The organism is Mesorhizobium sp. M1066 (genome assembly GCF_040318635.1).
In the GTDB taxonomy this organism is placed as follows: Bacteria; Pseudomonadota; Alphaproteobacteria; order Rhizobiales; family Rhizobiaceae; genus Mesorhizobium.
Genome location: NZ_JAMYMR010000011.1, coordinates 1 through 55,888, shown reverse-complemented (window position 1 = coordinate 55,888; position 55,888 = coordinate 1). Strand labels below are relative to the sequence as shown.

The following is a 55,888-nucleotide window of genomic DNA, read 5'->3' as shown; positions in this document are numbered from 1 at the left end:
CAGGATCAGCGCCAATATATGGCGACGCATGCGCCCGCTGGTTCTCGTGCGCTCCAGAAGCGCGTCGAAAACCCCCGCTGCATCGGCATAGGATTTTTCCGCTGTCAGCAAGCGGCCCTCGGCAAAGAACTCGAACTCGTTTGCGGTGGTGATGACCGTCGAAGTCTCGGTCTCTTCGCCGCGATGCTCGGCCAGCAGCGCGCGCGCCTCGGCATTGCGGTTCTGGTCGAGCAGCACACGTATGCGGTCATGCATGATCATCGATGCCAGGCGGCGATACACCGTGCCGCGCACGCGTTGATAGACGCGCTCCAGCATGTCCAGTGCGGCTTCGGTGCGACCGGTCAGCTGCAGCACACGGGCATAGGTCGGCACGCTGGCAAGGGGATAGACGATGACCGCCGCGCCCTCGATCTGCGGGCCGAGATTCTCGACCAGGGTCAGCGCTTCGCCCGACGCATTGGTCTCGTAGGCAAGTTCGGCAAGCAGCGTTCCGGCCAAGGCCTCGGCATAGGAGTTTGCACCGATCCGCGCCCTGGCCTCGATGATGGCGTTGCGCAGCAGCCGTTCGGCGGCGGGCAAGCGCCCCGCCGAACGCTCGACAACGGCCATGTAGCAATTGGCGATGGTGACGCCGAGCAGGCTGCCGCTTCGCTCATGCGCCCGCCGCGCCGCATCGATTGCGGCGCGCGCACCTTCGAGGTCGCCCAGCGCATAGAGGTTGTAGCCGATGACGTTGGCGGTAGCGCCCTCCATGAACCAGGCATCGGGCGCGATGACGCGCAGGGCCGCAAGTGCTGTGTCGCGCGCCTGATCGAACTGCTCCAGCGTGCTGTGGACGGCAGCGGCGAGAACCACCAGTTCGGCCTCGATTGTTGTGCCGGTCATCGTGCCTGGGTCACTGCCGTCGGCCGGTCCGGTCTCGACCAGCTTGCGCGCATTGCTCAGCGTCTGCTGGGCGATCTCGGGTTGGCTGCTGTGCACCGCCAGCCACAGCACGACCAGTTGCAGCCGGATGCGCTGGTCGATCAGCTTCCTAGGCAGCAGCGCGAGCAGCTGGCGCACGTAGAGAAGCTGGCACTGGGCGATGAGGTCGAGCGCGTTGTTTTCGACGAATACCGCCGCGCGTGCCTGGTCGCCGGCGGCCAGCGCGTGCCCGATCGCCTCGGTCAGCATCTTGCGTTCGCCGAACCATTCGGCGGCCGCCAGATGCAGCGGCGCGATCATCTCCGGTTCGCGCCGTTCCATTTCGCGGCTGAGGAAATCGCGGAACAGATGATGGTAGCGGAACCAGCGTCGCTCTTCATCGAGCGGCACCAGGAACAGGTTGCGCGTCTCGATCTCGGTAATCGCCGCCTCAGCATCCGCCGCGCGCATCACCGCCCGGCAGGCTTCGGCGCTGAAGCGTTCGAAGATCGAACTGTAGAGCAGGAATTTTGCGATTGCCGGCGGCAGCTCCAGAAACACTTCGCCCATCAGGAAGTCGGCGACGTTGCGGTTGGCGCCGGTAAAATTGCCGATGAGGCTTTCGGGTGCGTGTGCGGCACTCAGCGAGAGCGAGGCGAGCTGCAGGCCGGCGGCCCATCCTTCGGTACGCGAGCACAAGGTCTCCACTGTGCCGCTGCTGACGCTCAGGCCCAGCTTCTCGTTGAAGAAAGCCTCGGCCTCGGACGAGGCGAAACGCAGATCGTCGGGGCCGATTTCGAAGATGTCGCCCAGCACCCTGAGCTTGCCGAGTTGCAGATCGGGCAGGCTGCGCGAGCCGATGACGAAGGCGACGTTTGCCGGCGCCTGCCGGGTCAGGCGCTCCATGAACCGCTTCACCGCCGTCGCCTCGACAGCGTGGTAGTCGTCGAAGAACAGCGTGATGTCAGCTTCGCGCGCTGCAAGGCCCGTGACCAGTGCCGCGAGCATGACATCGAGCTGGGGGATCGGGCTGGACTGGAAGGCGAGGTCGAGTTCCGCTGGGCTCTGGACGAGATGGCGGAGCGCGCCCACCAGATGCGACAGGAAGGCGCCCTCGTCATTGTCGGTTGCCTCGCAGGATAGCCATGCGGTCAGCCGACCGTGGCGCGCGACCTCCGTGGCCCATTGCGCCATCGTCGTCGATTTGCCGAAGCCGGCGGGCGCGGCGAACAGCACGATCCGCGTGTCGATATGGCGCTCCAGCGTCGACAGGATGGTCTCGCGGCGCACCCATCGGCGATGGTGCGGCGACGCTTGGCTGACGGATTGCGGAGCTGTTCTCATCTAGGTCCGTGCAACCTGCCGGTTCAGCGGGGAGGGCAAGACTCCCTCGCCATTGCTCCACTCCGTTTCGATCAGCGGAATCTGCGGTGCGGCATCGCGCGGCAAGGTTCCCTTGATCCGGGGATCGTCGATGATCTCAAATCCGGTCGCGAAGGGGACGAACCCGCAGGCACTGTAGAACCCGATGACACTGTGATGATCGAAGCTGCTTGTATGCAGCCAGATGCGGCTCGGGTTGAGACGCCATGCGAGGTCCAGTGCCCCGGCCATCAGCCGCTTGCCGAAACCCTTGCCGGTCAGGGACGGGAACAGGCCAAAATAGGTGATCTCGATCTCGCTGCTGTCGGCGACGAAGAATTCGACCATACCGAGATGCGCGCCGGTCTCGTCATGGCCGTAGTAGAGATGCTGGCGCGGGTCGGCGAAATGCTCGGTGATTTCGGCATCGGACATTTCGGAAACACGGTCCCAAAGCCAGGGCGCGCCGATCTCTAGGAAGATCGCTCGGTAGGAAGCGCAGTCGGGCGTCGTGATCCGTGTCATGGCCAAGGGGCGCGCGAGACCGGGCTGTGGCGCGCGCGCTTCCATCCACGTCACCGCATTGGCAAGCTTGCCCGCCGGCAGGCGATGGTAGCCAATGGCGAGATCGGTGATTTCGGCGGGCATCGTGTCTTCGGTGATCAACGCATTCCTCGTCATGTCTTCCAGAGATAGCAGTATCGGCTTGCTGCATCCGATGCCAACTCCCCAAGACCATGGCAGCATCGAACGGCAAGCTCTGGACTGAAAGTTTGGCGCGCGTATGCCTCTTGCATTTCACAGGAATGGCATATGAGATATGATACACTATCCAGAAGAAAGTGAAATATGATGCCTGAGCGGATTGCGGATGAGGCCATTCTGAGCGCAGTCGATGACGGCTTCGTGCGGCAGGTTGCGTTCCTGCAAGACCTCGTGCGGTTTCCCTCCCAACGTGGCGAGGAACACGCCGCGCAGTCGTTCATGGCGGCTGCCTTTGAGGCTGACGGCTATGCCGTCGACATGTGGCGCGTCGATGTCGATGCGATTCGCGACCTGCCGGGTTTTTCACCCGTGGCAGTTTCTTATGACGACGCCTTCAATGTCGTTGCCACGCATACGCCGCGAAACGCCACCGGCCGCTCGCTGATCCTCAACGGCCATATCGATGTCGTTCCGACCGGACCGCTCGACCGCTGGGTGCGCGATCCCTACGATCCGGTGGTCCAGGACGGCTGGATGCATGGCCGCGGCGCCGGCGACATGAAGGCCGGCCTGTCCGCCTGCCTCTATGCGCTGGCCGCATTGCGCAACCTTGGCTATCAGCCTGCCGCGAACGTGTATCTCCAGTCGGTGGTCGAGGAAGAATGCACCGGCAATGGCGCGCTCGCCTGCCTGCAGCGTGGCTACCGCGCCGACGCCGCTTTCATTCCCGAACCGCTGGAGCCGAGACTGATGCGGGCGCAGGTCGGGCCGATCTGGTTCCGGGTCGAGGTCGACGGCGATCCGCAGCATGCGTCGGGTGCATTTTCGGCCGGGGCCAATGCCATCGAAAAGGCATTTGTCATCATCCAGGCGCTGAAGCAGCTCGAAATCGTCTGGAACGCGCGCAAGGTCGACGACAGGCATTTTCACGATCACCCGCACCCGATCCGCTTCAATCTCGGCAAGATCGAAGGCGGCGAATGGACATCGAGCGTTCCGGCGCGATGTGTCTTCGAGATGCGGGTCGCTACCTATCCCGGCCAGAAGCTCGAGGACGCCAGGGCCGAGCTTGAGGTCTGCATCGCCGATGCGGCGCGCGCCGACCCGTTCCTGGCCAATCGCCCACCGAACCTCACCTACAATGGCTTCATGGCCGAGGGCTATGTGCTGGAGGGCGCCGACGAGATGGAAGCCGTGCTGCGCCGCAGCCACACCGCGGTCTGGGGCGAGCCGCTGACGGAACATGTCACCTCGGCGACGACGGATGCACGCTTCTTCGGCCTCTATGCCGACACGCCGGCGATCGTCTATGGCCCGATCTGCCGCATGCCGCATGGCTATGACGAGGCCGTCGATCTCGACTCGGTGCGCAAGGTCACCCAGACGATCGCGCTGTTCATCGCCGACTGGTGCGGCCTCGAACCTATCGAGGCCAAGCCATGAATGCAGCCGTCCCCGATGCTTTCGGCGAAACGCTCGCCGAGGACGCGCCCCATGTCTCGACGACCGACGCGCTTGCCATCCTGCGCCGGCACTACGGGCTGACCGGCACCGCGCGTCCGCTGCCTGGCGAACGCGACCACAATTTCCACATCCAGGCCGACGGCGAGCGTGAGTTCGTTCTAAAGATCTCCCATCCGGCGGAAGAGGCCGGCTTCACCGATTTCCAGAACAAGGCGCTCGACCACATCGTTGCGGTCGACCCCACCTTGCCGGTTCCTTTAGTGCGCAAAAGCCTTGAAGGCGAAGCGCAGTTCGCGGTCAGCGTCGCTGGCTCGGCGCCACGCATCATCCGGCTGATGACCTATCTGCCTGGCCAGCTGCTGTCGCGCTCGCCGACTTCCGAGGCGCAGGATCGCAATCTCGGCATCTTCCTCGCCCGCCTTGGCCGGGGGTTGCGCGGCTTCTTCCATCCGGCCGCCGGCAGTGACCTGCTTTGGGATATCCGCAAGGTGGCCGAGACGCGGCCGATGATGACGCATATCACCGATCCCGGCCGGCGGGCGATGGTCGAGCGTGCGATCGACTCCTTCGAGCAGCACGCGGCGCCGGTCATCCCGAAACTGCGCGCCCAGATCGTCCACAACGACATGAACTCCTACAATGTGGTGATGGACGCCTCGCGGCCGGAGATCGTCAGCGGCATCCTCGATTTCGGCGACATGATCCATTCGCCGCTGATCTGCGACCTCGCCATCGGCGCCGTCTATCGCTGGCCGGCGGAAGGCCATCCGCTGGCGCCGGCCGCGCGCTTTGTCGCCGGCTATCAGTCCGTGCAGCCGCTCGAGGAGGAAGAGATCAGCATTCTCTTCAATCTGATCCGTGCCCGCCTTGCGCTCATCGTCAACATCGCCAGTTGGCAGGCCGAGCGATTCCCGGCCAAACGCGACTACGTGCTGCGCCTCGCCACCGAGGTCTGGGCTTCGCTTGAAAAGCTTGATGGTCTGTCGTCCACAGATGCCCGCCGCTATTTTCTCGACCATTCCAATCCGGAGTAGATGCTCGTGTCCCAGTCCTCGCCATATCCTTCAAATGCCGACGCGGCTGCATCGGAGCGCGCGCTGCTTGAACGCCGCGCCAGGCTGCTTGGGCCGACCTACCGCGCCTTCTACCGCAACCCCATCCATCTTGTGCGCGGCAGCGGTGTGTGGCTCTACGATGCCCAGGGCCGCAAGTTCCTCGACGCCTACAACAACGTCGCCTCGGTCGGACACTGCCATCCGCGTGTCGTCGAGGCGCTGTCAGCGCAGGCCGCCACGCTCAACACCCACACACGCTATCTCAGCGAGGTCATCCTTGACTACGCGGAGAAACTTCTCGGCACCGTTCCGGCCCATCTCGGCCATGCCATGTTCACCTGCACCGGCAGCGAGGCCAACGACCTCGCCATCCGCATCGCCCTGCATTCCAGCGGCGGCACCGGGGTGATCATCACCGACTTCGCCTATCACGGCGCCACCATCGCGACGGCGCAGCTGTCGCCGGCGGCGGTCGGGGCAAAGGGCGTGCCCGCGCAGCACCGCACCGTGACAGCGCCGGACACGTTCCGCGACCATGGCCGGGCCGCGAATGATTTTGCGAAAAATGTCGCCGCAGCCATTGAGGACATGCGCGCAAGAAATGTCCGGCCGGCGGCACTCCTTCTCGACTCGGCCTTTTCCAGCGACGGCATCTTCTTTCCGGATGCGAGGGTAATGCGCGAGGCGGCCGACCATGTAAAAAAGGCCGGCGGCATCGTCATTGCCGATGAGGTCCAGTCTGGCTTCGGCCGGCTCGGCCAGGGCATGTGGGGCTTCGCCAATTATGGCATCGAGCCGGACATCGTCACGATGGGCAAGCCGATCGGCGACGGGCATCCGATGGGCGCCGTGCTGGTGCGGCCGCAGCTTGTCGCCTCCTTCGGCTCGAACACCGGTTATTTCAACACCTTCGGCGGCAATCCGGTCGCTGCCGCCGTCGGCCTCGCCGTTCTGGAGGTGATCGAAGGCGAAGGACTGATCGAGAATGCGCGCAATGTCGGCGCCTATACGGCTGAGCTGCTGCGCGCCCTGCAGAGCCGGCATGGCGCGGTCGCCGACATCAGGCACAACGGTCTCTATTTCGGCGTCGAGTTGACGGCGGAGGGCGACGAGGCCTTGGCCGCCACCAAGACGTCGGCGGTCGTCGAAGCGATGCGCGAGGACGGCGTGCTGATCTCGTCATGCGGTCCGCGCGGCAATGTGCTGAAGATCAGGCCGCCACTGCCGTTTGCCACGGACAATGCGGAGCAACTGGCCGAGACGCTCGATCGAGCGCTGTCGAACTGGTGAGCGAAGCGGAACACGCATGCTGAAGCTCGAACATCAAACCCTGAATGACCGCGCCTATGGCGCCCTCAAGCAGGAGCTGATTTCCGGTGGTTTCAGCCCCGGGCAGACGCTGGTCATCCGCAAACTCGCCGAGACGTTCGGCATCTCGACAACACCGATCCGGGAGGCGCTGCAGAGACTTGTCGCCGAACGGCTGCTCGAGATGCAGAACAACCGCTCGGTCATCGTGCCGTTGCTGTCTGCCCCTGCCTTCGAGGAACTGACTCGCATCCGCATCGCCGTCGAGGGGCTGGCGGGCGAGATGGCGGCGACCAGGATGAGCGAAAGCGGGCTGGCTGACATCCAGGCGACCCTCGCCGGTATGCAGCGTGCCATCGAGGTCGGCGACGCCAGGGCCTATCTCTCGTTGAACGAGGCGTTCCACTTCGCCATCTACCAGCACGCCGGCGCACCGATCCTGCTCAACATGATCCGCGACCTCTGGGGGCGGGTCGGGCCCTATCTCAAGCTGCTGATGCGGGCCGATCGCTACATCCCGCAGTCCAACGACGCGCATCGCAAGATCGTCGCCGCACTGGAGCGGCGCAGCGGTCCCACTGTGCGGACTTTCATAGAAGAGGACATCGCCGTGGCGGCCGCCGTATTATCTGCAAACCTTGACGCTGCCAGGTAGCCGTCGGCCTAGCTCTTCCCGTCCAGCCGGTCGCGCAGCATGCTCCAGCCGAGCAGCATGTTGGGCGCGTGCCGCAGCACGGCGTGGAACGGGATCGGCGCAGGCGCCGCGAAGGGCAGCGGCAGGTCGCGGGCATCGGTTCCAGCAGCCCAGTCCGCCAGCACCTTGCCCATCGCTGTGGTCATCGCGATGCCGCGGCCGTTGCAGGCGCGCCCGGCGATCAGGTTGGGTCCAAGGTCGATCAGGTGCGGCAGGAAATCCGGTTCGACCGCGGCCATTCCCGACCAGCTGTAGGCAAGCGGCGGCAGATCGGGCAGATCGAGATGCCGGCCGAGCCTTCGCCAGATCGTCTGCGGTACGCGCGTATCCGCACCGGCGCCAAGGATATGCATGCCGCCGCTGATCAGCCGGTTTTCGGCGTCGAAGCGGAAGGTGAAGAGATTGCGCCTGGTGTCACCGACACCTTGCCCGCCGGGCAAGAGGCGCGCGCGGATTTCGGGCGGCAGCGGCGCCGTGGCGATCTGGAAAACCTTGAGCGGGAAATAGGTTCGCTGCAATGACGGATTGAGGGACCAGCCATAGGCGTTGGTGGCGATCAGCACCTTTGCGGCGCGCACCGATCCCGCCGGCGTTTTCAGCATCCAGCCATCGGCTGTGCGATCAACCGAGGTGACGCGCGTCTGCTCGAAGATCTTCGCGCCGGCTTTCTCCGCCGCATCGGCGAGCCCGCGCGCATAGGCGACCGGATTGAGCACGCCGCCGGAGCGATCCATCCAGCCGCCGACATAGCCTGGCACGCCCGTCAGGGCTTCGACTTCCTGCCGATCCAATGGGACTGCCGGCCGGCCAAGCTGTGCCCATTGCCCGGCACGTGACTTGACCTTCTCGAAGGCGGCAGGCGAATGCGCCGGCTGGATCCATCCGTTCTGCACGGCGTCGCAGTCGATGCCGTGCTGCCGGATCAGGCGGAAAACCAGGTCGGCGCTGCCGGCGGCGAAATCGATCAGCCTTTCGCCGCGCGAAGGTCCGAGCTGGGCCAATATGTCGCCCGGATCCATCTTGGCGAAGTTCGGCACGACGAAGCCGGCATTCCTGCCGGTCGCACCCCAGGCGATGATTTCGGCTTCGAGAACGGCGACGGAAAGTCCTTTGCCCGCGGCGTGCAGCGCGGTTGAAAGCCCGGAAAAGCCGCCGCCGACCATGGCCAGGTCGACATCGAGCCCGCCTTGCAGCGTCGGTCGCTCGCGGCGGTTGCGGCTGACGGCATGCCAGAGCGAAGCGCTATGCGTTTCCTGCCGGGGCACGGCCTTCATGACCCGGAGCTGCTCTTGGCTTGAGCGATCTTCACCCGCTTGCCGAACCATGGCCGCCGCGGCCTGTCGCCGAACAGGCCGTTGGGCCGGATCAGCAGGATGACGCAGAGCATGACGCCGATGGCGGCGATCTGCAGCGCGGCGGCGCGCGCCTGCTGTTCCGGCGGGAACAGGATGCTGGTCAACGTGCCCGATCCGGCCCATATCGCCCACACCAGGATGCTGCCGATGACGGCGCCGAGATTGCTGCCAGAGCCGCCGACGATCAGCATCACCCACACCTGGAAGGTGAGGATCGGCAGGTAATTGTCCGGCGCGATGAAGCCGGTGAAATGCGCCTGCAGCGCGCCGGCCAGCGCCATGATGGCGCCGCCCACGGCAAAGGCCTGGACGCGATAGAAACGCGCGCTCTTGCCAAGCGAGATCGCCGCCCGCTCATCCTCGCGCAGCGCCTTCAGCACGCGTCCCCAAGGACTGCGCGACAGATGCTCCAAAGCGAGATAAGCGATCAGCGTCACCACCGAGACGACGGCAAGGTTGGACAGGTTGAACAGCAGCGGTGTCTCGGCAAGGCTGCCGAAGGGGCGCGGAATGAAGCCGATGCCGAACGGACCGCCGGTCAGCTTCTGCGCGTTGAGCGCGACCAGTTGCACGACGACGGCGACGCCAAAGGTGGTGATCGCCAGATAGTCGGACCGCAGCCGCAGCGTCGCCATGCCGGTAAGCGCCGCGGCGATGCCGCCGACGACCATGGCGCCGAGCCAGCCGACAAGGATCGGGAGGCCGAAGCCGCCCAGCCGCGCGGCGTCGTCCGGTGTGGTCAGAAGCGCCGAGGTATAGGCGCCGATGGCGACGAAGCCGGCGAGGCCGACATTGAACAGGCCGGTCAGCCCCCATTGCAGATTGAGCCCCAGCGTGACCAGCGAAAAGATCAGCGCGGTGGTCAGGAAGAAGGCGCCGTAGCCGAGCAGGTCCATCAGCGTTCCCTCACACCAAATAGGCCGATAGGCCGCACGAACAGCACCGCCATCAGGATGATGAAGGAGACGGCGGCGCGCCACTCGGCTCCGATCAGCTGTACTGCACCGGCTTCGGCGAGCCCGATGATCAAGCCACCGAGCACCGCGCCAGGAATGCTGCCGATGCCGCCGAGAATGGCGGCAGCGAACATCGGCAGCAGCATGTCGAAGCCCATGAACGGGCGGATCTGCACCAGAATGCCGATCATCACTCCGGCGACGCAGGCGAGCGCCCCGCCGATGACCCAGGTGACGCGCACCACGCTGGCGACGTCGATGCCGACGATGCGGGCCAGCGCCGCGTTCTGGCTCAGGGCCTGCATCGAGCGGCCGGTCTGCGTGCGCGTCATCAACAGATGCACGCCGAGCACCAGCACGGCGGTCAACAGCAAAAGCGCGATCTGATCGGGTGTAATACGGATGCCGAAGCCGACCGGCATGGCGATCTGGATCGCCCGGCTGAAATAGGTCGGCCGCGAGGTGAAGGTGAATTCGAGCAGGCTTCTCAGCGCCATCGAGGCGCCGAAGCTCGCCATCACCACGATGATGGCCTGGCCTTGCGAGCGCAGCCGCGCGAACAGAACCTTGTCGAGCAGCAGTGCCAGCAAAGCGGTGAATGCCATGCCGATGACCAGTGCGACAATCAGCGGCCAGCCGAAGGATAGCGGCGCGATCGGTGCCACCTTGCCGACTGTCGCGCCGATGGCGCTGACGACGGCCAGCGTCGCATAGGTGCCCCAGGCCATGAAGTCGCCATGGGCAAAGTTCGAGAAGCGCAGGATCGAATAGGTGAGCGTCACGCCGATGGCGCCAAGGCCGATCATCGAACCCGTCAGCAGCCCGTCGACGACAAATTGCAGGCTCATGCCGCACCTCCTGTGTCGGCGCTACGGGGGCGTTGGCCAAGATAGAGTTCGGCAACCACCGGATCGTTCCAAAGTTCGGAGGCGACGCCCTCGTGTCGGTCCTTGCCCTCGACCAGCACATAGGCGCGGTCGCCGATGGCGAGCGCTGCCTTGGCATTCTGCTCGACCAGCAGGATGGTGACGCCGGACTTGCGGATGCCGGCCAGCATCTCGAACACCATCGAGACGAATTTCGGCGACAGGCCGGCCGACGGCTCGTCCAGCACCAGCACCTTGGGGTGGACGATCAGTGCGCGCGCAACTGCGAGCATCTGCCGCTGCCCGCCCGACAAATTGCCGGCGGCGGTGCGACGCTGGCGGACGAGGTCGGGGAAGGCCGCATACATCTCCTCGATGCGGCCGGGGATTTCGCGCCGTTCGAGGATGCCGCAGGCGACCCTGAGATTGTCTTCGACCGACATCAGCTGGAAGATGTTTTCGGTCTGCGGGACGAAGGCAAGCCCGAGCCGAACCATGGTGTGTGCCGGTGCGGAGGTGATGTCCTTGCCGTCCAGAAACACCGTGCCGCCGGTGATCGGGACGAGGCCGGCGATCGCCTTGATGAAGCTCGACTTGCCGGCGCCGTTGGGGCCGAGCACGACGACGATCTCGCCCTTGGCGACGGTGATCGAGGCGCCGCGCACGATCGGCACGCCGGGCTCGTAGCCGGCTTCGAGGTCGCGGACATCGAGAACGATCTCGTTCATGCCGCGCCTCCGAGATAGGCCTCGATGACACGCGGGTCGCGAGCGACCTCTTCGGCCGTGCCTTCGCTGAGCAGCTGGCCGCTCGCCATGACGAGGACGCGATGGCAGAGCCGCGTCACCATGTCGATGTTGTGCTCGATCAGCAGGAAGGTGATGCCGCGCGCATTGATGTCGCGGATGCGGTCGATGATGACTTCGAGCAGCGTCGCGTTGACGCCGGCCGCCGGTTCGTCGAGCAGGATGATCGCCGGGTCGGCCATCATGACGCGGGCGAGTTCGAGCAGCTTGCGCTGGCCGCCGGAAAGCACACGCGCCGGCTCGTGCGCGAGGTGGGTGAGGGTGACCAGCTGCAGCAGTTCGAGCGCCTTTGCCCTGGCGGCTCTTTCCTGAGCAGCGACGCGCCATGGCGTGACGAAGTTGGCGAGCAGCTTTTCGCCGGTCTGGCCCTGTGCGGCCAGCATGATGTTTTCGATCAACGTCAGATTGGGCAGCGGGCGCGGGATCTGGAAGGTGCGGCCAAGGCCACGGCCGATGCGCAGATGCGCGGCTTCGCCCGAGACAGGCGTGCCGTTGACAAGGATCTCGCCGCTGGTTGGCAGGATGCTGCCGGCGAGCAGATCGAACATCGTTGTCTTGCCGGCGCCGTTGGGGCCGATCAGGCCGAGGATTTCTCCGGCCTTGACGTCAAACGAGACATCGTTGACCGCGACAAGGCCACCGAACCGCCTGACGACATTTGTTGCCGTCAGAACCGGCGCGCGGGTTTCCCCTTGCCGTTTGATTGCCTCGCTCATCAAACCCTCTGGCCGAAGACGATCGTTGCCGTCTCCTGATTATGATTTGTGATCACACTTGCTTTGATCACGCTATTCGGCTTTAATTTCATCCGCAAGCCGAAAACCGGCCAAGAACGGAATTCAATGCAGAAGGCTGCCATCGAAAAGAACAACGAGGCGATCGCGGCCCAGCTTGCGCCGGTCGGCCGTGAGACGGTGCAGGATCGTGTCTATTCGGAATTGCGCCGTGCCTTGATCGGTGGCCTGTTCGAGCCGAGCCAGGTGCTGACCATCCGTGGTCTTGCCGATGCGTTGGTCACCTCGACCATGCCGGTGCGCGAGGCGCTCGGCCGGCTGATCACGGAAAAGGCGCTGGAGGCGCTGCCCAATCGTTCGGTGCGCGTGCCGCCGATCACGCTGGAACGGCTCGATGATCTCTTGCGCGCCCGCATCCTGATCGAGGGCGAGGCGATCGCGCTGGCGGCCGCCCGCATGGGGCCGCGCCAGATCGCCACCATCGAAACCATTCTCGGCGAATGGGACGAGATGCGGGCGCTGAAACACAAGAAAGACGTCGATCGCGAAGTGACGCTCAATCAGAGCTTTCATTTCGAGATCTACCGCTCCTGCGGCTCGGCCGTGCTGATCCCGATGATCGAGAGCCTGTGGCTGCAATCAGGTCCCTGCATTCGTGTCGCCATCTATGCCTTCTCGGAGGCCGGCGAGGTCGACACCGCCCAGTATCACCGCCGCATCGTCACGGCACTGTCCACGCAGGATGCGCAGTCAGCGCGCGAGTCGCTGGCCGCCGACATCAGCCGACCCTTCACCTTCCTGCGCAGTAAGCTGCGGGCCGCCGCCGCGAAAGACCAGACATGACCGCAATCAGCATCACCGAGCCGCGCTCGCAGCTTTCCGTCACGGCATTGTTGCTGCCCGAGAAGGCGCCGGAAAACGCTGCCTTTCTCTCGGCCTATCTCGGCACGCCACGCGTCGTCCCCGGCATCCATGCGATGTGGACAGGGCCGGAAATCTCCTGTCCGGTTCCATCAGCCGATCTCGAGGGCCAGACCTATGCCAGGCCGTTGCCGGCCGAGAACGCAACGCTGACGCCGCAGCCGGGCGACATCGTGCTGTCCTATGTGCCGCCGCGCATGTGGGGCGGCAACCCCAATGCGATCTTCGACATCGGCCTCTACTACGGGCAGGGCGCGCGCCTCTTGTTCCCGATAGGCTGGCTCGCCGGCAGCGTGGTGGCGCAAGTGCGCGCCGAAGAGCGCGATCAATTCGCCGCTGCTTGCGGCGTGATCCGGCGCAACGGCGCCTGCGATGTCACCTTCAGTCTGGTGGAGGCCTGAAATGGTTGACGACAGTTTCGAACTCTTCGATCTCCGCGTCGAGGCGGTCATCCCCGAGGGCAAGCCGATCTACTGCGGCGCCAAGGAAGGCGACTATTTCGAACTCAAGGGCGAGATGCTGTCGATGCCGGCAGGGCAGGGTTTTTCGATCTATTCGCTCGCCGCCGTCTTGCCTCTGCTGGCGGCCAAGCAGCGCCCAACCCACCCGAACGACTGGATGACCTCGGACGCCGAGATCGCTTGTCCCGATCCCAATTGCGCCAGCCGGCTCCGGATCGTCAGGGTGGCCAAGCGGCGGTTCAGCCATGCCGAAACCACGGCCGTGCCGCTGCCGAAGGAGACTGACCAGAGATGAGTGCCAAGACCTTCGAACTCGGCCCCGGCTATACCATCTCGCGCGTCATTCGCGGCGGTTGGCAGTTGGCCGGCGGGCACGGCGCCATCGACCGCAGCCAAGCGGTTGCCGATCTGATCGCTACCTTCGATGCCGGCATCTGGACCTATGATTGCGCCGACATCTACACCGGTGTCGAGGAACTGATCGGCGCCGCGCGTCTGCGGCTGGCCAGCGAGCGCGGCCTCGATGTCGCGGCCCGGATGAAGGTGCACACCAAGCTGGTGCCCGACCTTGAACGGCTGGCCAGCATCAGCCGCGACTATGTCAGGGGCATCGTCGATCAGTCGCTGCGGCGGCTGAAGACCGAGCGGCTCGATCTCGTGCAGTTCCATTGGTGGGACTATGCGCAGCCTCGTTATGTCGATGCGATGGGCTGGCTCGATGAACTGCGGCTGGAAGGCAAGGTGCGCAATCTCGGCACCACCAATTTCGACACGCCGCGGCTGGCCGAAATCCTCGCTGCGGGTATCCCGCTGGTCAGCCAGCAACTGCAATATTCGGTGCTCGACCAGCGGCCCGGCAACAGCCTTGCCACGCTCGCAAAACAGAACGGCGTCAGCTTCCTCTGCTATGGCTCGGTCGCCGGCGGTTTCCTCAGCGACAAATGGCTCGGCGGGGCCTAACCGGCCACGCCGCTCGAAAACCGCTCGCTGGTCAAATACAAACTGATCATCGATGATTTCGGCGGCTGGGACCTGTTCCAGTCCCTGCTTCAGGCGCTGAAGGCCGTTGGCGACCGCCACGGCGTCGACATCGCCACCGTCGCCAGCGCCTGGGTGCTCGAACAGCCGCAAGTGGCGGCCGTCATCGTTGGCGCCCGCAACCAGGCGCATGCGCTGGCCAATGCAAAGATCATGGACGTTTCGCTCGATGCCGGGGACCGGACGCGGATTGCGGCCGTCATCGTGCAAGGCACCGGCCTTGAGGGCGACGTCTACACGCTGGAGCGCGATCGTCACGGCCGTCACGGCTCGATCATGCACTACAACCTCAATGCGGGGAAGAAATGAGCGGCGAGCCCTCCCTGTTTTCACGCGCCAGCGCCGAAATCATCGACCTGCATAGCTTCTTCGTCGACTGGTTCGTTGCCCCGCGCGCCAACACGGTGGACTTCGGCCGCTTCGAACGCGCCATGGGCAAAGACCTCAGCATGGTCGCGCCGGACGGGCAGGTCCTCGATCGCGAAGCGGTTGTCGACCATGTCCGCTCAAGCCGCGCCTCTTGCGACGACGGTTTTGCTATTTCGATCGAAGACATCCGGCCCGGCTGGCAGGACGCTGATACCATCGTCGTCCTTTATGTCGAAGCGCAGCTGCGCGCAGGCAAGCACAGCCGCCGCCAGTCGAGCGCCGTCTTCACCACCAGTTCATCGGCGCCCAACGGCGTCGAATGGCGACATCTGCATGAAACCTGGCTGCAGGTGCCGGAACGCTGAAACAGGCTCCAGAGATCAAATACAGTTGAGTAACGAAAGGGGAACAACAATGACAAAGACGATACTCCAACTCACCACAGCACTTGCTCTCGTCACAATGGCGGGTGCGGCACAGGCCGCAGATTGCAAGATCACCGTCGGCCTCGTTATGGAACTGACCGGCCCGGCCGGTGAATATGGTCAGGCCGGCGCCAAGTCGGTCGAGATGGCCTTTCGCGACATGAACGGAGCCGGCGGTGTGCGCGGCTGCGATCTCGTCACCGACACGCGCGACAGCCAGAGCCAGGGCAACATAGCGGTCGACGCAGCCACCCAGTTGGTTCAGGTCAAGAAGGTGCCGGTCATCATCGGCGGCATCATCTCCTCGGTGTCGATCCCGATCCTGACCTCGGTGACGGCACCAGCCAAGATCGTCCAGGTCTCGCCGGCTTCGTCCTCGCCGACGCTGACCGCGCTCGGCCGCGACGGCAAGACCAACGGCATCTTCTTCCGCACCATCACCTCGGATGCGCTGCAGGGCGTTGTCGCCGCCAAATACGCCATCGACAAGGGCTTCAAGAAGCTGTCGATCATCCACGTCAACAACGATTTCGGCGTCAACATGGTGGCCGAATTCTCGCGCGCCTACAAAGCGCTCGGCGGCACCATCGTCTCCGACACGCCCTACAATGAAAAGCAGTCGAGCTATGCCTCGGAAGTCACGGCTGCCATGGCCGGAGAGCCCGACGGCCTTTACCTCGTCAGCACGCCGGTCGACGGCGCCACGGTCGCCCGCACCTGGATCTCGCAAGGCGGCGTGCAGAAATTCCTGCTCAATGACGGCATGAACAGCCCTGACTTCATCGAGTCCGTCGGCGCCGATTATCTGAAAGAGGCCTATGGCACGTCGTCCGGCACCAGCCCGACAGCATCGACGGAGTATTTCACCAAGAACTACAAGGAATTCTCCGGCATCGAACCGACCAATCCGGCGGCTGACCGTTCCTATGATGCTGGTGCCATCGTTGGCCTCGCCATCGCCATTGCCGGCTCCGAGGATCCGGCCAAGATCAAGGACGCGATGTACAAGGCCGTCGATCCGGCCGGCACGCCGATCTTTGCCGGCAAGGAAGAGTTCGCCAAGGCGCTCGGCCTGATCAAGGACGGCAAGCCGATCCGTTACGAAGGCGTCATCGGCCCGGTCGCCTTCGACAAATATGGCGACATCACCGGCCCATTCCGGCTGTGGAAGATCGTCGACGGCAAGGTGGCGACCGACGGCGAAATGACCACCGACGATGTCAACGCCCTGCAAGCCAAGCTTCAGTAAGCATCATTCCGTTTGTCCGGCATCGATTGTGTCAGCGTCGATGCCGGACCAAGAAATATGGCTGCTTCATTGCGACGCTCTTGCCCGGCACCTCAGGTCCGTTCCGTCGCGACCTGCCTGGGGATGAGAAAGCGGGCGGCGAGCACGCAGAGCAGCACGGTGAACATCAGGATCAGCGCCACCAGCGCATTGATGTCGGGTGAGAAGCCAAGCCGCATCATTGCCCACAGCCTGACCGGCAGCGTGCTCTGGGTACCTGTGACCAGGATCGTGATCATGGTCTCGTCGAACGACAGCGCGAAGGCCAGGATGGCGCCGCCGACCATGGCGCTCGACAGGTTCGGCAGGATGATGCGCCAAAAGGTCTGCCATCCTGTGGCACCGAGATCGTAGGACGCTTCGACCAGCGTGCGGCTCATCGACTGCAGCCGCATCAGCACCGTGCGGTAGACGATCGCCAGCACGAAAACCGTATGCCCGATGACGACCGTCAAAAGCGAGCGTTCGAGGCCGATTTCGCGGAAGAAGATCAGCAGCGCCAGGCCGCTGATGATCGGTGGCATCAGGAACGGCAGGAAGATGATGAACTGCAGCACCGAGCGTCCGGAACGGCGCCCGTGATAATAGAGCGCCAGCAGCGTTCCGCTGACCACCGACAGGATAACGGTGCAGACGCCGACGATCAGCGTGGTGCGCAAGGCGACCAATATGTCGTGGTTTTCAGCCAGCGCCACATAGGTCGACAGGGTCGGCGCCGACCAGTCGACGGAGCCATGCGAAATGGTGAAGAACGACGACACGATCGGCACGAACAGCGGGCTGTAGAGCAGGACCGCAACCAGTGTCGTGATCGCGGCCAGAAAGATCGTGGACAGTCGGGGCAGGGCGCTCATACCGAAGTCCCCCGGTTGCGGCCAAAGCGTTCGCCGACGAGGATTGCGGCGATCACCACGACGGCCAGCGCCACCGACAGCGCCGCGCCGAACGGCCAGTTATAGGCCGTGCCGAACTGGCTGTAGAGGATGCGGCCGAAGGTGAAGCCGCTGATGCCGCCGACCATTTGCGGCGTCAGGAAATCGCCGATCGCCAGCACGAAGACGAAGCTCGCCGCCGAAGCGACGCCGGGCAGGCTGAGCGGCAAGGTGATGCGCAGGAAGGTCTGCAAGCCGCTCGCGCCGAGATCGTCGGAGGCGCGCAGCAGCACCTGCGGAATCCGCTCCAGCGACAGGAAGATCGGCAGGATGGCGAAGGGGATCAAGAGCAGGGTCAGCGTCAAAAGGATGGCATTCATGTTGAACACGAAAAGCGTCGACGGTTCCTGCAGGATACCGAGCGCCACCAGTGCCTTGTTGAGGAAGCCGTTGAGGCCGAGGATGCTGCGGATCGCATAGATCTTGATGACGTAGCTCATCAGCAGCGGCACCAGCAGCAGCATCAGCAAGGCATAGCGCCAGCGGCCTTTCAGTGTCGTCAGGAAATAGGCGGCGGGATAGGCGAGCAGGATGCAGATGATGGCAACCGACACGCACAGCACGATGGTGTTCCAGAACACCGGGAGAAAGACCGGATCGGTGAAGAACCTGACATAGTTGCCCAGGGATAACCCGTAGACGATGGTGCCCTGGTCGACACTGTAGAAGCTGTAGCCGAGGAAGATCGCCAGCGGCACCAGGACGAAGACCACCGGCAAGGCAAACGCCAGCACTGTCACCAGCAGCGACAGCCGTCTTTCCGCATGCTGTGTCGATCCGGCTTCGCTCATGCCAGCACCAGATGGCCTTCATGCGGCGCAAACGAAAGCGATACGGTCTCGCCGGATTTGAGCGCACTGCCGTCGACCCGGCTCGGCACACGCAGCCGCAAGCGTTGCGCGGCATTGTCGGCACCGGCCATAATGGTGGCGACGGTCGACGAGCCGGCAAAGGCCAGATCGGAGATCGTGCCGGAAAAACGGTTGTCGGTGTCCTTTGCATCCGCAAGATGCAAAGCCTCGGGGCGGAATGCGGCGTAGGCGCTGGCGCCTTCCGCCGCGGCCTTCAGATGCGGCTGGTTGCTGATCGAGCAGACCAGGCGCCCGAGCGCCGTCTCGATCGATCGCAGCTCGCCCTGGACGGCCCCAAGTTTTCCGGCCACCAGATTGTTCTCGCCGAAGAAGCGCGCGACGAATTCGCAATTCGGTCTGTAGTAAAGGTCGTGCGGCGTGCCGAGCTGGCGGATATGGCCGGCCTCCATGACGCAGATCCGATCGGCCATGCCGATGGCTTCCTCCTGGTCATGGGTGACGAACAGGAAGGTGGTCTTGATTTCGCGCTGGATGGACTTCAGGAAGACTTGCATCTGCCGGCGCAGTTCGAGGTCGAGCGCCGCCAGCGGCTCATCGAGCAGGATCAGGCGCGGCTGGCAGATCAGTGCACGAGCGAGCGCGACACGCTGGCGCTGGCCGCCGGAGAGCTGCGCGGGAAAGCGGTCGGCGAAACGCCCAAGCTGGACGAGCTCCAGCGCCTCCGCGACACGGCGCGCGATTTCCTTGCGCTGGATATGGCGAACCGAAAGCCCGTAGCCGACATTGCCGGAAACGGTCAGGTGCGGGAACAGCGCATAGTCCTGGAACACGGTGTTGAACGGCCGCCGGTTGATCGGCATGCGGCTGATGTCCTGGCCGTCCAGACGGATCTCGCCTGACGTCAGCGGTTCCAGTCCGCCGATCAGCCGCAACACCGTGGTCTTGCCGGAGCCCGAAGGCCCGAGCACGGTGAGGAACTCACCGTCCTTGATCGACAGGTCGATGTCGTGCAGCACGGGGACCGTGCCGTAGGATTTCGAGACGGACCGCAGCGTCAAGAGGTCGGTGTTCTGGTTCATGAAATACTCTCGCATACGCTTCGGCGGTCCGGAACTCCGGACCGCCGGGTCCTTCGAAGGCATGGAGCGGAAAGATCAGGGCGTCGCCTTGACCTCGTTCCACATGTCCGAACGCTTGAGCGGGTCCTCGACATTGTTGAGCCAGACCAGCTTGTCGTTGCCGCCGGCGCTGCCGGTTTCCGTCACCGTGTTGCCGAAGCCGGTGCGCTCGGAAAGCTCGCCGCCGACCTTCTTGCTCAGCATGAAGTCGATCCATTTCTCGGCCGCCGCATTGTCGCGGACGCCCTTGGAAATGACCCAGTTGTCGAGCCAGGCAAGCGCGCCTTCGCTTGGATTGACGTAGGCGACATGGGCGCCGATCTTCTGCAGCGCCTTGACCTGCTGCTGGCCGTAATTGGCCCAGATCAGGGCCACGTCATTGTTCTGGTAGATCTGCTGCGCCTCGTCGGCGGTGGTGTAGAAGCTCAGCACGTTGCGCTTGAGTTCGACCAGCTTGGCTTTGACTGCAGCCATCTGCTCTTCGTTGAGGTTGAACGGATCCTTGTAGCCGAGCGTCAGCGCCGTGAACGAGAAATTGTGCTCGCCATTGTCGTAGGCCAGAACCTTGCCCTTGTAGGCCGGGTCCCACAGAACCGACATCGAGGTCGGCGCCGGCTTGACCTTGTCGGTGTCGTAGATCAGGCCGATGGAGTCGAAGCAGAACGGAATGCCGTAGACCTTGCCGTCCTTGGTCACGCCGCTGACCGCCGTCAGGTCGCGGAAGCGCGGCAGCACTTCTTTCTGGTTGGCGAGCTTCGTGACGTCGATCGGCGACACCAGGTCGGCCTTGATGTAGCGCTGCAACTGGGCGGTGTTGACGGCGAAGACGTCGAAGTCCTGGCCTTCGCTGCCCTTGATCTTGGCCCAGATCTCGTCGTCGCTGCCGATGAAGACGACATCGACGCCGATGCCGGTCGCGGCGGTGAAGTCCTTGACCCAGTCGGCATCGGCGTAGCCGTCCCAGGCCAGTACCCGCAGATTCGCGGCGAGTGCCGCCGATGTCATCAGGCCGATGCCGAGCCCGATTGTCGCCATTCTTAGAAACAGTTTTTTCAGTCCCATTTTCAATCTCCCATTGTCATTCTGGTGGACCGCAGTTTCCGGACTTTTGCCGTCACAGCTGGGTAACAGCGACCAGTCCCTCGTCCGGCACCGACACCATCCGGTTGCGCAGTGGCTTGCCGAATGTCTGTGCCTGGATTTCATACTCGTCGCCGGAAGCCGTCTTGACGCCGGAGGCGTAGCTCATCACCGCGGCGCCGAAGAAATAGGCATGCAGGTCGCCCGCCCTGCGGTGCATCGGGTAGCGGAAATGGAAGTGTTCGAGATTGGCGATCGAGTGCGACATGTGCGCTTCGCCCGACAGGAACTCCTGCTCCCAGATGACAGTGCCGTCGCGCAGGATGCGGGAATGACCGCGCACTTCGTCGGGCAGGTCGCCGACCAAAAGCTCCGGTCCGATCGAGCAGGAGCGAAGCTTGGAATGGGCGAGGTAGAGATAATTCTCGGCCTCCGTCACATGATCGGAATATTCGTTGCCCAGCGCATAGCCGATGCGGTAGGGGCGGCCGTCCGGCCCATTGAGATAGAGGCCGACGATCTCGGCTTCCTCGGCCCCGGCGCGTGCGAAGGCCGGCAACGGCAGCGGCGCACCGGGCGGCACAACACAGGTGCCGACGCCCTTGAAGAACCATTCGGGCTGGATGCCAATCTGCCCTGCGGCGGGCTTGCCGCCTTCCAGGCCCATGCGGAAGATCTTCAGCGAATCCGATTCCTCGGCATCCTCGCCATGAGTCAGCACATGCATCTTGTCGCGTGCGGCGGCACTTCCGGTATGGGTCAGGCCGGTGCCGGTGACTAGGAAGCGCGCCGGTTCCGGATGATCGACCGGAGCGAGCAGCCGGCCATCGCGCAACAACTGGTCGTAGTCGATCGTCGCGCTGCCCGTCTGCTTCTCGACCAGCGCTGCGATCGACGTGCCCTGGGCGATTGCCGCTTCGGCCAGCTCCAGCACGCTGCTGGTCTTTTCGAGCGGGTGCAGATGATTGCCGTCATCCGAGACACGGCCAACCCGTCTGCTGCCGTCGGCCATTTTGAACTGTACAAGACGCATGAACTAACCTTCTTCCTTTGAAGCCGTACGGGTCACACCCAGCCCGCATCGACGATGAACTGCTGGCTTGTGCACATGCGGCTGTCGTCGGCGGCGAGGAACAGCGCCATGCGCGCGATATCGGAGGGTTGCAGCCGGTCGGGCAGGCATTGCCTTTCCTTGATCTGACGTTCGCCGGCCGGGTTCAGCCACAGGCGCATCTGGCGCTCGGTCATCACCCAGCCCGGCACCATGCAGTTGACGCGGATGCGCTCCGGGCCGAGTTCGCGGGCCAGCGCCCGCGTCATGCCGTAAACAGCGGCTTTCGCGGTGACATAGGCTGGGCAATCCGGATCGCCGACCATCCAGGTGATGGAGCCGAAATTGATGATCGAGCCGCCGCCCAGCGTGCTCATCTGCGGACGCACCGCCTGCGCCGCGAAGAACTGGTGGCGCAGATTGACCGCCATGCGGTCGTCCCAGTAGGCAACCGTCACGTCCTTGGTCTGGTGGCGGTCGTCATTGCCGGCATTGTTGCACAGCGCCTGGATAGGGCCATTGTGCTGCATCGCCTGCACGGTTGCCGCCTGCAACTCTTCGACGTTGCGCAGGTCGCAGGGAATGAACAGCGGCGCGGCATGTCCTTCGGCCGCGATCGCGTCGACCAGACGCCGTGAAGGCTCCTCGGCCATGTCGACGAAGGCGACGCGGCTGCCTTGCGCGCAGAAATGGCGCACCAGGCTTTCGCCGATGCCGCTGCCGCCACCGGTGATGAACACGCTGCGGCCCTTGAGGCTTGGATAGATCGCGTAGCCGATTTCATCCGTCATCGCGCGCCCCTCTAGTGCGAATGCCGAGGAATGCCGGCATCGCGCCGGCCGACGAGAAAGTCGAAATCGCAGCCCTTGTCGGCCTGCAGAACGCGCTCGACATAGAGGCTCTGGTAGCCGCCTTCAGGCGGCGCCGGCGGCTTCCAGTCACGCCGGCGGATTGCGAGTTCCTCGTCCGACACCAAAAGCTCCAGCCGGCGGCCGGCGACATCGAGCTCGATGAGGTCACCGTCGCGCACCAGCGCCAGCGCGCCGCCTGCGGCTGCTTCCGGTGCCACATGCAGCACCACTGTGCCGTAGGCCGTGCCGCTCATGCGCGCGTCCGAAATGCGCACCATGTCGGAGACGCCCTGCTTGAGCAGTTTCGCCGGCAGCGGCATGTTGCCGACCTCGGCCATTCCGGGATAACCGCGCGGCCCGCAGTTCTTCAGCACCATCACCGAGGAGGCGTCGATGTCCAGCTCCGGATCGTCGATACGCGCGTAGTAGTGTTCGATGTTCTCGAACACCACCGCCTTGCCGCGATGCTGCATCAGCGCCGGCGTTGCCGCCGACGGCTTGATGACCGCCCCGTCAGGCGCCAAATTGCCACGCAGGATCGAGATGCCACCCTCCTTGGTCAGCGGCTCGCTCATTGGGCGGATCACCTCGCTGTTGTAGTTGGGCGCGCCGTCGATCAATTCACCAATGGTCTTGGCGCTGACGGTCATGGCATCGCGATGAAGAAGCCCCACTTCATCAAGCGACGCCATGACCGCAGCTAGCCCCCCGGCGTAGTAGAAATCTTCCATCAGGAACCGGCCCGACGGCATCAGGTCGACAATGGTTGGAACGCCGCGGCCAAGGCGATCCCAGTCCTCGAGGCTGAGATCGACACCGACCCGGTTGGCGATGGCGATCAGATGCAGCACCGCGTTGGTCGAGCCGCCGATCGCGCCGTTGACGCGAATGGCGTTCTCGAACGCTTGCCTGGTGAGGATCTGCGCGATCGTCACGTCCCTACGGACCAGATCGACGATCTGGCGTCCGGCCATCTGGGCGAGCACGCCACGGCGCGAATCCACAGCCGGGATCGCGGCATTGTCCGGCATGCCGATGCCGAGCGCTTCGACCATGCTGGCCATGGTCGAGGCTGTTCCCATCGTCATGCAGCTGCCCGCCGAACGGCTCTGGCCTTGTTCGGCGGCGAGGAAGTCGGCGACCGGCATGCGGCCGGCCTTCACTTCCTCGGCGAATTTCCAGACATGCGTACCCGAGCCGATATCCTGTCCGCGGAACTTGCCGTTGAGCATCGGCCCACCGGAAACGGCAATGGTCGGCAGATTGCACGACGCAGCGCCCATCAGCAGTGCTGGCGTGGTCTTGTCGCAGCCGACCAACAGGATGACGCCGTCGATCGGATTGCCGCGGATGGACTCTTCGACATCCATGCTGACCAGATTGCGAAACAGCATGGCGGTGGGGCGCATGTTGCTCTCGCCCAGCGACATCACCGGGAATTCGAGCGGCAGGCCGCCGGCTTCATAGACGCCGCGCTTGACGTGGTCGGCCAGCGCCCGCAGGTGCGCGTTGCACGGGGTCAGTTCCGACCATGTGTTGCAGATGCCGATCACCGGGCGGCCGTCGAAAGCGTCGGCGGGGATGCCCTGGTTCTTCATCCAGCTGCGGTGCATGAAGGCATTCTTGCCTTCACCGCCGAACCAGGCCTCGGACCGCAGCTTGCGTTTGGTGTCGGTCACGATGTCTGTTCCCGATCCTGGCGGCGCTTGTTGCGGTTCTCGACGCTGCGGCGCACATCTTCCTCGGCATTGTCGATGAGCACCAGCAGCGCTTTTTGCGCACCTGTCGCATCGCCGGATGCAATCTTCTCCGCCACTTCCCGATGCAGCGGCAAAGAGTGGCGCTGCCCTTCAGGATTGTCGTTGGAGAGGCGAAAACTCATCACCAATGCGGTTTCGACCAGTGCGGCCAGCGAGCCGATCAGCTCGTTGCCGGTCATGCGCAGGATGGTCTGGTGGAACAGGAGGTCAGGTTTTGCGAAGCGGTCGCCGTCGTCGACAACGGCTTCCATTTCGGCCAGAGCGGCATTGATTTCGGCAATCTGCGCCGGCGTGGCGCGCTGGGCGGCGAGCGCGGCCGACATCGGCTCGATCGCCCGCCGCAGCTCAAACAGCGCCCGGACATCCTCGGCGCTGACACCACTGGCATAGCGCCATGACAGGACATCCGGATCGAGGAAATTCCAGTCGGAACGGGGACGCACCCTTGTGCCGGTCTTCGGCCGCGATTCGACCAGCCCCTTGCCGGCCAGAACCTTGATCGCCTCGCGCAGCACCGTGCGGCTGACCCCCAGCATCTCACTGGAATCGTCGGCATTGGGCAGCGCCTCGCCGGGCAGGAAATCGCCTTGCACGATGCGCAATCCGATCTGCTCGACGACAGTCGCATGCAGAGCGGTGGAACCGCTGGAAACCGCCACCGCGATCCTCGACGTGCGCGCCGTGCTGAAAGATTTCTTATTCTTCATACTATTCATATGATATGTCTTATAGGCGTTGCGATTGGAGTCAAGTGATGGGGGAGTGCCGATGACAAAGAATTCCGCTGCCGTTGCCGAGCAGCACCAAGAGCTGGTCTCGATCAGCGATGGCATTGCAACTGTGGAGATTGCCCCGGCCGCCGGCGGCGCGCTGGCGTCGTATCGCTGGCGGCAAAACGGTTCCGTGGTGGATTGGCTGCGCCCTGCGGATCAGGCGGCGATCGACAGCCGCGATGCCGGCGCCATGGCCTGCTTCCCGCTGGTTCCCTATTCCAATCGCATAAGGGGCGGCCGGTTCGCATTCGCGGGCCGCACCGTCGAACTGCCGACAGGGCCTGACGATCCGCACCATGAGCACGGCCATGGCTGGCGTCGGCAATGGACAGTCGTGCGGCACGAAGCCAGCACCACCGTCCTATCCTATCGTCATGCCGCCGATTCCTGGCCATGGAGCTATGAAGCAAGGCAAGCGATCTCGCTGGCCGATGGCGGGCTGGTCATCGCCATCTCGCTGCGCAACCTGTCGGACACGCCGATGCCGGCAGGCTTTGGGCTGCATCCCTATTTCCCGTCGACGCCGTGGACGCATGTCCAGGCGCGGGTGTCCGGCATGTGGGAGACCGATGCGGAAATCCTGCCCATCCGGCACGTCCTGCCGCCCGCTGGCGCCAACCCGACCACGGGCTTCGACGTGTCGGAGACGGACTTCGACACGGTTTTCACCGGATGGGAGCGCCGCGCCCGGATCTCCTGGCCGGAGCGTGGACGGCAACTGGACATCGAGGCCGAGGCGCCGCTGGATTTCCTCGTCCTCTATACGCCGCCCGGTGAGCCGTTCTTCTGCGCCGAGCCGGTCAGCAACATCACCGATGCCTTCAATCGCAGGGACGCTGGCATCGACACTGGCTGCATGGTATTGGTACCCGGGCAGATGCGATCCGCATGCGTTCGCTTCACGCCTTCGCAGGCGGCCTGATCGCCAATCTGAGCCGCATCAACTGCTTTGCCTTGCCGCTTCGCGGATGGTCTGCAGCAGGATGGAGAAGGCCGGCGAGGGGGCCGTGTCGGTGCGCATGGTCAGGCCGACCGGTCCCTTGGTTTCCTCGGTGTTGACCGGCAAGGCGACGAAGGCGCCGCTGCCGAGTTCGTTGGCAACGACGCCAGCCGAAATGATCCAGACGGCATTGCTCTGCCGCAGGAAGGCGCGGCCGAAGGAGTCCGAGACGGTTTCGATCTCGGTTGCCGGCGCCTTCATGCCGTTGGTGATGAACAGGCGGTCGACGAAGGGGCGGATGACGGATTCCCGTGTCGGCATCAGCATCGGGAATTCATCGAGCCGTGCGAACACATCCTGTCCCGGGTCAAGCAGCGGATGTCCCGCCCGCACCACGAACAGCACCGGTTCGGAATAGAGGTGCTCGAAGAAGAAGCCGGTCATGTTTTCCGGCGCCGCCAGCCGTCCGACGACGAGATCGAGCGCGCCGGTGCGCAACTGTTCGAGCAGCACCGCATTCTCGCCGGTGACGATCTTGATCGCCGCACCGGTGCCCTCTTTGAGGAACAGGCTCATGGCAAGCGGCATCACCCGGGCCGACACCGTCGGCAGCGCGCCGATGCGGATCGGGTGGCGATTGATTGCCCCGTCCTGGCGGACGGAATCGACGCCGCGCTTCAATGCTGTGATCGCAGTACCCGCATGGCCAAGGAAGATTTCGCCCAGCCGTGTCACCCTGATACCGCGGCCATCGCGTTCGACCACCGCCACACCCAGCGCCTCTTCCAGTTCGCGCAGTGTCTTGGTCACCGCTGGCGGACTGACATGCAGGAAGTCGGCCGCCCTGGCCACGCTTCCCTGCCGTGCGACCTCCAGAAATGCCTGCAGGTGACGGAAGCGGATGCGGCTCTCGGCCATGGATTTGATAACCCCTGAGTTAATGAAATGGCGCAAAATATCATTTTACCGAACCAAACGCCTTGTGCAATGTGGAGGCGGAGGACCAAAACCGTGCCATTCGTCACCATCGGCGGCATCACGCTGCACCATCGCCACACCAAGGCGGCCGGCAATGCGCGCCCGATCATATTCATCAATTCACTGGGCACCGACTTCCGGATCTGGGACGAAATTGTCTCGGCGCTCGATGGTGAAATGCCGCTGCTGGTCTATGACAAGCGCGGCCATGGGCTGTCCGATATCGGCGACATCAGGTCGATCGACGATCATGTCGATGATCTTTCGGCGCTCATCGATCATTTCGGCTTGAGCAAGGTCGTGCTGTGCGGCCTGTCGGTCGGCGGCATGATCGCTCAGGGGCTTTATGCCAGACGCCCCGATATCATAGAGGCCATGATCCTTTGCGACACGGCACACAAGATCGGCACGACGGACAGCTGGAATACACGCATCACGACGGTCGAAAGCAAGGGCATCCAAGCGATTGCCGATGGCGTGCTCAAAGTATGGTTCACCGCCGCCTTCCACGCGGCGCGTGTGGCCGAGCTCGACGGCTATTGGAACATGATGACGAGGCAAGCGCTTGCAGGTTACGTCGGCACTTGCGCGGCCGTTCGCGATGCGGATTTCACCGACAGCGCGCGCCACATCGCGGTACCGACGCTCTGCGTCGCCGGCGATCAGGATGGCTCGACGCCTCCCGATCTCGTCCGCTCGCTGGCTGCGCTGATCCCCGGCGCGCGCTTCGAGATCATCCGCGATGCCGGGCACATTCCTTGCGTCGAACAGCCTGAGGCGCTCACCGCTCTGATTCGCAGTTTTATCGCATCGCTTGCCCCTGGAGCAGAAACCCATGGATGAAGTCCCCGGCAACGCAGCCAGATATCGCACCGGCCTTGCGGTGCGGCGCTCGGTGCTCGGCGACCGCCATGTCGACCGGGCCGAAATCGCCGCCACCGATTTCGACCAGCCGTTCCAGGAGCTGATTACCGAGGCGGCCTGGGGGACGGTGTGGGCACGGCCGGGCTTCACCAAGCGTGAGCGTTCGATCGTCACGCTGGCGCTGCTGGCCGCACTCGGCCATGATGAGGAGATCGCCATGCATGTGCGCGCCACCGTCAACACCGGTGCGTCGCGCGACGATATCTGCGAGGCGTTCCTGCATGTCGCCATCTATGCCGGCGTGCCGGCCGCCAACCGTGCCTTCAGAATAGCCAAGGACGTGTTTTCGGAAATGGACGGAGCCAGGAATGCCCGCTGAGTCCGGCTCGACGAGGCCCGAGACCGGCGCCTTCTTCCGGCGCGATCGGACCTGGCATCCGCCGGCTCTGACGCCGAATTATAAGACCTCGATGCTGCGCTCGCCGCAAAAAGCCCCCCTCGTCTTCGACAACACGCTGTCGGAGATTGCAGGCCCCGTTTTCGGCCACGCAATATTGGGCGAACTTGACGCCGACCTGATCCACAATTTCGCCAGGCCCGGCGAGAGCGCGCTCGGCGAGCGGATTATCGTCCATGGCCGAGTGCTCGACGAGCGAGGCGTTGGCGTGCCCGGCGCGCTGCTCGAATTCTGGCAGGCCAATGCCGGCGGCCGCTATCGCCACAAGAAGGATGGCTATCTGGCGCCGCTCGACCCGAATTTTGGCGGCTGCGGCCGAGCCCTCACCACCGAGGACGGCGGCTATGCGTTTCGCACCGTCAAGCCTGGACCCTATCCCTGGCCGAATGGGCCGAACGACTGGCGCCCCTCGCACATCCATTTCTCGGTCTTTGGCCATGGCTTCGCGCAGCGGCTGATCACACAGATGTATTTCGAGGGCGACCCGCTGATCTGGCAATGCCCGATCGTGCGCGGCATCCCCGACAAGGCGGCCATCGAAACGCTCATCGCTATACTCGACATGCAAGCGACGATCCCCTTCGACGCGCGCGCCTACAAGTTCGACATCGTGCTGCGCGGCCGCCGCGCGTCGCTGTTCGAAAACAGGCTGGAGGGCAATTGATGGCCCAGTCGCTCGACCGGCTCAGGGAAAGCCCCTCGCAGACCGCCGGACCCTACGTCCATATCGGGTTGACGCCCAATTTCTGCGGCATCGGCGGCGTCTATCCCAATGATCTCGGCGCCACCATGGTCAACGACAGGACCAAGGGCGAGCGCATCGGTCTCGAAATCCGGGTGCTTGACGGCACCGGCACGCCGCTCAAGGACGCGCTGATCGAGATCTGGCAAGCGGATGCGGATGGGCTCTACAATTCGCCGGCCGAACTGCGTGGTGCTGCCGATCCGAATTTCTTCGGCTGGGGCCGTTGCCCGACCGATATGGACACCGGCCTCTGCACGTTCGAGACGGTCAAGCCGGGTCGCGTGCCGTTCCGGGACGGCCGCCTGATGGCGCCGCACATCACGCTCTGGATTGTCGCCCGCGGCATCAATCTCGGCCTGCACACAAGGCTGTATTTCTCCGACGAGGAAAAGGCCAATGCCGAAGATCCGATCCTCGCGCGTATCGAGCACCGCGTTCGCGTGCCGACGCTGATCGCCGAGCGCCAAGGCGATATGTATGTCTTCGACGTCCATCTCCAGGGGGAGAAGGAAACGGTCTTCTTCGATAGCTGATGCTCAGGAGGCCTGTGACATGACTGTATCGCCTTTCGACCATCCGCTGCTCTCCGCTCTTCTCGGCGACGAAGAAGCGGCGAGGCATTTTTCCGTTGAGGCGGAAATCGAGGCCATGCTGATCTTTGAACAGGCGCTGTCGCAAGCGGAGGCCGATAACGGGATAATTCCCAAGGATGCCGGGGCAGCGATCGTGGCGGCGCTTGGCACCTTCCGGCCGGACACGGCTCTGCTGCGAGCCGGGGTCGCCAAGGACGGCGTCATGGTGCCGGAGCTGGTGCGCCAGATCAGGGCTGCGGTCGGCGAACCGCATGGCCGGAAAGTGCATTTCGGTGCGACCAGCCAGGATGTGATCGACACCGGCCTGATGCTTCGGCTGAAATCCGTCGTCGAGCATCTCGATCTGCTGTTGACTGAAACCGTCATACGCCTCGCTTCGCTCAAAGAGCGTTTTGGCGGCAGGGCGCTGACCGGGATGACGCGCATGCAGAAGGCGCTTCCGATCAAAGTGGCCGATCGCGTCACGGCGTGGCGGGCGCCGCTGCAACGGCATCAGGAGAGGCTATCCGAGCAGTCCAGGCGTCTGCTGGTGGTGCAATTCGGCGGTGCCGCCGGCACGCTGGAAAAGCTTGATGACAAGGGGCCGGCGGTGCGCGCGGCACTTGCCGCCAGGCTTGGTCTTGGCGACGCACCGCAGTGGCACAGCCAGCGTGACGCGCTCGCCGACTTTGCCGGCCTGATGTCATTGGTATCAGGCAGCCTCGGCAAATTCGGCCAGGACATCGCGCTGCTGGCGCAAGATGGAACCGAGATCGAGCTTTCCGGTGGCGGCGGCTCGTCGGCCATGCCGCACAAGAAGAACCCGGTGAAGGCCGAAGCGCTGGTGGCGCTTGCCCGCTTCAACGCCACGCAGCTTGCCGGCATGCATCAGGCGCTCGTGCATGAGCAGGAGCGGTCGGGCGCTGCCTGGACGCTGGAGTGGCTGCTGCTGCCGCAAATGGCCGTCGCCACAGCCGCGTCGCTGCGCCTTGCCGCCGAACTGGCCGCACAGGTCGAAAGTCTCGGCCTCTGATGCGCACGCAAATCGTCGTCATCGGGTCCGGGCCGTCCGGGCTGCTGCTTGGGCAACTGCTGGCCGGCATCGGCGTCGAGACGGTCATTCTGGAACGTGCGAGCCGCGAGCACGTGCTTGGCCGCGTGCGGGCAGGGGTGCTCGAACAGGGCACCGTCGAATTGCTGGAACAGGCCGGCGCGGCGGCAAGGCTGCATGCCGAAGGGCTGCCGCATACTGGCATCTCGCTCGCCTTCGACGGACGCTTGCATCGCATCGACCTCGAGGCGCTGACCGACGGCAGGCATGTCACCGTCTATGGCCAGACCGAGGTGACGCACGATTTGATGGACAAGCGCGACGCGGCAGGGCTGACCACGATCTACGAGGCGGCAGATGTCGCTCTGCACGATTTCGACGGCACCGCGCCTTTCGCCTCCTATGACAAGGACGGCGTCACGCATCGCATCGACTGCGACTTCGTTGCCGGCTGCGACGGCTATCATGGCGTCAGCCGCAAATCGGTGCCCGAGCGTGCGCTAAAAATCTTCGAGCGGCGGTATCCGTTCGGCTGGCTCGGCGTGCTGGCCGAGGTGCCGCCAGCCGACCGCGAACTGGTCTACGCCAATCACGAGCGGGGTTTTGCGCTGTGCTCGATGCGCTCGACGCATCGCAGCCGCTACTATGTGCAGTGCCCGCAGGACGATCGCGTGGAGGCGTGGTCGGATGAGCGCTTCTGGGACGAGTTGCGCCGCCGCTTGCCGGAGCAGACGGCGGCAAATGTCGTCACTGGACCGTCCTTCGAGAAATCGATCGCGCCGCTGCGCTCCTTCGTTGCCGAGCCGCTGCGCTTCGGCCGGCTCTTCCTGGTCGGTGATGCCGCCCACATCGTGCCGCCGACCGGCGCCAAGGGCCTCAACCTCGCCGCCAGCGACGTGCGCTATCTCTTTGCCGGCCTGCACGATTTCTATCGCGACAAGTCAACGGCCGGCATCGACGCCTATTCAGGCAAGGCTCTGGCACGGGTCTGGAAAGCGGTGCGTTTCTCCTGGTGGATGACGACGATGCTGCACCGCTTTCCAGACACCGGCGAGTTCGGCCAGCGCATCCAGGAGGCCGAACTCGACTACCTCGTGCAGTCACGTGCCGCATCGACCGCGCTCGCCGAGAACTATGTCGGCCTGCCGTACTGAGGGCCGCGGATCATCCGGCGCCTTGCTGCCTGGCAAAGTCCGACAGCATCGGGCGCTGCCCTTTGAGGATCTTCACCTCGGCCTCGGCCAAGGTGAACCAGCCCGCTCTGTCCACCTCCGGGAACTCCTTCAGGAATCCCGACCTTGGCGGCCATTCCATGGTAAAAATGTTGCTCGTGATGGCGGCGACATCAATGTCGGCGGTCGCCTCGACAGACCAGGCCATGACGATCTTTCCGCCTGGTTGCCTGTAGTCGCCGAGACGCGTGAAGGACCCATCGACCCTGATGCCGAGCTCTTCCTCGGTCTCGCGCTGCGCTGCCGCCAACTCGTCCTCGTTCTCGCCGATGAGGCCCTTCGGTATCGACCATGCACCATCGTCCTTCTTCGCCCAGAACGGTCCACCCGGATGAACCAGCAACACCCTGAGATCGCCGTCGCTGCGGCGATAGATCAGCAATCCCGCACTGCGTTTTGCCATTTTTGTACGTCCGTTTGCGAAGCCGGCAGCCTGCCGATGGTCCTTGAATCGTTGACGCGAACCTTGCACTAGGGGATTGCGACGCTATGTCAGGCACGTCTGCATTGCACCTCACCCGCGAGTCCGGCAATCTGATACCATCGCTTATTTGGCGGCTCGAAGGCTAGGTGACGATGCAACTCGGTCTTATTGGCTACTATAGCGACTTCGTCGTGTATCCGCTGGTAATCGCCGTGCTGGCAGTGGCCGGGCTGCTCGAGTCCGGCGAAGAGAGTGCACCAGGCTGGATCGGCACGGTCCTCGCCTGTCTAGGCCTCTGGACGCTGATCGAGTATGTGCTGCACAGGTTCGTTCTTCACCATATTCCCTACATCAAGGACCTGCACGACCGTCACCATGTCGAGGAACGCAGTTCGGTGGGCACGCCGACCTGGCTCAGCCTCGGCGTGCATGCGCTGATCGCGTTTGTGCCCGTTTGGGTGGTCTCGGACTTCGCAACCGCGAGCGCGGTAAGCTGCGGGCTGATGCTGGGGTACCTCTGGTACATCAGCATCCACCACATGATCCATCACTGGCACCCCGCCCATCCGAGCTATCTCTACACGCTCAAGCGTCGCCACGCGGTGCATCACCACATTGACGAAGCGGCCAATTTCGGTGTGACGTCGACGTTCTGGGATCGCGTTTTCGGGACGGCGCGGCTCTAGTCCGACGCCAGATCAACCCCAACCGTTCAACGCCTCTTCCCGCGACCGCCGGGAGACTTGGCTCCGCGGGGTCCGCTCTGAACCGGCGTGTTGTTCTGGTTCTCGTCGGACAGTTTTCGCCAGCGGGCAAGGCGCTCCGGATCGAGCGTCCCGGCCTTCAAGGCAGCCTGCACAGCGCAGCCCGGCTCATGCACATGCGTGCAGTCGCGGAACTTGCAGAGCGGCGCGAGCTCGGTGATTTCGGCAAACAGCGTGTCGATGCCGGAGGCGACGTCGCTGACCTGCAAAGTCCGCATGCCCGGCGTATCGATCACCCAGCCGCCGCCGGCAATGGCGTGCAGCGATCGCGACGTGGTGGTGTGGCGTCCCTTGGAATCGTGCTCGCGAATGCCTCCGGTCTGTTGCGGCGATTGCTGCGCCGATCCGGCCAGCGTGTTGACCAGCGTCGATTTGCCGACGCCGGAGGAGCCGATCAGCGCCACCGTCTGGCCGACACCGCACCAGGCAGCCAGGACGGTTGCCGCATCCGATGTGCGGGGGTTCAGCATCACGACCGGCAATCCACGCTGCAGCGCGGCAGCCTGCCTTTCATAGCTCCCGGCGTCTTCAGCGGTATCGGCCTTGGTCAGCAGGATCACCGGCGTCGTTCCGGCCTCGTTGGCCAGCGCCAGGTAGCGCTCGAGGCGGGCGGGGTTGAAGTCGGCATTGCACGAAGTGACGATGAACAGCGTGTCGATATTGGCCGCGGCAAGCTGCGGCACCCTGCCGCCCTGGGTGCGGCGTTCCAACACCGTCTTGCGGGACAGGCGGCGCTGGACAAGGTGTTCATGCCCATCGACCAGCACCCAGTCGCCGACCGCATAGTCACCGGTGTTCGCCTGCGCCGGCAGCGTCAGATCGACCGGCCCTGCCTGGGACAGGCCGGTCAGGCGATCCCGGTGGACGGTGGCGATCCGCGTCGGGACAAGATCGGCGTCGCCGGGTTCGAGCTGGTCGCCAAAAAAATCCGTCCAGCCCAGGCCGGCAAGCGATGGCATGGAGTGGTCCGTCACGGCTTTGACCACGGCGTCGCGGACATCGGACAGTATCCCTGGCAGGTGGCGAACGGGCGAGGCGATTGCCCAAGCCGTGTATGGGCGGCATGGCGACATTTGGCAAGCAGGCCCGTAGCCGAGAGCGAGCGGCAAGCTTCTGCAGCCTATCCCTCGATCGTCGAACTGACGATCAAGTCGACGAAACAGCGCTGTCCGAAAGCGTTTGGCGGGAAAACGGCGGCGAGCCACGTCAGCTTTAAACGTTAACAAATAATTTGACGCATGCAATTTTTTTGCGCTCTATTGGTAACCGTGAAAATTGACTGAATAAGTTCTGTCGAGCATTGTCGCATCCGGTCAACGGCCGCATGACTGGTGGCGGGGCCGATCATGGCAGGGGATCAGGAATATATCGATGGCGGAGAAGACACACCGCACGATGGACGACTTCGCCCAGGCATGCGGCGTGTCCCGGCCGACGCTGTCCAAATATTTCGACGATCCGGCGAGCGTGAAGCCGGCGACGCGGGCGCGCATCGAAGCCGCCCTGCGCTCCTCGGACTATCAGCCCAACCTTTTCGCCCGCAATCTCAACCGCAAGCGCACCCGCAACATCGGCATCGTCGTGCCGACGATCACCGATCCGTTCTACGCCGAGATGGTCAGCCGCATCGAATTTCGCTGCCGCGACGAAGGCTACTGGCCGATCGTCATCTCCTCGCATGGTTCGCCGAAGCTGGAGGCGGAGTCGGTCAGGACGCTGCTGTCCCTGAAGGTCGCCGGCGCGATCATCGCCCCACTGGGTCTGGCTTCCGACCGCGGCGTCTTCGACAAGCTCGGGCAGGACATTCCGATTGTCTATTTCGACACCTATATCGAGGGCGATACGCCGTTCGTCGGCAACGACAACCGGCAGAGCGTCTCGACCATCGTCGACTATCTCTGCCGTTCGGGTGAGCCGCCGGTCTATCTCGACATCCCACACGTCAACCACAACTCCGGCGAACGCCAGGAAAGCTACATCGTCGCGATGGAGACCGCCGGGTTCAAGCCGGTCGTCATCGAAGGCACCCGCGATTACACCTGGGATTTCGAACGCATCGGCTACGAGCAGACGGAAAAAATACTGGAGGCCGGCACCTTGCCCGGCCGCACCATCCTGTGCGCCAATGATCGTCTCGCCTTTGGTGTGATGGCGGCCGCGTTCTCGCGCGGCCTGAAGGTCGGCCGCAGGCCCGATTGCGATCTGCGCGTTGCTGCGCATGACGATCATCCGCTGAGCCGCTACACCTGCCCGGCGCTGACCACCATGGCGCAGGATTTCGCCGCTATGGCCGGGCGCAGCGTCGAGATCCTGCTGGCCTTGCTGGACGAGGCCGATCCGCCGAAGCAGGGCATGGCGCGCACCGTCAAGCTCGGCGCCACCCTGGTGATGCGTCAGTCAGCCTGAGCGACCGGCGTCAGCTTTTCTCGAACTGGCGCCAGGCCGCCACCGCCTGCCGGGCAGCGGGAATATGGCGCCCCATCGAGACGAAGCCATGGATCTGGCCCGGCCACTGCCGCAGGGTCACAGGCACGCCCGAGGCTTGCAGGCGCGCCGCATAGGCTGCTCCTTCGTCGGCGAGGATGTCGCAGCCGGCCAGCGCGACGAATGCCGGCGCGACGCCGGCAAGATCGGGCGCCAGCAAGGGCGAGACGCGCCAGTCCAGCATTTCGTCGGGCGTTCGTACATAATGGTCGCGGAACCAGGCCATGGTGGTCGCTGTCAGCCCGAAGCCGTCGCCGAAACGCCGGTAGCTGTCGGCCTTCTGCCGCGCGTCGGTGTTGGGGTAGATCAGGATCTGCGCGGCAAGGGCTGGCGCCAGCCCATCGCGGGCGAGCAGCGCCAGCACAGCGGCGAGGTTGCCGCCGGCACTGTCGCCGGCCACACCGATGCGTCTGATGTCGATGCCGAGATCGGCGGCGTTCTCGGCCAGGAAACGAAGAGTTGCCAGACAATCCTCGAGCCCGGCGGGAAATTTATGGTCCGGCGCCAGGCGATAGTCAGGACAGACAATGACGGCGTTGCCGAGATTGGCCATCAGGCGACAGATCTCGTCATGCGAATCGAGGTTGCCGATGACCCAGCCGCCGCCATGCAAATAGAGCAGCGCCGGCGCCCCGCTTTGCGGTGCGCCGATGCCGCGATGGATGCGGAGCGCAATAGGCCCATTCGGCCCGTCGATCTGCCGTTCTTGGGTCGCAGCGACCGGCTCGTGCTCACCCTGTAGCGCCGGGAACGAGGCGTTGTAGGCAGTTCGCGCTGCCGCCACGCTGCCGGTCTCGAATGGCTCGCCGCCGGCTGCACGACCAATTTCGAGGACGCGCAGCGCATCCGGATCGAGCGTCATGATCATACCCTCAGGCCAGCAGGCTGCTCGCCTCTTCCTCGGTCAGCAGGGCCGGCTGCACGACATCGCCCGCGATGGCGACTGATCCCTGTGTTTCACCGGAGCGCAGGATAGCCTCCATGACCTCCAGCACATGCAGCGCAAGGCTGCCGGAGGCCCGTGGGGTGTTGCCGGTTTGAAGCGAGCGCACCAGATCGGCGACGCCGAGCATGCGGTAATTGGCGCGATCGGGTGCCGCGTAAGGCCAGTTGCGGGCGCCGTAGAGCTCGCCCTCGCTGGCGAAATCCTGCCAGTCGGTGCCGCGTTCCGACAGCGACACCGTGCCGCCGAACGTGTCGGGGTCGGGCAGGCGCAGCGAGCCCTCCGTGCCGTGCAGTTCGATCAGATGGTTGGAGTGGCGAAAGACGTCCCACGAGGCGCCGAAGGTGACGGTCGCGCCGGAGCGGAACTCGAGCAGCGACAGCACATTGGTCGGCGTGCCGACCTTGAATGTGGTGTTCTTGAATGGCCCTTCGGCGGTGATCAGCCTTTCTTCCTGGCCGCGTGTCGCCATTGCCATGACGCGCTCGACCGGGCCGAGCAGATTGACCAGCATGGTCAGATAGTACGGACCCATGTCGAACACCGGGCCACCGCCTGGCTGGTAGTAGAATTGCGGGTTGGGGTGCCAGTGCTCCATGCCGCGGCCCATCATGAAGGCGGTGCCGGTGACCGGACGGCCAATGGCGCCCTGGTCCATCAACCGGCGCGCACGGCGCCCGGCCGCACCGAGGAACGTGTCGGGCGCCGAGCCGAGCAGCAGGCCGCGCGACCGCGCCTCATTGACCAGGCGCTGTCCATCGGCGGCCGAGGTGGCGAGCGGCTTTTCGGTGAAGACGTGCTTGCCGGCCGAAAGCGCGGCAAACGAAATATCGAAATGCGCCGCCGGAATGGTCAGGTTGAGGACAAGATCGATCTCGGGGTCGGCCAGCAGTGCATCGACGCCGAGTGCCCGTATGCCATATTCCTTCGCCCGCAGCGCCGCCATGTCGGCCGAGATATCGGCGCAGGCGCGCAATTCGATGCCGCCGAAGAGGGCGGCATTGCGCAGATAGGTCATCGAGATATTGCCGCATCCGATGACGCCGATCCCGAGTTTCGTCATTGGTATCCCGTGCATTTTCGATCGTACCTCCCGATGCGCCATGCTCCGCCTGATTCGCCCAGCCGGCAACGGATCGCTTTCGCAAAGGGCTATACAACATTTTAAATATTGACGCGCGTAAAATTTTTATCCAACATGCGAAAATGCTGGCGCGATATCGGAAGGCTGCCAGCCCTGGGAGGAGAAAATGACCGACATGAAAAAACGGCCGACCGCCGATGCGAATCCCGTGGGCCATGCGCGCATTGGGTATTTCCGTCGTGGCCAGGGACCGCGATGGAGTCAGGCATAGATCACCTTGGCCCCGGTCCTATCAAGCTGGCTGCGTATCGCGCCGGACAGGCCATCGTCCGTGATCACGACATCGACGCTCGACAGCGAAAAGGCCTTTGAGGTCCCGCTGACGCCCCATTTGCTCGAATCCGCAAGGAGGACAACGCGCCGGGCCATGCGCACGAGGTTTCGCTTCGTTCGCGCCATGTCTTCGTTCACGTCGACCACATCCAGTGACGAGTCAATCGCATGCGCTCCAACAAAGACCTGATGCGCTACCAAGCCGCCGAGAGCCGTGTCGGCATCGGTGATCAGTGTGCTCACCGTGTCTGGATAGACCCGGCCGCCGATCATGTGAACGTCGAGCCCGGGCCGATGCATCAGATGCTGCACGATATTCATCGCCGTGGCCGCGACCACGACATTGCTGAGCGGCGGTAACAGCATGGCAACCTGCATCAATGTCGAGCCGCCGTCGAAGATGACCGATTGGCTGTCCTCGAACAGTTCTATCGCTGCCCGGGCGATGCGTTTCTTTGCATCGAGATTCGTTTGCATCCGCCGGGCGAACGCGGCCGTGGTCGAATCCGTGGTCCGGGTCACCGCGCCTCCGCGGGTCTTGGTCAGCAGTCCCTTGCGATCCAGTATCTCGAGGTCGGAGCGCACGGTGACTTCCGACACGCCAAAATCGTCTGACAGGTCCTTGATGCGAACCTGTCCGCTGCGTTGCACTTCACCCAGGATCGATTGGCGTCTCTGCTCTGACAACATTGCCCTGTCCTTGCCTCCATCCGCCAAGCAATCCCCCTGGCCTCGGTTCACTCTACCAAAAATATGCGAATTCGAAAGCTTTCGAAAGATTGCATTTGCCTTTTCTTTCGCAAACATTGGGTGCAGGATTTTGAAATCAATCGATTGGAGAGTTTTGGACTCATGAGCCTCGGAACCAAGGTGCGCCTGGCGCGCCTCTTCTCACATCCATCGGGGAATCTTTTTGGCGGCGCGGTCGACCACTTTGTCGGCTATGGCGACGTGCGCAAAGGAGGTCTTGCCGACCTGCCGGGCGCGCTTGCACGCGTCATGGTGGGCAAACCCGACTACGTCAGCATCCAGCCTGGCACCGCGCGCCATCTGTGGCCGCAATACGCGGGCAAGGCTTGCCTGGTGATCCAGGCCGGCTGCTTCACCCCGGACGATCGCATCAGTGAACTGATTGCAACGCCCGAGGATGCGGTGCGCGCTGGCGCCGATGCGTTGGCCGTGGCCATTCCGGTGCGCGGCGCGACCGAGGGCAAATACATTCGCTGGCTGACCGATTCGGTGAATGCGGCGGCCCGTTATGGCATGCCGGTGGTGGCGCATATCTACCCTCGCGATTTCACCGACGGGGCAAAAATCGTCTTCACCCCCGACGAGATCGCCTATGCGGCACGCATCGGCTACGAGTCCGGCGTCGACGTGATCAAGATCGGTTACACTGGCGATTTCGAGTCGTTTCGAGAGACCGTTCGGACCTGCCCGGTGCCGGTTGTGATCGCCGGCGGTCCGAAGACCGACACGCTGCTCGGCGCCCTTCAGCAGACGGCGGACGCCATCCGTGCCGGCGCACGTGGTGCCGTGGTGGGCCGCAATCTCTGGGGGCACGGCGATCCGGAAAAGGCAGCGATCGCCTTTCGGGGCGTCATCCATGACGGCCTTTCGGCCCAAGACGCCCTGGCGAAGGCGGGTGCCTGAACGATGCCTACCGTCCCTTCAATCCTCGGCTTCGGAGCTATTGCGATCGACGACATCGTCTATGTCGATCAGCCGTTGTCGGCGGGCAAGGGGAAGGTTCTGCAAAGTGCCCGAGCTTTCGGAGGAAATGTCGCAACGGCACTTGCCGCCGTCGCGCGGCTCGGCGGAAGCGCCGGGTTCGTCGGATGGCTGGGCAGTGCCGCCGACGACGCCGTGTTGTGCGATCTCGTTGCGTGCGGCGTTGAAACCGCGTTCGCGCCGCGCCACCCGCACGCGCGCCCGGTGCGCTCGCGGATCACCGTCGGTTCGGATGGCGAGCGATTCATCGCGTATGACGACGAAGCGATGCTGGGCACCGCGCCGGACTTTCCGGACGAGGTTCTCAGCCGCGCGACCGTCCTGATCGTCGACAGTTACGGGATCGGGTCGCTGGATGTCGTGGCCCGGGCTCGCGATCTCGGCCTTGCGATCCTCGGCGATGTCGAATGGAGCCACGGGCCGGCCACCGAGAGACTGATCGGGCTCTGCGACCATCTCATTCTTCCGCTCGGCTTTGCGCGGACCGCCACCGGCCGCCGGTCGCCGGCCGAGATACTCGACGCATTGTGGTTGCCGTCGCGGTCCGCCGTGGTTCTGACGGATGGCGGCAGGGGCGTCTTCTATCGCGGACGCGACCAGACAGGGCTCTGGCACCTGCCTCCGCACCGGGTTGCCGTCGTCGACTCGACCGGCGCCGGTGACTGCTTTCATGGCGCCTATGCCCTTGCATTGACGCGCGGGGCCGATACCGCAGGCCGGGTCGCGTTCGCGGCCGCGGCGGCGGCCCTTTCGATAACGGGGCGGGGCGGGCGCGAGGCGCTTCCGACCGACGCCCAGGTCAGGGAACTCCTGGCATCGACGAACGCTCCGTCGGCAGTCGAACTGAAATATGCGCGGCTTGATACCGGAACATAGCCGAACCATCCGAGGAAAAATTCGCAGGTGAACGTAAGCCGAGGACAATCATAAAAATCAGTGGCTTAGACTTGTGGAGGGAGGAATATGGCAGAAGTCGTTCTTGAAAATATCTGCAAGACATACGGGAACAATTTTCACGCAATCGACCAATTGAACCTGTCGGTCAAGGACGGTGAGTTCTTGATTCTCGTCGGGCCGTCCGGCTGTGGCAAATCCACCGCGCTGCGGATGATCGCGGGGTTGGAGGACGTCACCAGCGGCAGCCTTCGGATCGCCGGTGTCGACGTCGTCGACATGCCGCCCAAGGACCGCGACATCGCGATGGTCTTCCAGAGCTACGCCCTCTACCCGCATATGACGGTGTTCGAAAACATCGGCTTTTCGATGCGGCTGGCAGGCAAGCCGAAGGCCGAGCGCAAAAAGCGCGTGGACGAGATCGCCAAAACCCTTCAACTGACGTCTCTGCTGGACAGCAAACCCGCGAACCTTTCAGGCGGACAGCGTCAAAGGGTTGCCATGGGCCGCGCCATGGTGCGCGAGCCGGCAGCCTTTCTCATGGACGAACCCCTTTCCAATCTGGACGCGAAACTGCGTGTTCAAATGCGCGCCGAAATTACCCGTCTGCAAAAGCAGCTCGGCGTAACGACCATATATGTGACCCACGACCAAACCGAAGCCATGACGATGGGCGACAGGGTCGCGGTGTTGAAAGGCGGCGTGTTGCAGCAGGTCGATACACCCAAGAGGCTCTATGAATCCCCGGTGAACGCCTTCGTTGCCGGCTTCATCGGGTCTCCTTCGATGAACCTTTTCGAGGCGACCCTGACGGGCGACGAACTGATGTCCGGTGCCTTAACCATCCGGCTGCAGGATGCAGCCTTCGTGCGCAGGCCGGGCTTGAGGTCGTATGCGGGGCGCAAGGTCGTGTTCGGGATACGACCGGAGGATCTCTATGACAGCAGCCTCGAATCCGGCCGCAAGTATCAGACGATACCGGCAAAGGTGACCTCGATCGAAGAACTTGGATCCGAACAAATCGTCCATCTCAACATCGACGCGGTCCGGGTGGACTCCGGCGACCCCGACGCGGTGCAGGATTTCGGCCTGGCGTCGAATGCGGTGGCGAAATTCGAACCGGTCAGCACAGTCCGCTCCGGCTCGGAAATCAGCTTGGCCCTGGATGATACCAAGCTCCATTTCTTCGATCCCGGGACGCATCTGGCAATCTGAATATCAGCGATAAGACCCGCGGGTGAGGGTGAGGCACCTGCATAAGAAGACTTGTGAATAACCAGACGATCGGCCGCATTGTGCGGTCGAATATAAAGAAGGAGGAGAAGATGACGTTTCGTATAAAACCCGCGATGCTGAAAATAGCCGCAGCCGCATGGTTGCTTGGCGCAACCGGCGCCATGGCGGATACGACGCTGGAATTCACCCAATGGTGGGAGCCCGAATTGCCGGCTGGCTCGCTCAGGGCAATCATGGATGACTTCGAGGCCGCAAATCCCGGAATCAAAGTGACGCTGGTCAGCGGCCCCTACGCGACCACGCGAGACCAGATCTCGGTTGGTGCTGCAACCGGAACGCTCAGCGACGTCGTCGGTCTCGACGGTGCCTGGGTGAACAATCTGAATGCGCAGAGCGCACTCGCCGACATGAATCCGATGATGGATGCGAGCGCTTTCGACAAGAGCCAGGTCGCGGACATCATCAAGGTGGACGGCAAGGCGGTGATGTTTCCCGTGGCTTCCTTCGTCTATCCGGTCTTCGTGAATTTGGACCTTGCTGCCCAGGCAGGCGTGACCAAGCTGCCGTCGACCCGTGCGGAGTTTCTCGAAGCCGCCAAGAAAATGACGATCGCCGACAAGAACCAGTATGGCTGGGTGCTGCCCCTCTCTCTGCAAACGCCATCCGGCGTCCAGAACGACATGATGTCGTGGGTTTGGGCTTCGGGTCAGTCGATGATGGCCAACGGCAAGCCGGACCTTGAGGGCAAATCGGTGGTGGACATGCTCACCTTCGTCAAATCTCTCAACGACGCCGGCACCATCTCGCCCGGAATCGCCACCAAGACCGAGCAGGAAAAGGTCGAGGAGTTCGTCAACAACCGCGTCGGGATGATGATCGACTCGCTCGCGCATGTGAACCTCATCCGCAAGCGCAATCCCAAGCTGAACTTCGACCTCATCCCGGTCCCGGTCGTGGAAAACTATACCGGCAAGCGGGGCCTTCCCTATGCCTCCTGGGGCATCGGCATCTCTGCTGCCTCGAAACATCAGGAAGAGGCCTGGAAACTCGTCCAATATGTGATGAGTGAAAAGGTGAACGCCAAGCTCGTGTCGCTTGCAAACGCCTTCCCGGGCAATGTCAACGCCAAGCCCGATTTCGTGACCTCGGACAAGGCTTTCGGCAAGGCTTTTGAAATCTTCAAGACCGGTTATCTCGCCAATGAGTTTACGGGCCTGCCGGTGGCAGAAGACCTGATGACCCAGTTCGACGTGCAAGCTCAAAAGATGCTTGCCGGCGAGCAATCTCCGGAACAAGCCGCAGCCGCCGCTCAGAAGGACTGGATGGCGAAATTCTGATCGGCCTGTTCCCGTTTGCTGTCTTCGACCGGGTGGCCTGACTTCGGGCAGGCCACCCGGCAACAACGGATCGGCAATTTGAGTGGACCTGTTTTTGAAGCTTACCTTCTCTTGAAGGCGTATCCCAAGGTTGGCACATGACCCGGCAAAAGCGCTCCCACCATAAGCTTAAACGAGCGGTCGCACCCTACCTCTATCTGTCGCCCTCGCTGCTCATAATCGGGCTTCTGATGCTGCTGCCGATGGTGACGGTGATTGGCTACTCGTTCCAGAACAGCGCGGTGCTGCGTCGTGACCCATCCTTTGCCGGACTGAAACACTACCAGGCGATCTTCGACGACCCCGTGTTCTGGGCTTCGCTGTGGCACACGCTCTACTTCACATGCATGAGTGTCATTTTCCACATGACCATCGGCATGGTTTTCGCGCTCATGCTGAACAGCGACCGCATCAATCCGACGCTGCGCAATATTCTGCGCGTGCTCTACATATTGCCCTGGCTGTTCACCGCGGTGATTATCGCCGTGATCTGGCGCCTGCTGCTTGAGCCGAACGGTGTCGTGAACAGCATTCTCATGCAAATCGGCATCATCGGTTCCAAGGTCGAATGGTTTTCCTCGCCTGAGACCGCGCTGCACGCCGTCACCTTCGCCAATATCTGGGCGGGCTATCCGCTCTTCATGGTCAGCCTGCTCGCGGGTTTGCAGGGCATTCCCAAGGATTTCTACGAGGCCGCCGATATCGACGGGGCGAAAGCCTACCAAAAGCTGATCTTCATCACCATCCCGCAGCTGATGCCGATCATCATCAGCATCTCGCTGCTCGACTTCATCTGGACCATGCAGGTCTTCCCGTTAATCTGGATAACGACGGGCGGTGGCCCGATCTACTCGACCGAGGTCCTCAGCACCTACACCTACAAGCTGGCGTTTTCGAGCTACAACCTGTCGCAGGCTTCGGCGAGCGCTGTGGTCATCTTGTTGATCTCTCTCGGCCTGACGCTGTTCTATATTCGCTATCAAAAGGCTCGGTAGTCATCATGAGGAAAAGGCATACGCCGAAAGACAGGCTGATCACCGTCGCGCTCCATGTAGCGCTTGCAGCGGGGCTCTTTTTCGCGGCATTCCCGATCTACTGGATGCTGAGCAGCTCGTTCAAATCGAATACCGAAATCTTTGCCCTGCCACCAACCATCCTGCCAAAGGCGTTTACGCTGGAAGCGTATGCAGCCATCCTTGGCGACCCGGTAAAGCTGCGCTTCTTCTTCAACAGCTATTTCGTGGCGGGAGCGGTGACTGTGCTGACGGTGCTGATCGCCCTGCTGGCGGCCTACGGGTTCAGCCGCTTCAACTTCCGCGGCAAGGGCAGCCTCAACACAATCATCATCAGCACGCAGACGATTCCGCCGATCACACTTTTGATCCCCTTCTTCGGGCTCGTCGTCTCATACGGCATCTTCGACACCTATGTCGCACTGATCCTGACTTATCTGGTGTTTACGCTGCCCTACGCGATCCTGCTGATGACGGGGTATCTGAACACCTTGCCCCGCGATCTCGATGAAGCCGTAGCCGTCGATGGCGGCACCAGTTGGACAGCGCTTTGGCGGGTGATCGTCCCGATTTCACTGCCTGGCATCGTGGCGACGTCGGTCTACACCTTCCTGTTGTGCTGGAACGAATTTCTCTTTGCGCTGACACTGACGAAGTCGACGTCCATGCGCACTGTCCCGATCGGCATCCAGCTGTTGATGGGGCAGCATGCCTTCGAATGGAACCAGATGATGGCGATGAGCGTGCTCGGCTCGCTACCGCTTTTGCTCATCTACCTCGTTGCCCAGAGATACTTCCTCGCCGGCATGACCGCGGGCTCGGTCAAGTAGGATGTCCATCCGACGGCGACGCAGAGTGGCAGCAAGTAATAAGCGGTATCAAGGATTGAAAGGATGAACGTGAAAGACCTCAAAGTCGGCTGCCAGACCTTTACCTGGGAAATGCTCGGCGACCGTTTTACCAGCGGTCCCGACGATCTCCTGAAGGCCATCGCCAATGGCGGCTACTCGGGCATCGAGATCACCGACACCATGATCGGCCGCTACGCCGACCGGCCGTCGGAGTTCGCCACCGCGCTGAAGGCGTCCGGCCTGACGCTGGTTTCCTTCGCCTTCGGCTCGAAGAGCGGTTTCACGCTGAAGGAGAAGATCGGCGCCGATCTCGAGACCGCCAAACGCTGGATCGACTTCGCCGCCGCCTTCCCTGGCGCGCTCGTGTCGATGGGCTCTGCGACGGTGGTCTCCGACGGTCCGCGCGACGACAAATTCGCCATCGCCGCCGAGGTTTACAACAAAGCCGGCGAACTCGGACGCAAGGCCGGGGTCCAGGTCGCCGTGCATCCGAGCTCCCACCACAACACGCTGCTGTTCGACCGCCCCGACTACGACACGATCTTTGCCTTGCTCGATCCCGATCTGGTCGGTTGGGTGCCGGATACCGGCCATATCCTGCGCGGCCACAAGGACATGGCCGACACGCTGCGCACCCACCGCGACCGCATCCGCTACATCCACCTGAAGGACGTCGATGCCAACGGTACCTGGGCCATGCTTGGCAAGGGCGTCTGCGACACGCCTGCGGTCATCGAGATCGCCGGCACCGCACCGCGCTTCAACGGCTGGCTGGTGCTGGAGGAAGAATCCGAAACGGCCGCCGCCGATCCCGCCGGCGCGGTCAAGACCAACCGCCAGACAATGCGCAGCTACGGCGCCTGAAGAACGAGACGATGATCAAGAAACAGGACAGACGCCTCAGGGTCGGCGTGCTCGGCTGCGGCCCCATCGCGCAGTTCGCGCATCTGCAATCCTGCGTGAAGGCCGCCAATGCCGACCTCTACGCCATCTGCGACGCCGCACCCGACCTGCTCGCCCGCATGGGCGCCACCTACGAGCCGCAGAAGATGTATTCCGACTATGAGGCAATGCTCGCCGATCCCGAGTTGGAAGCGGTGATCGTCGCCACCTCGGACGCCTATCACGTGCCGATGTCGATCAGGGCGCTCAACGCCGGCAAGCATGTTCTGTGCGAAAAGCCGATCGGCACCTCGGTCGAGGAAGGCGAGGCACTGGCCGAGGCGGTGAGGCGCTCCGGCAAAGTGCTGCAAGTCGGACACATGAAGCGCTTCGACCCGGCGCTGGAGGCGGCGCGCGACTTCGTTCGCGACGAGATCGGCGAAGTGCTTGCGCTGAAGGCCTGGTACTGCGATTCCACCCATCGCTACACCAACACCGATGCGGTGCAGCCGCTGCCGGTCACCAGCAAGCTCGCGAAGAAGCCAGCGGGAAATCCCAAGGCCGATCTCAGGCAATACTTCATGCTGGCCCATGGCTCGCATCTCGTCGACACGGCGCGTTTCCTGTGCGGCGATATCGTCGCCGTGCGCGCCCGCCTCAATGAGAAATTCGGCGCCTATTGCTGGTTCGTCGAAACCGAGTTCGCCAGCGGCGCGCTCGGCCATCTCGACCTGACGGTTGCCGTGCGCATGGACTGGCACGAAGGTTTTCAGCTCTATGGCGAGAACGGCTCCGTTATCGCCAGGACATTCAACCCCTGGTACTTCCGCGCCAGCGAGGTGGAGATATTTCACGAGAAGACCGCCACGGCCCACAAGCCGCTCGGCGCCGATGGCCATTTCTTCCGCCGCCAGTTGGAAGGTCTTGCCGACACGGTGCTGAACGGTGCGCCGATGCGCGGCGCCAATGTCGAGGACGGCATTGCCTCGATCCGCGCCATGGTCGCCATTGCGCGCTCGGTGGTATCAGGTGAGCGGGTCGAACTCGCCTCCGTTTCGGGGGCGGTCTGATGCGTCTCGGCATTTTCGCCAAAACCTTTGCGGGTACCGAGCCGGCCGCAGTCCTCGCGGCCGTTCGGCAGGCGGGCTATGAGACGACGCAGTTCAATCTTGCTTGCGCCGGCCTGCCGTCAATGCCGGATGCCGTGCCTGCGGAGGCCATTGCGGCCATCCGCACTGCGGCGCAATCGAGCGGCGTTTCACTTGCAGCACTATCGGGCACCTACAACATGGCGCATCCCGACAAGGCCGTGCGCCACGATGGCCTTCGGCGTCTCGCCGTCGTCATCGAGGCTGCTGCTGCCCTCGACATCCCGCTGGTCACGCTCTGCACCGGCTCGCGCAACGCCGCCGATCAGTGGGCGTATCATCCCGACAATGCCGATCCGGCCGCCTGGTCCGACATGGCCGCCGAGACGGCGAAGGCGCTGTCGCTGGCCGAAGGTGCCGGTGTCGATCTCGGCATCGAGCCCGAGCAGGCCAACATCGTCACCTCTGCCATGGACGCGACCAGGCTGATCGCCGAAATGGCATCGAAGCATCTGAAGATCGTGCTCGATCCGGCGAACCTGTTCGAACACGCCACGCCCGGCGAGGCGCGCGCCATCGTTGCCGCCGCGATCGACGAGGCCGCCGGCCACATCGCCATGGCGCACGCCAAGGACCGCCACGGCGACGGCCGCTTTACCACCGCTGGGCACGGCGTCGTCGATTTTCCGGATTTCGTCGCGCGGCTGAAGGCAGTCGGCTTCGGCGGATCGCTCGTCACCCACGGACTGTCCGCCGACGAAGCCCCCGGCGTCGCCGCCTTCCTGCGAGGGCTCCTCTGATGCGCGTCGCCCCGACGATCCTGCTTCGCGACGATGCAGCGCTTCGTGTCTTCGACACGGGGCAGGGCAGACTTCCCGTCGTCTTCCAGCATGGCCTCGGCGGTGACGCAGCGCAGGTCGCGCAGAACTATCCCGACAGCCCGTCATACCGCCGGCTGACCGTCGAATGCCGATCGCAGGGCGGTTCCGGCACCGGTACGACAAGGCCCTTTTCGATCGCGATGTTCGCCGATGACGTGCTGGCCGCCGCCGATGCGGCCGGCCTCGAGCGTTTCGTCGCCGGCGGCATCTCGATGGGCGCAGCCATCGCCTTGCGACTTGCCGCCCGCCACCCGGATCGGGTCACCGGTCTCGTCCTTGTGCGCCCGGCATGGGTTTTCGATGCGGCGCCGCAAAACATGCGGCCTTACTTGGAAGTGGCGGAGCTCATCCGCAGCCGCCCACTGGATGAAGCGCGCGATATCTTCGCGGCGTCCGCGACTGCCGCCCGCTTTCGTACCGAGGCACCGGACAATCTTGCTTCCTTGCTCGGCTTTTTCGCGCGCGACAACGCGGCCGTCTTTGCCGAGATGATGCAAGCGATCGCAGACGATGGGCCTGGCGTGACACGGGCCGAAGCCGCTGGCTTCAAAGCGCCCACGCTCGTCATCGGCAGCGGCATCGATCTCGTCCATCCGCTGGCCACCGCCCGCAGCCTTGCCGATGCCGTCCCCAACGCTGCCTTTGCGGAGGTGACGCCGAAGGCCACCGACAAGGAGCGCCATTTCGCCGAAATCCGCGCCGCCATCGGCAGCTTCCTCAAAGATCGTTTCAACAACCAGGACCAATCATGATCTCGAAACCTCTCTCCGGCCCGGCCGCCATCGCCGCATTGCCACGCGACCGGATGATCGCCGAATTCTCGCTCTGGTCGGCCAACCTCGCCAACTTCGAAAACGACTTGAAGCGCATCGAGCCCTATGTCGATCTTCATCATATCGATGTGGCGGACGGTCATTTCGCACCGTCCTTCCTGTTCTTCCCCGATCTCGTCGCCCGCATCGCCGGGCTGACGGCGAAACCCATCCATGTCCACCTGATGGTCGATGAAGCAATCGTCGAGGTGCAGACGCGCCAGTTTACCGAAGCCGGCGCCGACATGATCAGCGTCCATGCCGAGAATGGCGAAGCCGGATTGCGCGCCGTTCGGCTGGCGCGGGAGCTCGGCGCCGAGGCCGGCGTCGTACTCAGGCTGGAGACGCCTGTGGAAGCGGTGACGGCCTTTGCCCCGGAAGTCGCCTTCGTGACGCTTCTAGGAACCGCAATCGGCGTGAAGGGACAGAGCCTGTCGGACAAGGCCTGCGACAGGCTGGGCGCTGCCCGCGCCATCCTGAGAAAGGCCGGCCGTGAGGCGCACGTGTTTCTGGCGGCCGATGGCGGCATCCGCCACGAGACCGTGCCGTCGCTGCGTGCCGCCGGTGCCGAAACCGTGGTTCTCGGTTCCCTCGCCTTTGGCGACAAGGATCTCGCCGGCCGCATCGGCTGGCTGCACGGATTGAAGGTCGCGGCATGACAATACAAGCCGCCCTTGCGATCGATCTTGGCGGGACGGAGCTTCGTGTCGCCCTGGTCGACCGCGACGGCAAGATCCTGGCATTCGCGGCGGTGCCGACGCAGGCGCAGGCCGGTCCCGATGTGGTGATCGGCCAGATCGAGGCGTTGGCGGCGACAGTCCACGCCGAGGCGCCGGCACTCTCGATCGTCGGCGTCGGCGTCGGTGCGCCGGGACCGCTCGATCCGCTGGCCGGCATCGCCGTCGGCCCGCCGACACTCGCCGGCTGGCTGGACGTGCCGCTTGCCGACATCCTCGAGCGGCGGCTCGGCCTGCCGGTGCGGCTGGAGAACGACGCCAATGCCGCGGCGCTCGGCGAATGGCGTTTCGGTGCCGGTCACGGCGCGCGCTCACTGGTCTTCGTCACGGTTTCCACCGGCATCGGCGGCGGTGTCGTCGTCGACGGGCGCATCCTGCATGGCCGCCGTGGCCTTGCCGCCGAGATCGGTCACATGACCATCACCAATGAAGGCGAGCGCTGCGTATGCGGTGTCGTTGGCTGCTTTGAGGCCATCGCCTCGGGAACGGCACTTGGCCGCCGCGCCAGCGCCGCCACGGCAGCCGGAGACGGTTCGGCCTTGCGGCGCCTCTCAGGCGACGTGGAGGTGACCGGCCGCCATGTCGTCGAGGCGGCACGGCTGCAGGACGGTCTTGCCTCAGCCTTGCTGGAGGAAGAAGCGCGCTGGCTGGGCGTTGGCTTCACCAACCTCTTGCATCTTTATTCGCCCGATGTGCTGGTCGTCGGCGGCGGCATTGCCAATGGGCTCGACCTGATGGCGCCGACCATCGAGGCGACCATCCGGCAACGCGCCATGCGCGCCTATCGCGACGTGCCGGTGGTGCAGGCCCAGCTCGGCCGCCATGCCGGGCTGGTCGGTGCCGCCAGCCTCGTCCTGTTCGATGACGTCGGCACTTTGGTAGCCCGCAGGCCTGTCGGTCCAAGCACATATCCGGACACGCCGCTGACCAAGACCGGCACCGTCTGACGTTGCGACCTGCATGACAAAGGCCGGAGGCAGCACGCCTCCGGCCCTTTATGCATTGACCCGCACGTGATTACTCGGCGGGAACGACGTCCGCAGGCAGGCTGTCATCGGCCGTGCCCGCCAGCGCTCTCGCCAGCTTGGCCTCGTCGAGTTCGCCTTCCCAGCGCGCCACCACCAGCGTGGCGACGGCATTGCCGACGAAGTTGGTCAGGGCCCGGCACTCCGACATGAAGCGGTCGACGCCGAGGATCAGCGCCATGCCGGCGACCGGCACCGCCGGAACCACCGACAGCGTGGCGGCAAGGGTGATGAAGCCTGCCCCGGTGATGCCGGCCGCACCCTTGGACGACAGCATGGCAACCAGCAGCAGCAGGATCTGGTCACCGATCGACAAATGGATGTTCGTCGCCTGCGCGATGAACAGCGCCGCCAGCGTCATGTAGATGTTGGTGCCGTCGAGGTTGAAGGAATAGCCGGTCGGAATGACCAGCCCGACCACCGAGCGCTTGGCGCCGGCCTTCTCCATCTTTTCCATCAGCGAGGGCAGGGCGGCTTCCGACGAGGAGGTGCCCAGCACCAAAAGCAGCTCTTCCTTGATGTAGCGGATCAGCGACAGGATGGAGAACCCGTTGTAGCGGCAGACCGCGCCAAGCACGACGAACACGAACAGGAACGACGTCACGTAGAAGGTGCCGACCAGCATGGCGAGGTTGATGACCGCGCCGATGCCGTATTTGCCGATGGTGAAGGCCATGGCGCCGAAGGCGCCGATGGGAGCTGCCTTCATCAGCACGCTGACCAGCTTGAAGATCGGTGTCGTCAGCGCCTGCAGGAAATTGAGCACGGGCGTGCCCTTGTCGCCGACCAACGCCAGCGCGATGCCGAACAGCACCGAGAAGAACAGCACCTGCAGGATGTCGCCATCGGCGAAGGCGCCGACGATGGTCGACGGGATGATGTTCATCAGGAAGCCGGTGACCGACTGGTCGTGCGCCTTGGCGGCGTAAGTGCTGATGGTCGAGGCGTCGAGCGTCGCCGGGTCGATGTTGAAGCCGGCGCCCGGCTGCACGACATTGGCGACGACAAGGCCGATGATCAGAGCCAGCGTGGAAAAGGTGAGAAAATAGAGCATCGCCTTGCCGGCGACACGTCCGACCTTCTGCAGGTCGCTCATGCCGGCAATGCCCGTCGTCACGGTCAGGAAAATGACCGGGGCGATGATCATCTTGACCAGCTTGATAAAGGCGTCGCCGAGCGGCTTCATGCTCTCGCCGACCGACGGATAGAAATGGCCGAGCAGGATGCCGACGGTGATCGCGACGAGCACCTGCACGTAGAGTTGGGCATAGAAAGGCTTGCGCTGCGCGGCAAGCGCGCCTGATTGGTCTGCGATGTGCATCGAACTCTCCCTGGCCGGATGGGGCGGAGCGCCCTGCGTGACTTCTCCCATCGCGGCGCTCCGGTCGCACGCCGCTGCCAGGGAGTTTTGCAAGCGTTGTGCCAGTTCGCGGAAAGGCCGGAACCACGGGATTTCCGCCTTTGTCTGACGTCATGCGGGCAAAGCCTGTGCGGATTTCCGCACAGGCAGTGTTTGCCTGGGCGGATTTTCGCATTACACTGGCCGAAAGCCGCGAGCAAAGGGGAGAGGGCAGACGCCGCAAGCAGACACCGATAGCGGATTCCCTGGATTTGCCGGCCGTGAATTGCTGCGCGAGGCGGTGGCGCGGCTGCGCGATGGCCGCTGGGTTGCCGTGGTCGTCGCTCTTGCCTTTCTGGCCGGCGCGATCGCCATTGCCGGGCGCATCGCCTCCGGCCAGGCGGCCGATAATCTGCGCGAGACGGCACTCGCCGCACTGCCGCTGGCGGCGGGAACCCTGACCGGCGAAATCGAAAAGCAGCGCCTGGTTCCACTGGTGTTGGCCAGAGACGATGCGGTGCGCGGCGCTCTGCGCCGGGCCGGAAAAATGAAAGAAAAGGCCCTCAACGACAAGCTCAAGTCGATTGCCGGCGATGCCTCGGCATCCGCCATCTACATCATCGATACGGCAGGCATCGCCATATCAGCCAGCAATGCCGACGAACCGGCGAGCTTTGTCGGCATCGATTACAATTTTCGGCACTATTTCCAGGAAGCGATGAGCAAGGGTGCTGCCAGCCAATATGGCCTCGGCACAATCAGCGGCAGACCGGGGCTGTACCTTGCCAGCCGCGTCGACGATGGCGGCAAGCCGCTTGGCGTTGCGGTGCTGAAGGTCGAACTCGACGGCGTCGAAGCCAATTGGCGTTCCAGCGGTTTGCTTGTGTTCATCACTGATGAACGCGGCGTGGTACTGGCTACCAGCCAGCCCGACTGGCGGTTCCGTGCGCTGGCACCACTGTCGGCCGAGGACACCGCCGCAGCCCACGAGCAGCTCCAGTTGGCCGATGCAGGCTTCGAGCCGCTGCCGATCCGGCGCGGCGCGGGTGACGGCCTGGCGACGATCGACAACGCGGGAAAACCGCGCCAGTTCGTCGAGGTGGTGCAGGATTTGCCTGGTGCTGTTCCTGGCTGGCGTCTCTGGCTGCTCACTCCCGCCGACGCTGCTCTTTCATCGGCCGCCAACACGGCGCGCCTGACCACGCTGCTTGGGCTTCTGCTGATGGGCTTGCTTGCCTACGTGCTGACCCGGCGCCGGCGAACGCGCAGGCTGAGGCAGGAGGCGCTGGCGCGTATGAATGCCGAGCTGGAGAGCCGAGTCAGCACGCGAACGGCCGAGCTGACCCGCTCCAACACCGCACTTGCCGGTGAAATCGCCGAGCGCGAGAATGCCGAAGCCAAGGTGCGCCGGCTGCGCGACGACCTCGCCCAGGCCAACCGGCTTTCCATCCTCGGCCAAATCGCCGCCGGCGTGGCGCACGAGATCAACCAGCCGGTCGCCGCTATCCGCACCTATGCCGAGAATGCGGGCCGCTTTCTCGAAACCGGCAAAACCGAACCGGCCAGCGGCAATCTGACGTCGATCGTGTCGATGACCGAGCGCATCGGCGCGATCACCGGCACCTTGCGCACTTTCGCCCGTCGACCCGGGGTTGCCGCTTCGCCGCTGCTGGTGCGCGAGGCAATTGATGGCGCGCTGTCGCTGCTGTCGGGCCGCATCCGTGATTCCGGCGTGACCATCGTCAAGCCGCGCGGCAATGCCTCGCCGGTGGTCCTGGCCAGCCGCATCCGGCTGGAGCAGATACTCGTCAACCTTTTGCAGAATGCGCTCGACGCGATGAAGGACCAGTCTGATCCCCGCATCGAGATCCAACTCGCCGAGCACGACGACAGGGTGCTGATTTCGGTGCGCGACAATGGCCCAGGTCTCGGCCCGGAAGCAGCCGGCAATCTGTTCATGCCGTTCCAGACCACCAAGGAGAAGGGGCTTGGTCTCGGGCTGGTGATCTCGCAGGAGATTGCCCAGGAATTGGGCGGCACGCTGCGGCTCGATCCCAGCAATGGCACCGGCGCATCTTTTACCGTCGACTTGAGGCGAATTGAATGATTGAGGGATCAGGGTTGGTGGCGCTCGTCGACGACGATGCGGACCTCCTTCACGCCACCACGCAATTGCTCGAGCTTGCCGGCTTCACTGTGGTCGCGCGCGACGCCGCCGAGGCAGCGCTTGCCGTTGTCGACAGGACCTTTGAAGGCGTGGTGGTCAGCGACATCCGCATGCCGGGCATGAACGGGCTGCAGCTGTTCGATCGCATCAAGGCGATCGACCCGGACATACCTGTGATCCTGGTCACCGGCCATGGCGACGTCGATCTCGCAGTGGCCGCGCTCAAGGATGGTGTCTACGATTTCATCCCGAAACCCTTTGCCGGCGACCGCCTTGTCGAGGCGCTGAAACGGGCAGCGGAGAAGCGACGACTGGTGATGGAGAACCGGCGGCTGCGCGAAGCCGCGGCGCTCGCCACTGACGGCCTGCCACTGATCGGCGAGGCTCCTGCTATCAAGCGGCTGCGCGAGACCTTGCGCCAGATCGCCGACATGGATGTCGACGTGCTGGTCGAGGGAGAAACGGGAACCGGCAAGGAAGTGGTGGCTGACCTGCTGCACAGGTGGGGGCGGCGGCGTTCAAAACCCTTCGTCGCGCTGAATTGCGGCGCACTTCCGGAGACGGTCATAGAGAGCGAGTTGTTCGGCCACGAGGCAGGCGCGTTCACCGGCGCGCAGCGGCGGCGGATCGGCAGCATCGAGCATTCCAGCGGCGGTACGCTGTTTCTCGACGAGATCGAATCCATGCCGCCGGCGCTCCAGGTCAAGCTGCTGCGCGTGCTCGAAACGCGCAGCCTCACGCCGCTTGGCTCGAACGACATCAGGCGCATCGATCTCAGGGTCGTCGCCGCGACCAAGGTCGATCTCGGGCGGTCGGACCAGCGCGGCGATTTTCGCGAGGATCTGTATTTTCGCCTCAACGTGGTGACGCTGCGCATACCGCCGCTGCGCGAACGGCGCGGCGATATCCCGATGCTGTTTGGGCATTTCCTCGGCAAGGCGGCAGAACGGTTCGGCCGGCCTATCGCGAAGATGAACGCTGCGGTCAGCGATCATCTCCAGTCGCATGACTGGCCAGGCAATGTGCGCGAGCTTGCCCATTTTGCCGACCGTGTTGCGCTCGGCCTCGGTCCGGAAGATGAGAGGAGGGCGGTCTCCGCGCATTCGCCGGAGCCTGCGGCAGCATTGCCCGAACGGGTCGGCCAATACGAAGCACAGCTCATCCGCGACGCATTGCGCGACCATGGCGGCGACGTGCGCGGCGCCATTGATGCTCTGGGCGTGCCGCGCAAGACCTTCTACGACAAGCTCAAGCGCTACGGCATTGCCGCCTCCGAATTTCGCAACGGCGGCGATACCGATACGCAACCCGTCTCGGATAAGCGATGAACACGACCATTGAAACGACGGCAAATCCCTCGCCGGAGGAACTCGCCTTTCTCGGCGAAAGGTTGACGGCGTTCAATGACGGCGATGTCGGCGCGTCTGAGAGGAAGGCGCTTGCCGTGTTCGTGCGGGGCGAGGATAGCGCGGTCGTCGCCGGCATCTCTGGCTATACCGCCTGGGGATGGCTTTATGTGCAATGGCTCTGGGTGGATGAGCAACTGCGCGGCCGACACATGGCCGGCACAATGCTGGACGCGGCCGAACAGGAAGCGGTGGCGCGCGGCTGCAACAATGCCTGGATCGATACCTTCAATCCGAACGCCGCCAAGGTCTATCAGCGCCAGGGCTATCGGCCCTTCGGCTCGCTGGCCGATTTCCCTGTCGGCCGCAGCCGCATCTTCCTGCAAAAGAAACTGGTTGGCGTTTGAGCAATTCCAGGAAAAGTGTGAAGCGGTTTTCCGTCCGGAGTTGCGTCAAAGCAAGAGTCTAGAGCGGGATGAAATGAGACTGAATCGGCTTGGGATTCCCTTAGGCGTGCAAATCTGATTCAACCTTCATGCTGGGCAAGGA

Annotated in this window: 55 protein-coding genes and 1 pseudogene (1 of these 56 cut by a window edge); 34 read left to right on the top strand and 22 right to left on the bottom strand. The window is 63.7% G+C overall.

What is annotated here, in order from left to right; translation table 11 throughout:
- Both NKH52_RS16760 and NKH52_RS16755 read right to left on the bottom strand, forming a co-directional pair.
- Window positions 1–2,250: the 5' portion of a winged helix-turn-helix domain-containing protein gene (locus NKH52_RS16760; RefSeq protein ID WP_352731403.1), read on the bottom strand. 477 nt of this gene lie to the left of the window's left edge; only the first 2,250 of its 2,727 coding nucleotides appear in the window; it begins with the start codon at window positions 2,248–2,250; its stop codon lies beyond the left edge, outside the window.
- Window positions 2,251–2,949: a GNAT family N-acetyltransferase gene (locus NKH52_RS16755; protein ID WP_352731400.1), complete on the bottom strand. Its 699-nt coding sequence runs from the start codon at window positions 2,947–2,949 to the stop codon at window positions 2,251–2,253.
- A 171-nt stretch (window positions 2,950–3,120) separates the two neighbouring features.
- Between NKH52_RS16755 and NKH52_RS16750 the strand changes: the two genes are divergently transcribed.
- From NKH52_RS16750 to NKH52_RS16735, 4 genes are read left to right on the top strand one after another with little or no spacing between them, the layout of a single operon-like run.
- Window positions 3,121–4,416: an ArgE/DapE family deacylase gene (locus NKH52_RS16750; protein WP_352731398.1), complete on the top strand. Its 1,296-nt coding sequence runs from the start codon at window positions 3,121–3,123 to the stop codon at window positions 4,414–4,416.
- Entirely contained in the window at window positions 4,413–5,471 is a 1,059-nt protein-coding gene (locus tag NKH52_RS16745; RefSeq protein WP_352731395.1) for a phosphotransferase, read from the top strand. Before NKH52_RS16750 ends, NKH52_RS16745 begins: the two co-directional genes overlap by 4 nt.
- Window positions 5,472–6,782, top strand: coding sequence for an aspartate aminotransferase family protein (locus tag NKH52_RS16740; protein WP_352731393.1), 1,311 nt, complete (start codon window positions 5,472–5,474; stop codon window positions 6,780–6,782). It begins immediately after the preceding gene.
- Between the two features lie 16 nt (window positions 6,783–6,798).
- A complete protein-coding gene (locus tag NKH52_RS16735) occupies window positions 6,799–7,455 on the top strand; it encodes a GntR family transcriptional regulator (RefSeq protein WP_352967405.1) in 657 nt (218 codons plus the stop codon).
- A gap of 8 nt (window positions 7,456–7,463) precedes the next feature.
- On the opposite strand, the gene NKH52_RS16730 is transcribed toward NKH52_RS16735, so the two are convergent.
- From NKH52_RS16730 to NKH52_RS16710, 5 genes are read right to left on the bottom strand one after another with little or no spacing between them, the layout of a single operon-like run.
- Window positions 7,464–8,768, bottom strand: coding sequence for an NAD(P)/FAD-dependent oxidoreductase (locus NKH52_RS16730; protein WP_352731388.1), 1,305 nt, complete (start codon window positions 8,766–8,768; stop codon window positions 7,464–7,466).
- Entirely contained in the window at window positions 8,765–9,748 is a 984-nt protein-coding gene (locus NKH52_RS16725; RefSeq protein ID WP_164780023.1) for a branched-chain amino acid ABC transporter permease, read from the bottom strand. The genes NKH52_RS16730 and NKH52_RS16725 overlap by 4 nt, the downstream gene beginning before the upstream one ends.
- Complete coding sequence (locus tag NKH52_RS16720; protein ID WP_023808825.1) at window positions 9,745–10,653, bottom strand: branched-chain amino acid ABC transporter permease; 909 nt, start codon at window positions 10,651–10,653, stop codon at window positions 9,745–9,747. The genes NKH52_RS16725 and NKH52_RS16720 overlap by 4 nt, the downstream gene beginning before the upstream one ends.
- Window positions 10,650–11,399 (bottom strand): branched-chain amino acid ABC transporter ATP-binding protein, encoded by a 750-nt coding sequence (locus NKH52_RS16715; RefSeq protein ID WP_352731385.1) that lies wholly within the window; start codon window positions 11,397–11,399, stop codon window positions 10,650–10,652. Before NKH52_RS16715 ends, NKH52_RS16720 begins: the two co-directional genes overlap by 4 nt.
- The gene (locus NKH52_RS16710; protein ID WP_352731382.1) at window positions 11,396–12,193 is read right to left on the bottom strand and encodes an ABC transporter ATP-binding protein; all 798 of its coding nucleotides are present in this window, start codon (window positions 12,191–12,193) and stop codon (window positions 11,396–11,398) included. The genes NKH52_RS16715 and NKH52_RS16710 overlap by 4 nt, the downstream gene beginning before the upstream one ends.
- Window positions 12,194–12,319: 126 nt before the next feature.
- Here NKH52_RS16710 and NKH52_RS16705 point away from each other — a divergent pair, with 126 nt between their 5' ends.
- The 6 genes and pseudogenes from NKH52_RS16705 to NKH52_RS16680 all read left to right on the top strand — a co-directional run bounded on the left by NKH52_RS16705 (window position 12,320) and on the right by NKH52_RS16680 (window position 16,674).
- Window positions 12,320–13,054: a GntR family transcriptional regulator gene (locus tag NKH52_RS16705; RefSeq protein WP_352731380.1), complete on the top strand. Its 735-nt coding sequence runs from the start codon at window positions 12,320–12,322 to the stop codon at window positions 13,052–13,054.
- Window positions 13,051–13,533, top strand: coding sequence for a DUF3830 family protein (locus NKH52_RS16700; protein WP_352731378.1), 483 nt, complete (start codon window positions 13,051–13,053; stop codon window positions 13,531–13,533). Before NKH52_RS16705 ends, NKH52_RS16700 begins: the two co-directional genes overlap by 4 nt.
- Before the next feature lies 1 nt (window position 13,534).
- Entirely contained in the window at window positions 13,535–13,888 is a 354-nt protein-coding gene (locus NKH52_RS16695; RefSeq protein WP_352731376.1) for a TIGR04076 family protein, read from the top strand.
- Window positions 13,885–14,940 (top strand): annotated as a pseudogene (locus NKH52_RS16690) (aldo/keto reductase). Before NKH52_RS16695 ends, NKH52_RS16690 begins: the two are co-directional and overlap by 4 nt.
- Window positions 14,937–15,365: a hypothetical protein gene (locus NKH52_RS16685; protein WP_352731375.1), complete on the top strand. Its 429-nt coding sequence runs from the start codon at window positions 14,937–14,939 to the stop codon at window positions 15,363–15,365. The pseudogene NKH52_RS16690 and the gene NKH52_RS16685 overlap by 4 nt, the downstream one beginning before the upstream one ends.
- 49 nt (window positions 15,366–15,414) lie before the next feature.
- Window positions 15,415–16,674, top strand: a complete 1,260-nt coding sequence (locus tag NKH52_RS16680) for an ABC transporter substrate-binding protein (RefSeq protein WP_352731373.1) — start codon at window positions 15,415–15,417, stop codon at window positions 16,672–16,674.
- Window positions 16,675–16,766: 92 nt separating this feature from the next.
- Here the strand turns inward: NKH52_RS16680 and NKH52_RS16675 are convergent, their stop codons facing one another.
- The 8 genes from NKH52_RS16675 to NKH52_RS16640 form a co-directional block, all read right to left on the bottom strand.
- A complete protein-coding gene (locus tag NKH52_RS16675; RefSeq protein ID WP_023808816.1) occupies window positions 16,767–17,567 on the bottom strand; it encodes an ABC transporter permease in 801 nt (266 codons plus the stop codon).
- Window positions 17,564–18,436, bottom strand: coding sequence for an ABC transporter permease (locus NKH52_RS16670; RefSeq protein WP_352731371.1), 873 nt, complete (start codon window positions 18,434–18,436; stop codon window positions 17,564–17,566). The genes NKH52_RS16675 and NKH52_RS16670 overlap by 4 nt, the downstream gene beginning before the upstream one ends.
- Window positions 18,433–19,536, bottom strand: coding sequence for an ABC transporter ATP-binding protein (locus NKH52_RS16665; RefSeq protein WP_352731369.1), 1,104 nt, complete (start codon window positions 19,534–19,536; stop codon window positions 18,433–18,435). Before NKH52_RS16665 ends, NKH52_RS16670 begins: the two co-directional genes overlap by 4 nt.
- Window positions 19,537–19,611: 75 nt before the next feature.
- Window positions 19,612–20,637 (bottom strand): ABC transporter substrate-binding protein, encoded by a 1,026-nt coding sequence (locus NKH52_RS16660; protein ID WP_056581589.1) that lies wholly within the window; start codon window positions 20,635–20,637, stop codon window positions 19,612–19,614.
- Window positions 20,638–20,689: 52 nt separating this feature from the next.
- A complete protein-coding gene (gene araD1 / locus NKH52_RS16655) occupies window positions 20,690–21,688 on the bottom strand; it encodes an AraD1 family protein (RefSeq protein WP_352731367.1) in 999 nt (332 codons plus the stop codon).
- 32 nt (window positions 21,689–21,720) lie between these two features.
- Complete coding sequence (locus tag NKH52_RS16650) at window positions 21,721–22,497, bottom strand: SDR family NAD(P)-dependent oxidoreductase (protein WP_352731365.1); 777 nt, start codon at window positions 22,495–22,497, stop codon at window positions 21,721–21,723.
- 11 nt (window positions 22,498–22,508) lie between these two features.
- Entirely contained in the window at window positions 22,509–24,236 is a 1,728-nt protein-coding gene (locus tag NKH52_RS16645; protein ID WP_352731362.1) for an IlvD/Edd family dehydratase, read from the bottom strand.
- Complete coding sequence (locus NKH52_RS16640) at window positions 24,233–25,033, bottom strand: FadR/GntR family transcriptional regulator (protein ID WP_352967395.1); 801 nt, start codon at window positions 25,031–25,033, stop codon at window positions 24,233–24,235. The genes NKH52_RS16645 and NKH52_RS16640 overlap by 4 nt, the downstream gene beginning before the upstream one ends.
- Before the next feature lie 52 nt (window positions 25,034–25,085).
- Between NKH52_RS16640 and NKH52_RS16635 the strand changes: the two genes are divergently transcribed.
- A complete protein-coding gene (locus NKH52_RS16635) occupies window positions 25,086–26,012 on the top strand; it encodes an aldose 1-epimerase (protein ID WP_352731357.1) in 927 nt (308 codons plus the stop codon).
- 18 nt (window positions 26,013–26,030) lie between these two features.
- On the opposite strand, the gene pcaQ is transcribed toward NKH52_RS16635, so the two are convergent.
- Window positions 26,031–26,948, bottom strand: a complete 918-nt coding sequence (gene pcaQ, locus NKH52_RS16630) for a pca operon transcription factor PcaQ (protein WP_352731354.1) — start codon at window positions 26,946–26,948, stop codon at window positions 26,031–26,033.
- Window positions 26,949–27,041: 93 nt separating this feature from the next.
- On the opposite strand from pcaQ, the gene pcaD reads away from it, so the two are divergent.
- From pcaD to pobA, 6 genes are read left to right on the top strand one after another with little or no spacing between them, the layout of a single operon-like run.
- Complete coding sequence (gene pcaD, locus NKH52_RS16625) at window positions 27,042–27,851, top strand: 3-oxoadipate enol-lactonase (protein ID WP_352731352.1); 810 nt, start codon at window positions 27,042–27,044, stop codon at window positions 27,849–27,851.
- Complete coding sequence (gene pcaC / locus NKH52_RS16620) at window positions 27,844–28,251, top strand: 4-carboxymuconolactone decarboxylase (RefSeq protein ID WP_352731349.1); 408 nt, start codon at window positions 27,844–27,846, stop codon at window positions 28,249–28,251. The genes pcaD and pcaC overlap by 8 nt, the downstream gene beginning before the upstream one ends.
- The gene (pcaH, locus tag NKH52_RS16615; protein ID WP_352731347.1) at window positions 28,241–28,993 is read left to right on the top strand and encodes a protocatechuate 3,4-dioxygenase subunit beta; all 753 of its coding nucleotides are present in this window, start codon (window positions 28,241–28,243) and stop codon (window positions 28,991–28,993) included. Before pcaC ends, pcaH begins: the two co-directional genes overlap by 11 nt.
- Complete coding sequence (gene pcaG, locus NKH52_RS16610; protein ID WP_352731344.1) at window positions 28,993–29,607, top strand: protocatechuate 3,4-dioxygenase subunit alpha; 615 nt, start codon at window positions 28,993–28,995, stop codon at window positions 29,605–29,607. Before pcaH ends, pcaG begins: the two co-directional genes overlap by 1 nt.
- Window positions 29,608–29,626: 19 nt before the next feature.
- On the top strand, window positions 29,627–30,679 hold the full coding sequence (locus tag NKH52_RS16605; RefSeq protein WP_352731341.1) for a 3-carboxy-cis,cis-muconate cycloisomerase: 1,053 nt from the start codon (window positions 29,627–29,629) through the stop codon (window positions 30,677–30,679).
- A complete protein-coding gene (gene pobA / locus NKH52_RS16600) occupies window positions 30,679–31,851 on the top strand; it encodes a 4-hydroxybenzoate 3-monooxygenase (protein WP_352731339.1) in 1,173 nt (390 codons plus the stop codon). The genes NKH52_RS16605 and pobA overlap by 1 nt, the downstream gene beginning before the upstream one ends.
- Before the next feature lie 10 nt (window positions 31,852–31,861).
- On the opposite strand, the gene NKH52_RS16595 is transcribed toward pobA, so the two are convergent.
- The gene (locus NKH52_RS16595) at window positions 31,862–32,332 is read right to left on the bottom strand and encodes an NUDIX hydrolase (protein WP_352731337.1); all 471 of its coding nucleotides are present in this window, start codon (window positions 32,330–32,332) and stop codon (window positions 31,862–31,864) included.
- Between the two features lie 173 nt (window positions 32,333–32,505).
- Between NKH52_RS16595 and NKH52_RS16590 the strand changes: the two genes are divergently transcribed.
- Window positions 32,506–33,039, top strand: coding sequence for a sterol desaturase family protein (locus NKH52_RS16590; RefSeq protein ID WP_352731334.1), 534 nt, complete (start codon window positions 32,506–32,508; stop codon window positions 33,037–33,039).
- 26 nt (window positions 33,040–33,065) lie between these two features.
- Here NKH52_RS16590 and rsgA read toward each other — a convergent pair whose 3' ends face one another.
- Window positions 33,066–34,076: a ribosome small subunit-dependent GTPase A gene (gene rsgA, locus NKH52_RS16585; RefSeq protein ID WP_352722141.1), complete on the bottom strand. Its 1,011-nt coding sequence runs from the start codon at window positions 34,074–34,076 to the stop codon at window positions 33,066–33,068.
- Between the two features lie 412 nt (window positions 34,077–34,488).
- Here rsgA and NKH52_RS16580 point away from each other — a divergent pair, with 412 nt between their 5' ends.
- On the top strand, window positions 34,489–35,523 hold the full coding sequence (locus NKH52_RS16580; RefSeq protein WP_127291142.1) for a LacI family DNA-binding transcriptional regulator: 1,035 nt from the start codon (window positions 34,489–34,491) through the stop codon (window positions 35,521–35,523).
- 10 nt (window positions 35,524–35,533) lie between these two features.
- Here NKH52_RS16580 and NKH52_RS16575 read toward each other — a convergent pair whose 3' ends face one another.
- The 3 genes from NKH52_RS16575 to NKH52_RS16565 form a co-directional block, all read right to left on the bottom strand.
- Window positions 35,534–36,463: an alpha/beta hydrolase gene (locus NKH52_RS16575; protein ID WP_352731332.1), complete on the bottom strand. Its 930-nt coding sequence runs from the start codon at window positions 36,461–36,463 to the stop codon at window positions 35,534–35,536.
- Between the two features lie 10 nt (window positions 36,464–36,473).
- On the bottom strand, window positions 36,474–37,622 hold the full coding sequence (locus tag NKH52_RS16570) for a Gfo/Idh/MocA family protein (protein WP_352731331.1): 1,149 nt from the start codon (window positions 37,620–37,622) through the stop codon (window positions 36,474–36,476).
- A 267-nt stretch (window positions 37,623–37,889) separates the two neighbouring features.
- Window positions 37,890–38,651 carry a DeoR/GlpR family DNA-binding transcription regulator gene (locus NKH52_RS16565; RefSeq protein WP_352731328.1) on the bottom strand — a complete coding sequence of 254 codons (762 nt, stop codon included), beginning with the start codon at window positions 38,649–38,651 and terminating at the stop codon, window positions 37,890–37,892.
- Window positions 38,652–38,813: 162 nt separating this feature from the next.
- Between NKH52_RS16565 and NKH52_RS16560 the strand changes: the two genes are divergently transcribed.
- The 12 genes from NKH52_RS16560 (at window position 38,814) to NKH52_RS16505 (ending at window position 50,409) form a co-directional block, all read left to right on the top strand.
- A complete protein-coding gene (locus NKH52_RS16560; RefSeq protein ID WP_127255183.1) occupies window positions 38,814–39,614 on the top strand; it encodes a beta/alpha barrel domain-containing protein in 801 nt (266 codons plus the stop codon).
- 3 nt (window positions 39,615–39,617) lie between these two features.
- A complete protein-coding gene (locus tag NKH52_RS16555; protein WP_352731326.1) occupies window positions 39,618–40,568 on the top strand; it encodes a PfkB family carbohydrate kinase in 951 nt (316 codons plus the stop codon).
- Between the two features lie 87 nt (window positions 40,569–40,655).
- On the top strand, window positions 40,656–41,801 hold the full coding sequence (locus tag NKH52_RS16550; protein ID WP_352731323.1) for an ABC transporter ATP-binding protein: 1,146 nt from the start codon (window positions 40,656–40,658) through the stop codon (window positions 41,799–41,801).
- 110 nt (window positions 41,802–41,911) lie between these two features.
- Window positions 41,912–43,159, top strand: a complete 1,248-nt coding sequence (locus NKH52_RS16545; RefSeq protein WP_352731320.1) for an ABC transporter substrate-binding protein — start codon at window positions 41,912–41,914, stop codon at window positions 43,157–43,159.
- A gap of 137 nt (window positions 43,160–43,296) precedes the next feature.
- The gene (locus NKH52_RS16540; RefSeq protein ID WP_127291130.1) at window positions 43,297–44,193 is read left to right on the top strand and encodes a carbohydrate ABC transporter permease; all 897 of its coding nucleotides are present in this window, start codon (window positions 43,297–43,299) and stop codon (window positions 44,191–44,193) included.
- 5 nt (window positions 44,194–44,198) lie between these two features.
- Window positions 44,199–45,041, top strand: coding sequence for a carbohydrate ABC transporter permease (locus NKH52_RS16535; RefSeq protein ID WP_023808790.1), 843 nt, complete (start codon window positions 44,199–44,201; stop codon window positions 45,039–45,041).
- Between the two features lie 63 nt (window positions 45,042–45,104).
- Window positions 45,105–45,926, top strand: a complete 822-nt coding sequence (locus NKH52_RS16530) for a sugar phosphate isomerase/epimerase family protein (RefSeq protein WP_352731318.1) — start codon at window positions 45,105–45,107, stop codon at window positions 45,924–45,926.
- Between the two features lie 11 nt (window positions 45,927–45,937).
- On the top strand, window positions 45,938–47,014 hold the full coding sequence (locus NKH52_RS16525) for a Gfo/Idh/MocA family protein (RefSeq protein ID WP_352731315.1): 1,077 nt from the start codon (window positions 45,938–45,940) through the stop codon (window positions 47,012–47,014).
- Window positions 47,014–47,832: a sugar phosphate isomerase/epimerase family protein gene (locus tag NKH52_RS16520; protein ID WP_352731313.1), complete on the top strand. Its 819-nt coding sequence runs from the start codon at window positions 47,014–47,016 to the stop codon at window positions 47,830–47,832. The genes NKH52_RS16525 and NKH52_RS16520 overlap by 1 nt, the downstream gene beginning before the upstream one ends.
- Window positions 47,832–48,665, top strand: a complete 834-nt coding sequence (locus NKH52_RS16515; RefSeq protein ID WP_352731310.1) for an alpha/beta fold hydrolase — start codon at window positions 47,832–47,834, stop codon at window positions 48,663–48,665. Before NKH52_RS16520 ends, NKH52_RS16515 begins: the two co-directional genes overlap by 1 nt.
- Complete coding sequence (locus tag NKH52_RS16510; protein ID WP_352731308.1) at window positions 48,662–49,384, top strand: ribulose-phosphate 3-epimerase; 723 nt, start codon at window positions 48,662–48,664, stop codon at window positions 49,382–49,384. Before NKH52_RS16515 ends, NKH52_RS16510 begins: the two co-directional genes overlap by 4 nt.
- Window positions 49,381–50,409 carry an ROK family protein gene (locus NKH52_RS16505; protein WP_352731305.1) on the top strand — a complete coding sequence of 343 codons (1,029 nt, stop codon included), beginning with the start codon at window positions 49,381–49,383 and terminating at the stop codon, window positions 50,407–50,409. The genes NKH52_RS16510 and NKH52_RS16505 overlap by 4 nt, the downstream gene beginning before the upstream one ends.
- Window positions 50,410–50,479: 70 nt before the next feature.
- Here the strand turns inward: NKH52_RS16505 and NKH52_RS16500 are convergent, their stop codons facing one another.
- The gene (locus NKH52_RS16500; protein ID WP_352731302.1) at window positions 50,480–51,808 is read right to left on the bottom strand and encodes a dicarboxylate/amino acid:cation symporter; all 1,329 of its coding nucleotides are present in this window, start codon (window positions 51,806–51,808) and stop codon (window positions 50,480–50,482) included.
- A 304-nt stretch (window positions 51,809–52,112) separates the two neighbouring features.
- On the opposite strand from NKH52_RS16500, the gene NKH52_RS16495 reads away from it, so the two are divergent.
- The 3 genes from NKH52_RS16495 to NKH52_RS16485 are packed head-to-tail and all read left to right on the top strand — an operon-like array spanning window position 52,113 to window position 55,746.
- Window positions 52,113–53,933 (top strand): sensor histidine kinase, encoded by a 1,821-nt coding sequence (locus NKH52_RS16495; RefSeq protein ID WP_352731301.1) that lies wholly within the window; start codon window positions 52,113–52,115, stop codon window positions 53,931–53,933.
- Window positions 53,930–55,321: a sigma-54-dependent transcriptional regulator gene (locus tag NKH52_RS16490; RefSeq protein ID WP_352731299.1), complete on the top strand. Its 1,392-nt coding sequence runs from the start codon at window positions 53,930–53,932 to the stop codon at window positions 55,319–55,321. The genes NKH52_RS16495 and NKH52_RS16490 overlap by 4 nt, the downstream gene beginning before the upstream one ends.
- Window positions 55,318–55,746: a GNAT family N-acetyltransferase gene (locus NKH52_RS16485; protein WP_352731296.1), complete on the top strand. Its 429-nt coding sequence runs from the start codon at window positions 55,318–55,320 to the stop codon at window positions 55,744–55,746. The genes NKH52_RS16490 and NKH52_RS16485 overlap by 4 nt, the downstream gene beginning before the upstream one ends.
- The last annotated feature ends 142 nt before the right edge of the window (window positions 55,747–55,888 follow it).

Coding starts and splice junctions, on each gene's coding strand:
- NKH52_RS16755 (WP_352731400.1), bottom strand. CDS start 2,949: ATGACGAGGAATGCGTTGATCACCGAAGACACGATGCCCGCCGAAATC.
- NKH52_RS16750 (WP_352731398.1), top strand. CDS start 3,121: ATGCCTGAGCGGATTGCGGATGAGGCCATTCTGAGCGCAGTCGATGAC.
- NKH52_RS16745 (WP_352731395.1), top strand. CDS start 4,413: ATGAATGCAGCCGTCCCCGATGCTTTCGGCGAAACGCTCGCCGAGGAC.
- NKH52_RS16740 (WP_352731393.1), top strand. CDS start 5,472: ATGCTCGTGTCCCAGTCCTCGCCATATCCTTCAAATGCCGACGCGGCT.
- NKH52_RS16735 (WP_352967405.1), top strand. CDS start 6,799: ATGCTGAAGCTCGAACATCAAACCCTGAATGACCGCGCCTATGGCGCC.
- NKH52_RS16730 (WP_352731388.1), bottom strand. CDS start 8,768: ATGAAGGCCGTGCCCCGGCAGGAAACGCATAGCGCTTCGCTCTGGCAT.
- NKH52_RS16720 (WP_023808825.1), bottom strand. CDS start 10,653: ATGAGCCTGCAATTTGTCGTCGACGGGCTGCTGACGGGTTCGATGATC.
- NKH52_RS16715 (WP_352731385.1), bottom strand. CDS start 11,399: ATGAACGAGATCGTTCTCGATGTCCGCGACCTCGAAGCCGGCTACGAG.
- NKH52_RS16710 (WP_352731382.1), bottom strand. CDS start 12,193: ATGAGCGAGGCAATCAAACGGCAAGGGGAAACCCGCGCGCCGGTTCTG.
- NKH52_RS16705 (WP_352731380.1), top strand. CDS start 12,320: ATGCAGAAGGCTGCCATCGAAAAGAACAACGAGGCGATCGCGGCCCAG.
- NKH52_RS16700 (WP_352731378.1), top strand. CDS start 13,051: ATGACCGCAATCAGCATCACCGAGCCGCGCTCGCAGCTTTCCGTCACG.
- NKH52_RS16695 (WP_352731376.1), top strand. CDS start 13,535: ATGGTTGACGACAGTTTCGAACTCTTCGATCTCCGCGTCGAGGCGGTC.
- NKH52_RS16685 (WP_352731375.1), top strand. CDS start 14,937: ATGAGCGGCGAGCCCTCCCTGTTTTCACGCGCCAGCGCCGAAATCATC.
- NKH52_RS16680 (WP_352731373.1), top strand. CDS start 15,415: ATGACAAAGACGATACTCCAACTCACCACAGCACTTGCTCTCGTCACA.
- NKH52_RS16675 (WP_023808816.1), bottom strand. CDS start 17,567: ATGAGCGCCCTGCCCCGACTGTCCACGATCTTTCTGGCCGCGATCACG.
- NKH52_RS16670 (WP_352731371.1), bottom strand. CDS start 18,436: ATGAGCGAAGCCGGATCGACACAGCATGCGGAAAGACGGCTGTCGCTG.
- NKH52_RS16665 (WP_352731369.1), bottom strand. CDS start 19,536: ATGAACCAGAACACCGACCTCTTGACGCTGCGGTCCGTCTCGAAATCC.
- NKH52_RS16660 (WP_056581589.1), bottom strand. CDS start 20,637: ATGGGACTGAAAAAACTGTTTCTAAGAATGGCGACAATCGGGCTCGGC.
- araD1 (WP_352731367.1), bottom strand. CDS start 21,688: ATGCGTCTTGTACAGTTCAAAATGGCCGACGGCAGCAGACGGGTTGGC.
- NKH52_RS16650 (WP_352731365.1), bottom strand. CDS start 22,497: ATGACGGATGAAATCGGCTACGCGATCTATCCAAGCCTCAAGGGCCGC.
- NKH52_RS16640 (WP_352967395.1), bottom strand. CDS start 25,033: ATGAATAGTATGAAGAATAAGAAATCTTTCAGCACGGCGCGCACGTCG.
- NKH52_RS16635 (WP_352731357.1), top strand. CDS start 25,086: ATGACAAAGAATTCCGCTGCCGTTGCCGAGCAGCACCAAGAGCTGGTC.
- pcaQ (WP_352731354.1), bottom strand. CDS start 26,948: ATGGCCGAGAGCCGCATCCGCTTCCGTCACCTGCAGGCATTTCTGGAG.
- pcaC (WP_352731349.1), top strand. CDS start 27,844: ATGGATGAAGTCCCCGGCAACGCAGCCAGATATCGCACCGGCCTTGCG.
- pcaH (WP_352731347.1), top strand. CDS start 28,241: ATGCCCGCTGAGTCCGGCTCGACGAGGCCCGAGACCGGCGCCTTCTTC.
- pcaG (WP_352731344.1), top strand. CDS start 28,993: ATGGCCCAGTCGCTCGACCGGCTCAGGGAAAGCCCCTCGCAGACCGCC.
- NKH52_RS16605 (WP_352731341.1), top strand. CDS start 29,627: ATGACTGTATCGCCTTTCGACCATCCGCTGCTCTCCGCTCTTCTCGGC.
- pobA (WP_352731339.1), top strand. CDS start 30,679: ATGCGCACGCAAATCGTCGTCATCGGGTCCGGGCCGTCCGGGCTGCTG.
- NKH52_RS16595 (WP_352731337.1), bottom strand. CDS start 32,332: ATGGCAAAACGCAGTGCGGGATTGCTGATCTATCGCCGCAGCGACGGC.
- NKH52_RS16590 (WP_352731334.1), top strand. CDS start 32,506: ATGCAACTCGGTCTTATTGGCTACTATAGCGACTTCGTCGTGTATCCG.
- rsgA (WP_352722141.1), bottom strand. CDS start 34,076: ATGCCATCGCTTGCCGGCCTGGGCTGGACGGATTTTTTTGGCGACCAG.
- NKH52_RS16580 (WP_127291142.1), top strand. CDS start 34,489: ATGGCGGAGAAGACACACCGCACGATGGACGACTTCGCCCAGGCATGC.
- NKH52_RS16575 (WP_352731332.1), bottom strand. CDS start 36,463: ATGACGCTCGATCCGGATGCGCTGCGCGTCCTCGAAATTGGTCGTGCA.
- NKH52_RS16570 (WP_352731331.1), bottom strand. CDS start 37,622: ATGCACGGGATACCAATGACGAAACTCGGGATCGGCGTCATCGGATGC.
- NKH52_RS16565 (WP_352731328.1), bottom strand. CDS start 38,651: ATGTTGTCAGAGCAGAGACGCCAATCGATCCTGGGTGAAGTGCAACGC.
- NKH52_RS16560 (WP_127255183.1), top strand. CDS start 38,814: ATGAGCCTCGGAACCAAGGTGCGCCTGGCGCGCCTCTTCTCACATCCA.
- NKH52_RS16555 (WP_352731326.1), top strand. CDS start 39,618: ATGCCTACCGTCCCTTCAATCCTCGGCTTCGGAGCTATTGCGATCGAC.
- NKH52_RS16550 (WP_352731323.1), top strand. CDS start 40,656: ATGGCAGAAGTCGTTCTTGAAAATATCTGCAAGACATACGGGAACAAT.
- NKH52_RS16545 (WP_352731320.1), top strand. CDS start 41,912: ATGACGTTTCGTATAAAACCCGCGATGCTGAAAATAGCCGCAGCCGCA.
- NKH52_RS16540 (WP_127291130.1), top strand. CDS start 43,297: ATGACCCGGCAAAAGCGCTCCCACCATAAGCTTAAACGAGCGGTCGCA.
- NKH52_RS16535 (WP_023808790.1), top strand. CDS start 44,199: ATGAGGAAAAGGCATACGCCGAAAGACAGGCTGATCACCGTCGCGCTC.
- NKH52_RS16530 (WP_352731318.1), top strand. CDS start 45,105: ATGAACGTGAAAGACCTCAAAGTCGGCTGCCAGACCTTTACCTGGGAA.
- NKH52_RS16525 (WP_352731315.1), top strand. CDS start 45,938: ATGATCAAGAAACAGGACAGACGCCTCAGGGTCGGCGTGCTCGGCTGC.
- NKH52_RS16520 (WP_352731313.1), top strand. CDS start 47,014: ATGCGTCTCGGCATTTTCGCCAAAACCTTTGCGGGTACCGAGCCGGCC.
- NKH52_RS16515 (WP_352731310.1), top strand. CDS start 47,832: ATGCGCGTCGCCCCGACGATCCTGCTTCGCGACGATGCAGCGCTTCGT.
- NKH52_RS16510 (WP_352731308.1), top strand. CDS start 48,662: ATGATCTCGAAACCTCTCTCCGGCCCGGCCGCCATCGCCGCATTGCCA.
- NKH52_RS16505 (WP_352731305.1), top strand. CDS start 49,381: ATGACAATACAAGCCGCCCTTGCGATCGATCTTGGCGGGACGGAGCTT.
- NKH52_RS16500 (WP_352731302.1), bottom strand. CDS start 51,808: ATGCACATCGCAGACCAATCAGGCGCGCTTGCCGCGCAGCGCAAGCCT.
- NKH52_RS16490 (WP_352731299.1), top strand. CDS start 53,930: ATGATTGAGGGATCAGGGTTGGTGGCGCTCGTCGACGACGATGCGGAC.
- NKH52_RS16485 (WP_352731296.1), top strand. CDS start 55,318: ATGAACACGACCATTGAAACGACGGCAAATCCCTCGCCGGAGGAACTC.